The following is a 57,671-nucleotide window of genomic DNA, read 5'->3' on the forward strand; positions in this document are numbered from 1 at the left end:
GCCACTAAAACAAAGCAGCCCTTTTATGCTATTCATCATCAGGTTCATTAACTACCCATTTGTGATTGTACTTGTCTAATGTCTTCCATAGATAGAAGATCTCCAATATTAATGTTTACTATTTTCGCCATTTCATAAATATTGGTAATCAGTTTACTTCTTTCTTCTTTTCTTGACCAAAGAAGAGTACGTTTCTTACTTTGAATCTGTACAATTTCTTGAAGAATATTATCTATATCATAACTATATTGGTATTCGTACTTCAATTTTTTGTCAGAAAAATACTCCGTATCATAAAAAAATACACTACACTCTATAAGGCCAAATCTTTTTGACATCCGTATTTCGGAGTACCCCTCCTCATAAATATTTGAGGCTAATTCAATTGGCGTAATTCCTGAATTCATATCAAAGACAATTAATTCCTCTACTATTTTGTTTAACTCATTAAGATATTCCATTCAGAATCCTCTCCACTTCTGCTCTCAACTCATCCTCCAAATAAGCCTGAGCATTAATTAAATCTTCAATTTCCATTATGTCTCTTCCTGCAAAACGTTTTTTTATCTTAGTATTCATAAAAATAACGAGCACACCATCATTTTTAGTACTTGGTTTAACATAACTCGGTAGGAATTTACCCATTTTTCTAAAGAGTTGATTGTCTTTTGCCTCAATCCCACTCTTCTCAAGGGCCACAATTGCAGTTAATTGAACCTTTTCAGTAAGAAGTTTTCGAATCATTTTTCGGCGTTCCAGAGGTCTTTTCTCATTATACAGATGGGTGAACTCATCTGTTTTGGCTCGCATATTTTTCCGTGTTAGATTTGCTAAAGTTTCTTCAATAATTTCATCATCAAGACCTATTTCTTGTAACTGTTTTCGTTTAGTTTCTTTTTCTTCATCAATCGAATTTTTTGCTTTTTCAAACTCGACTTGAAAATTGATTATATGACTAAAAGAATCAATTGATTCAGAGGTATTTCCACCCAACCTTACTTCGCCGTAAATCGTTTCCCTATGATCAAAATCATAATCAGTAGGTTCAATCTCTCTAACCTTTCTGTACTTTCCTATATCCTCAAGTTCTTGCTTAAAATAACTCCACAATTCCTCTAATCCTAATTCTTCATGATATATTACCAGAGCATTATTGTCGATTTCATATTTTGTAATTTCCTCATCTGGAATAGCTCGTAAAACACGACCAATCACTTGTGCGAATCTGTTCAGACTCTTGTACGGCCTAAACAAAGCTGCGACAGTTAAATATTTATGATCATATCCTTCACCCATCATATCTACGTTTACAACTACATCAACTTTATGGTGCTCAATCTCTTTGAACTTGCGATCCTGTTCCTCAGGAGCTTGTTTACTATGGATGAGAACGACCTCTAATCCCTCATCTCTATATAGTTCCTCTACACGTTGAGCGTGTTTGATACTACACGCGGATGCCATAATTTTGTGAGGCACCTGAGGAGAAAGCCCCTTTAGAATATTTAGTTCTTCTATACTTCTTCTGATAATCTCTAAAGAACATGAATCAGACATAGCAACTGATTTTTGAACCCACGCGCTATCCCTAAGTTGCTTAGCTTCATCTAAAGACAGAATGGTTCCATCTGCTAAATAAAAATTAATGTCCTCAGATTGAACTGTTTTGTTACGCAACCATTTTACATAACGTTTTTCCATAACCTCTGACAATTTCGTTTCATGTATTCTTTTCCCTGGTACAATTACCCCATCACCACGATAAGGTGTACCTGTTACATGCAAAATTTTTGCATCTGGAAAGTATTCAATTGCTCTTTTCCAAGATTCTGCAGCTGCATGGTGCGCTTCATCAACTATTATCATATCAAAATGATTGGGAGTAACACGGCTCAGTAAACCATTAGTCGAATTAATTCTCTGAACGTTAGTATAAATAATGTCTGCACTGTTTAGTTCACTGTCTAATACGTCATTTTCAAAAGAGATAAGCGTGGGGTTATCCTCAATATTGAATAATACATTAGAGTTGATCCAAAAGTTTTCATCTAAGGTTTCAATAGTTTTGGCTATACTTTTCTTCGTTACATGTCCAGGCGTTATAATCAATACTCTACTCTTACAAATTCCAAATGGGGCGATAGCAATCAGACCACTTTTTCCGGTGCCAGTCGGGAGTACAACTAAAGCTTCTTCATTGGCACCATTACTAAAATGCGCCTGAATTTTCAAGTAGGCCTCCAGTTGTGGCTGTCTGAGATTAATATTACCTTCAATGAAGTATGGCGTATCCATAAAATACATTTCTAATCACATCCTATTTCATGTTGTTAGCCCTCAGCCATCTATATGTAAAATAAAACTTCTATGATATTCCAATTCTATATTAATAGTCCAAAAGGCTCAATAGATTAGTTTCAATAATTTTACCCGAAGTAGGGCGAATGGCTACTCCCGGAATAAACTAATCTCAATTGGAGTATTGCTCGTGGGTTCGATATTTGCATCAAATGTCATCTCTCAGGGAATTCTCTCCTTAACGTGGCAAGGTACAACTTGGGGTTATTGGCTGCTTCAACCTTTGCTTTATTTATTTTCCTTAGTGGTTCTGTTGCAAAAGAGACTTCACCAATTTTAAAAAGCGCTCTGCTTTCTACTGGCGCCGTTATTACGGTCTTTGTCGTTTTCCCTCCAATCTTCTTATTCAATCTGGATGTAATGGCAGGTATAGCTCTTTACGGATTAGTGCTTGGTTTTTTTGGAGTATTGCTCCCTCCACTTTTGTACTCTATAGGTATGCCGCATATCGGCTCAGGTACGGGTACTATTATGACTGCATCCGAACTTCCCATGGCCGTTATCATGTCATCACTTGTACTAGAGAGAGTTTTAAGCTGGTTTCAATGGACGGGTGTTTTCATTATTTTAAGTGGCATTGCATTTAGCAATTTAAGAAACCGAAGAACACGTCAACAAACTAATTGGCAGGATTACACTCAAAATTAGCATTCTAACAGTTCGAAATTTTTAATTAATTTTCTCTATCACTCTCGCTATATGAATCTAATAATAGATCATACGTAAAGAGTCCTTCTAGGCTCCATCTGAACTTTTCTGGTGCTTTCACTAACCACTTAGGACTGACAGTACTTCTTTCTACTTCACCTATATAGGCATCAAAACTAATATAAATTTGCATGAAGCTAAATGCTGTGAGCTGGGAATAAAAAAAATAATGGGCTTACCAAGTCCGATAGGATGACACGCCCATACGGTTGTAATCACCTCCATTACCTGATTTGTGCTGGTTATTACTTCGCACAACATTTTACTCAGGAGAAATAGCAATATGAATTTACGAAATGAAGGCTAAAAATGGATCTTATCACTCTGTTGTCCCCCATTTTCCACGTATGCTCTCTGCCTCTTTAACCATTCTGTCTATTAAGTGGGAGACAGTTGGAATATCGCGGATCATGCCGGTCACTTGGCCTGCCCAGCCGAAGCCTTCTTCTTTGTGACCATCATAAATCCATCGCTTATTAGCTTCGCCACTTATACTGTCTTTCAGCGCATCATAGATAGGTGTCGCACGTTCAATAGCGAGTATGTTATCACTGTAACTGCTGCGTAATACCCTGCCAGGGGAGCCGATAGAACGTTTGATCACAGCCGTATCTGACTTTGAACTTGCTACTAGAGCCATCTTATAAGATGTGGATGCATCAACACATTCCTGGGTTCCTTCCAGAATTATTATTATTCAAGATGTTATCAATTTTTTCAAAATAGGGGTTTCGGAAAAACGGAATGTACTTCTCCATTGAGTGCTTTTGAACTAACTTATGGATATGAACATATTCAACATTTTAAGAAAAAAGAGCCTATAATCCAAGGCTCTTTCCTAACATCAAGCAAACTTCACATACAATAATTAAGATTGTAGGATATTGCATTTTCATAGGATGTAATTAACTATCTACTGTTTCTCTTCAAACTAGAAATTCATCTTTAAAAAGTAATTGGTAACGTCTTAAGGCCACGGATAATCATACCTGATCTCCATTCTAATAGATCAATCTTCGTATTCAATTTCATCTCAGGGAGTTTCTGGAGAAGTGAAATTATAGCAATTTCACCTTCAAGTCTTGCAAGGGGGGCACCAAGACAATAATGGACACCTTTACCAAAAGAAATGTGGTCATTAACTTTACGCGTAATATCAAATGTATCAGGTTCCTCAAACTTTTTGGCATCTCGATTCGCAGAAGCCACAGCAACAAACATCATATCACCTTGACGTATCTGATGACCGTCCAGTTCAACATTTGATGTTGCCCAACGAACATTACTTACTTCTACAGGACCATTGAATCGTAGAATTTCTTCGACGGTAGCCTGAATTAAATTAGGTTCTTCTACTAATAGCCTTTTTTGCTCTGGATGCTCTAGAAGAGCTAACAATCCATTGCCGATCAAGTTCACTGTTGTCTCGTGACCAGCTATAATCAGAACAAACACGAGTGCATAAAGTTCTTGTTCTGTAAGCTTGTCTCCTGCCTCTTCCACATTGATAAGATCACTGATAAGATCATCTTTAAGCTCTTGTCTACGTTCGGCGATAAAGCCTTGCAGGTAGTCAACAAAAGCCTTCATGACCAGGTCACTTTCCTGACTCATCTGAGGGTTGCTGACGCTTTCCATAATTGTATTCGACCACAATTGAAATTTATCTTGATCTTCTATTGGAACACCTAACATTTCACAGATAACAATTAGCGGCAGAGGAAAAGCATATTCTTCGATTAGATCGATTTCACGTTTGCCCGATACAAGTATCTTGTCTAACAATTCATCACTAATTTCCTCAATTCTTCCACGTAACCTTTCAATCATACGTGGTGTGAAAGCCTTCTGAATTAATCGCCGTAGACGTCGGTGATCTTCTGGGCTCACGCTCAGTAGATTTTGCGAGATAATCTCCATATGTGGAGCTTGTTCCCCGGCTTGTCCTTGGAGAGGATGGCTCGTGACAAAGCGTCCATCTTGTAGGATATTTACGGCATCCTCATAGCGTGATACCATCCACGCATAATGCCCACCCGGCAATAAAAAACGATGAATCGGTTCATCCGCACGTAGCTTCTCGTATACTGGAAAAGGGTGCTGAATAAAGGAACGATCCAAAAAATCAACTTTAGAACCTGAGAGATTTGAATTTTCGTTTTTAGACATTAATACTCCTCCTCAGCAATTTTGATCACATTGAAATCATTAAAAATCCAACTACAAATACATGCAATTTATCAATTATCTTTCAGTGGTTTATCTAGCAACCTCTTTTTAGAGTATAGTCCTCTTGTTTCCTATATACTGGTATGATTGTTATAAAAATTGTATGAAATTATGTTAGTTTAAACTCCTAATATTAGATTCGAACAAGTTTTCTTTATTTCCAGTAACGGTAGGTTGGGTGGCATACATTTGTTTATATTTAGATCTAAAAAGCAGCTGAACAAAGGATATTTTCTCCATGTCCAACTGCTTTTTTTGTTGATATTTTATGAACCAAAATGAAGCTGGAGCTTGGCGTACATGTCATCTAATGTAAACCGAGGATTTATAGAATGATACCATCGGATTAACCGCTCATTCTGGTTATGCACATATCGCATGTCATTCGTAATTCTTGGAGCAGGTTTCATTTCATAGCCGTATTCGTGATCATCCAGTAAGACGCTGACCGCTGGAGAATCTCCCAAACTCCACATTTCACCTTTGGGCCACCCTAGTGACTCACCCATCTGAAAATTGAAGTCCACAATTGCTGATATAAATATGCCCCTACTTTGCCATGCGGTTTCACTCTGACGGCAAGTTCCGCGATACTAACTCAAATATTCACGTAAACATTATTAGGGATAAGCCATAGTGGAATATTTGAATTGAAAATGATATTGGCCGCATTAATATCATTGCATAAATTGAACTCGAATATTCGATCAGGCCATTGCCCTTCACCAATCCATACTGCAGTCAATCTGTCGGCAATTGCTGGTTCCTGCAAATATGCCGCTGCAAAGTCAGTGATCGGATCAAGGAATATAACCTAGAGCGACTTCGGATCATCTGATAGGGCTCTTTCTGAACCCTTAAAGACAGAACCTTCCCGAGTCAGATCCATAAGTTCCAATACGTTGATCACTTCATCATAGCTTTCCTGCATCGAAGTGGACGTTCTGAGTTCTCCAAAATGAGCTGCAAGCCTTTAATATGGAATCTTGGGTCAGCAATGCATGAACAATTGCAAATTAATCATCAGCTTCTTTCTTAGCATCAGTATTAATTATTAAACGGATTTATTTACTCTCAGGAATATCAAACAGATGTTTCATCACAGATCAAGCCTCCATTCACAACATAACTTACAATGTACTTAGTGTAGCTCCACTCGGAGCGCAGATGGGCGACTCCCAATGGAGAAGCCGTAAGCTGCTTCGTCTCCATTCAACACGCGTCCACGAACCCACTCGTCTTGCACGAAAGTCCCTTCCTCAATACGAACATACTCTGAATTGTAGTCCCCTTCTTTAGGGAGAAATTCTACCGAAAAACCGATACCTACTACAAAAAATTCGTTATCATTGGCCTCGATGACGAGTCCCCCTGATAAGGGTTTACCATCTTTTTTGAGCTTATAAGTGACTTTTAAATTGTATTTGGAGAACGACAGTATACAGCCTGGCTCATTATTCTGGAAGAAACCTGTCATTTTCCCCGTTCCACGGTTCTTCTGTATGACTCCTAGCATATTACTAAGCAACTTATAACTCTGTGCAAGGTAGGAACCTGTTCCGGTTGCATCAAATGCGGAAAAATCTATATTGAGACTTATTAACACGCTAGGATCATAATCCGAATCTTCTTTAGGCGGAGCTAAGAAGTCCTCGATGCCAAATGGGGAATAACACAAAGCATTATACTTTCCAAAAGCATAAAAGACTTTCGCCACAGATGCCACGTCTCTTCTAGCTTCGGGAATAAATAACGGATTTTCGTTCCCAGACGTATATTCCTCACAAACCTCTGTAAAATTCTCAACATATATATCCGGCGCATAAAGACAGATTGACGGAGCCGTTGCTTTCCAGATCGGTATCACCTTTGCAATCGGCCCACCACTTGGATAGGATCCCGGATTCCACGGAAATTGTTCAAGCCAGGCATTCACAAACACAGGTAACGGGTACTCTTCAATTCCGTTACTTGCGATCAATTCAACTGCCTGAGCGTAATGGTAAGCCATAAAATATTCTTCTGCGTCGTAACCAAAAGCTTCTTTCCACGTTCCTTCTTTTCCAAAAATGGCTCCTACTTCATCAGGAATGAGAAGGTTGAACCGTTCATTTGCAGCATCTGAATAGTCACGATCACTACCAAGAAACCCTATTTCATTCTCCATTTGAACCATAATCACAGTATGATGATCACTGTCCACTTTTTTCAGATGGCTCATGAATTGCCTAAAAGCATTGGCATCCGCTTTAATAGCTTCTTCGCATAACGGCGAAATCGTATCTGAAGTCGTTTGATTACGATAGGCTGTTCGGAAATATGTTTCCTTATTTCTCTTCACCCAAGCAGGGACATAGGATGAAACTCCATTTTTCCACAACCCAAACCATAAGAGTACCAAGCGAACGTTTTCTTCGCGTGCCTGTTCGATAATTCCCTCCACTAGCTCAAAATCGAATTCGCCAGGATTCGGTTCGACAAGTTCCCAGTAGACCGGAGCAATTACCGTATTCAAGTGTAATCCTCTTAGGTTTGGCCACACGTTATCTCTCATATAGTCCAGGTCGGATGCACTGGAATTATGAATCTCACCTGCTAAGGCTATATAGGGCTTATTGTCAACATAAAGGTTAAATACTCCGTCTTCTTTTTTTAAGTAAGGCAATGTCATGATGCAAACTCTCCTGTCATATTTGTAATAAATGGATATTAATTCATTTATATCGACTTTGAAGATTAATTCCTGTCAAAATTACCTAATCGCTTTTAATTTTTCATCTAACTCCTCAAGTATGCTTGTATCCATAGGAAAATGAGCGACAAAATCTCTGATTGAAGAGTCTCGAACCTTGTACCAAATCGAACTTGGTTCCATCTCAAAACCAGGAGGAACTACTGGTTTAATAAGCTTACGTGCATGTTCGTTCACAACCAGATCGACAAGCGGTGTATATGTGCTAAAAGTTTTAATATAGCTCCTATTCGGCATATATTGAATCAGGTAGTTTCCACTCTCTAACTCAAGCTTTACATCCTCTCCATCTTTAATCATGGGCACATTTAACTCCAAACTATTATTAATTGAGATTGTACCCACAGATGCTCGTGGTAGGAGAACATGCGCCGTCGAATTAAACGGAATCTCGAAGCGGAATTCAAGTCTCCCGTCTTCATCAAATGACCATTCACTCTTATAAGTACCTACCGCCGAATCGACTACAGCTTTCGCCCACTGTAAACGAAAATCCGGCTTCGGTGTCAAAATGACTCGGCGAAAACCCGGTACTTCTTCATCTGGGTTCATTCCTGCGATTACTCGGTACATCCATTCTGAAATTGCACCATAGACATAGTGATTCAGGGAGTTCAACCCAGGTGGACCGATTTTGCCATCCGAGTCAATGGAATTCCAGCGTTCCCAAATTGTCGTGGCTCCCTGCTTGACTGCATATAGCCAGCTTGGATGATCTTCGTTGAGCAACAGTGTGTAGCCAAGTTCTTCACATCCATTATTCGATAATGCGAAGTTTAGATAAGGAGTTCCGACAAATCCAGTCTGGAGATGATAGTCATCCTTCCGAAGCCGAATGATTAAACCCTCTATAACACGCTTCTGATACGCAGCCGGGACTAGATCCATATACAGTGCTATGGCATATGCCGTCTGGGTATCGATCGCAAGGCGACCGTTTTTTGAAAAGAACTCGTTCTCTATCGCCTGTTTGACTTCCCCGGAAATCCTTTCGAAATAGACTTGGTCATCCTCGAAACCTAGCACCTTGGCCGCTTTCGCGACCAATTTTGAGGAATAGTAATAATAGGCAGAGGCGATAAAGGACGTGTCTGTGGCCCCTATTACCGACTCAGGATCATTCCCGTCCAGGGCAAGCCAGTCTCCTAAATGAAAACCGACCGTCCACAGTCTGCTGCAGCCCGAATCCTCGTCAGCATGAATAATAAAGTCAACCCAACTCTTCATGCTCTTGTATTGCTGCCTTAGTATTCCCTTGTCTCCATAATGAAGATATACGTTCCATGGAATGATCGTGGCCGCGTCAGCCCATGCGCTAGAGCCACCACTCGGAACGTTCACTGCGGGAACAACCATTGGAACCATGCCTCCGCGATCCTCTTGTTCCAGAGCCATATCATGACCATACTTTGAATAGAACGCATACGAATCCATATTAAAACAAGCGGTTCCAGAGAACACTTGGGCATCTCCTGTCCATCCCATCCGTTCGTCCCTTTGTGGGCAATCTGTAGGAACATCCAGAAAATTGCCCTTCTGTCCCCAAAGCGCATTCTGAAACAACCGATTTACAAGCGGGCTGCTCGTCTCAATTACTCCAATTTGTTCCAAATCAGAGTAGAGGACACAGCCTGTAAAGTCGTTAGGATCGAGCTCTCCCGGCCACCCTTCCACCTTGACGTACCGGAAGCCATAGAAAGTGAAGTACGGACGAACGATTCTTTCTTCCCCATTAGCTGTATAAACATATTCCGCCTTCGCTGTTCGAAGGTTATCGCGATAGAAGTTCCCGTCCTGCATAACCTCACCATGTTGAAGACGAATCACCGTTCCTTTTGAAGCATGTGTATGAAATTGTATCCAACCAACCATGTTTTGACCCATATCGAGTACTGTCTCACCTGCTGGTGTGTAAATTACTTCAATTGGCTTCAACTCTTCCTTCACCACAACAGGAAGACTTAACCTTGCAGTAAGTCGTTCAAAGCCAAGGTCACCTTCGCGAACCGAATGCAATTCTGTGGCCGTGAAGGTTGCATCGTAGAATTCACCATCATACAAATTACCACTCAGAACCGGGCTTCTCTCCGCAATCCATTCCGTATCTGATTTTAGAATCTCCGTTGTTCCGTCCGTATACTTCACCCGAATTTCACATAATAGAGCGAACTCGTTACCGTATAATTCTCTGGAATAACCATCAAATCCGAAACGTCCCTTGTATAACCCGTTCCCAAGGCTCACCTCTACCTGGTTTTCTTCTTCGAGCAATAACTCTGTTATGTCATACGTCTGATATTGTAGCCACTTGTTGTATGCGTTGAAGTGAGGGGCGAAATACTCGTCACCTGCCTTGATCCCATTAATCTGCATCTCATACAATCCGAGACCACATACGTATGCACGGGCGGAATCAACTGATTTTGTGAGTTTGAAAGTTCTGCTAAGGACCGGGTGATGCTCCGTGTCCATTACAGGTATGATCCACTTCGCGTCCCACGATTCATCTAGTTTTGCCGTTTCGAACCAGGCAACATCGCTAACAGCATGGTCTCCATTATCTGCCCACACCTCTACCCGCCAGAAATAGCGAGTTCTGGGTTGGAGTTCGATCCGCAGCTCGAAGGAGAGACTATCAATCTCCGCATGCTTACCACTATCAAATATGATGGAAGAAAAATCTTCGTCCAGTGCTACTTCGTACCTAGCTGCAATCTGCTTCTTAGCATCAGTACACGTGACTATATAAGAAAGTCTAGGCCAATCACTCAAGGAGAATCCCAACGGATTCGTAATTCGATTTGTTTTGAGTTTCGTAATAATCATCTGGCATCGTTCCCTTCCAAAGAATTGGATGATGCAATAGGCCGCCCTTTATTGGTTGGATTTCACCCATTGGTCGAGTTGTCTCTGCTTCTCCTCAATTACCTTGTCTATTCCAGCAATTTTCAAGTTGTCTAAAAATTTCGGCAACACGTTATCTGGATCAACACTTCCCGTTTCAAGAGGGAGACGGTATTGTGAAATAACATTTCCAATGGCAGCAATTTCTGTTTTGACCGATGTTGGATCGAACGTGAAACCAAGAGCCTTTGATTTTACAGCTGACTCATTAAACTGTTTTACTTTTTCCCAGATATCCGGATCTGTTCCTCGCCAGACATAGGCGATAAATTGATTACCAAACATCCAGCCGGCATTTAATCGATATCCAGAATTTTGTTCATTGACACCTTCAGGAAAATCGATGACATTTCCAGTTAAAACTTTATAATGTTTGCCTTCAATTCCCCAAATCAACAGATTCGAGATGTCTTTATCTGAATACATCAGATTAAGAAATTCCATTGCTTTATCTGGAGATTTTGAATTTGAAGTGATCCCCCACATTGTGTTTGTGATATGAGCAGTTGTAGACACGGGAGGATCTGAGAATGCTATGGTTTCCATAGACACTTTACTGGTAGATTTACTTCCCTCTTCTTCAAATTGAAGTGCTCCGGGATGAGCATTTAGTAGAAACGCAAAACCACGATTAGAATCGATTAGATCTTGTGCATTCATCTGATTCGTCGAAGCATCTTTGAGAATTAGACCTTCCTCGTACCATCTTCTAAGCATGTGAAGCTGCTCTGCGTATTCTTCTGTACCATACCAATTAACAACTTTTAGTCCATTATCAAAATCAGGAAGAACGCCTAGATGATTATCCAATCTGTCGAAAGTCTGATAGTTATCAAGTATAGATGCCCCTGTTGATGGGATTAGTGGTGCCATATCCGGTTCACCATGTTTAACCGCTTTCAAAACTTCTTCTAGATCTTCAAGCTTACGAAGTTTACTCGTATCAATTTGGTATTTTTCGAGAATATCTTCTCGCATTGTAATGCCATTAACATACGCCATTTCATGCATAGTCGGCACACCAAATATGGTGCCTTTCACCCTTGAAGCATCCAGATAAGCCGGATCTAATGCCGCAATTATACCTTCTCCATGCTTGTTAAGAAGTTCATCCAGCGGAATCAATTGACCTTGAGTTATTGCTGTGTTGTAGGCATAGATTGTTGGCATTAGATCCAGCTTTTCTCCGCTTGAAAACATCAAGTTTACTTGCTGGATCCAGTTGGAAAAACTAATAGGCAATAATTTGACTTTAACATTAATTTTTTCTTCGGCTATTTTACTAACTGCTTCTTCAATCAAGGACATATCCTTCGGAAGTGCAGCAAAAATTGGAAAAGCAACCGTCAGTTCAGTCAGTTCGCCGGGTTTTGCAGATGGATCGGATTCTGCCGTTGTCTCTCCATTATTGTTATTGCTGCTGTTATTACAGGCTGACAACAGTAACATGGCAATGATAAGCAATGCGTTAAGCAAACTTCGATTTTTTGGCATATTATCCTCCTCGATATAAGAAATATTTTTCAATAAAATGTATACATTCACATTTTAATTTCTTTCAACCTGGGAGACTGCTCACTTAACGACATTTTGATATTCATTTGACGACGAACTAACAGATCCAACATCAATCGATCTCTAAATAATTCAAGCTCCATCTTTCGTTTCGCTCCTGATGGGTATTTAGAGCAACCTACGCTTGGTGTTAAACGACAGGATTAAGAGTAACTTCTACATGATGAATCTTTCCGTCAGAGAAGTGAGGGAGAAGATTTCCGATTATACGATTGCCGTCCACCTTTATCTCCGGTTTTCCTTTGGATAGCTTCATTGGATTCTTGATGGTGATCTCATAACGTGTGCCGCGGAATTCCCTGTACACCTGAGCCTGCTCCCAATCAGCAGGGAAACATGGGTCAATTCGGAGACCATCATAATCCCGCTTGATCCCCATAATCCCCTCCAAAAGCGATATGAGTCCCCAAGCCGAGGTTCCTGTTGTCCATGATTGATAGGATTTTCCATAATATTTGGGGTGGATCGAATAACAATTCGTGAAGACATATGGCTCTGCTCCGGATTCTGTAGATGGATTCGCTTCACTGTCTGGAATGATTTTCAGTAGTGTACGTATCGCTTCTGCTCCTCTGCCTGCCTTGCAATCGGCCATAATCTTGAAACCAGTTGCATGACAATAAACGCCCCCGTTCTCGAATAGCCCCGGTAGCATGCCGGACATTCGGCCAACATGTGGGGAATATTCCATATATGGAGGCATATTGATCGGGAAGCCAAAATCATGCTCCATGCTGTCCATGGATTCCAGCACTTTGGGCAACTTCTCTTCATCCGGAATATCTGCAAGAACAGCCCACGATTGAGCGTTAATATAGATTTTACTTCCTGTGCTATCTTTGGAGCCAATATTCTCTTCTTTACTAAGGGCACGCATATACCAGCTTCCGTCCCAAGCCACATTGTTAATCGCACTACGAAGGATATTGTACTGATCATCCAGATATCCTGCATAATCAGCGTCTCCCAGTCGCCGGATCAATGTTGAGAGCTCTTTCAGGGCATAACAGAATTGCTCAGACAACATAACAGATTCCGCATCGGGATCAGTTGTAATATTCAAAGCATCATTCCAATCCGCGAAGAAAATGCGTACCAGACCATGTTTTCCTTTGTCCTCTATTAACCGGTTGACTGCAGCCTTTACATGTTCCAGCATCGTTGCTGAACCTTCGTCCTGAAATTCAATCTCCATATCCAGAAGAGAATAATCTCCAGTCTCCTTAATCAACTCACATACAGACCAGATAATCCAGAAGGGCTGGTCTGAATAACGGGTAGCGTCATATGGGTACCATGTTAGTACGGCATGCCCAGCCTTAAACTGATGCCGCAAGCATTCAATGATCTCCTCCTTGGCCCTCTCCTGCCTGTAGTTAAGCAGTCCAACTGCAATCTGAAGGTTGTCCCTTACCCCCTTCTTGCCAACAATACAGAAGTCCACCTGTTTTTTAACCCATTCATTCATAATCACGTTCAGCTTCTCATCAGGTGTGTTAATTTGGAGACTCGCGTATTTGCTCATCTGGAATTCCTGTGTTTCAAGTAATGCTCGTGTTATACGATCACCTGTGCTATAGTCCACGACGGTTTGAACAGCCTCTTCGAGTGATTCGCTGACTCCAAGCACATAATACAGTTCTTTCTCTTCACCGGGTGCCAGTAACAGCTTGTTCTGCAAAACGCCACCAAGATTAGCAAGCGTAGTGAGAGAATTCGTACAATCTCTACCCTTAACCACAACATCAGGCCGCTGGAACAATGGCGCCGGCATAGAATCCAATCGGGTATACGTCCCCAGTTCCCCCAGAAACGTTCCAAGATTGCCATCAAAGGCGTGGACAGTTTCAGAACATGCGATATAACCGTTATATCTATTGTGTGGTGCGAACGGATGTTTGGACTCACAATAAATTCCATTCAACTGCTCATTGAAAAAGGTTTCACAACTTCTGTACATTTCGTAATACCGCGGGTATTTAAAGCCTTCCAATTCAAAGCTCACGGTAGAAAATACGCTGATTCGCTTCATTACATCCGTATTATTTTTCACTTTAACCATCCAAACCTCATTGTAGCCTTCATGGGGAACAAAAAGCTTCCAGGAAGCATGGACACCGTTCTTTTGGGACTGGAGGATGGAATATCCGATATTATGTTCGCATGAGAAATCCTCAACTTCTTCGTTTAGTGGGCCTTCCCCAATATTCCAGAATACATTGGCATCATCATCACGTAGGTACAAATACTTTGCATCCTGATTATTGATCATACACATATCAGCTTTTGAATTGATGTAGTAGCTTCGGCCATGCCCGATTTGGGAAACCTGTGTGCAATACCCTTGTTCACTCCACAAGTAGTTGTACCAATGTCTTGGAGTGCGTGGCGTATTGATGATGCAGGAATTACCATCTTCAGTAAAATGGTGTATTTTATTTACTTTCATTTTATCACTCCTAATTAAAACTATTGTACAGGGATCTCAATTGATTCGTGATTCAGTCCGTCAATCTCAACCATCATTGTTGACATACCAACTTCATAGCTTGCACGAACGATAGCAAGCAATCTCCCTTGATACGAAGTAAATTCGCCTTTCGTATAGTTCTCTGTGGTTTGCGGCCTGCCCGTCCCAAAAGCTGCCAATGTTGCCGCACCAGACAACTTTGCTGTTGCTTTTAGTTCAGCTGTTGGTACCAATGTCCCTTCTGCATCAACGATCTCTACAACTGCATAGATTAAAGATTGTCCATTTGCAACAAGCTCTTTCTTGTCGGTAACAATCCTAATACCTTCGGGTTTTCCAGCGGTGATGAGGATATCAGATGATATGCGCTTGCCATCTATATAACTCACCGCTTCCAAAGTACCTGGTTCATATATAAGTTCAAAACTGGCTGTGTACCTGTTCGTCTTACCCGCAGGATTTCTGCCGAGACTCTTTCCGTTAAGAATCAGTTCCACTTCTTCAGCTCTGGAGTAAATATCTACCTGTATAGGAAGCTTCTCCGAACCCGTCCAACTCCAATGATGCTCACATTCTGGCCAACCCCATCTGCTCAGAATCTCCAGCTTCCCGAAGTTTCCCGGATTTCTAACAGCTATGAAGGTCTCATCGGAACCCCAAACAATTTTTCGGTAGAATAGCTGAGGACGTGCAAACCCACAGAGATCAAAATCTGAACAATTGGCCAAACGCCATGGGTAAGGAGAATTGCCAATACTGTTATGAGTATTACGGGTTTCATCCCGATGGACATATTTCACTTTCCCGAGTCCTGCTTCGCCAATGTAATCATGGCTCGTCCATACGAAATCACCAATTACATGGGAAAACCGTTCTACATCATGCCAGTACTTATCACACTGAGGTGGCATGCTTTCGGTGCCGCAGATCACCCGGTCTGGATAGTGCTCGATAGCATTCGCATAATGATAGTTCATGTAATTATATCCCACGACATCTAAAGGTGCGGCGAACGCTTCTGAATACTCAGGCCAGATTTTCATACCAAAATCAGTATCATAATTTGGGGTGAAACCTTCGCCATCTTCGAGAAGTAAAGACATTTCCTTATAAAAAGTAGCAGTATCTTCATCATCAAGACCGTTAAAAAAAGAACATAAGGAATTCGTAACCAACCTAGTAGGATCAAGTTCACGCACTCTTGCCGCCAATTGCGCTGCCAGACGGTAACCATCTGACATCCCTCCGCGTTCAAGCACCTCATTGCCTGTTGCCCACATGATGATACTCGGATGGTTCCGGTCTCGTAGCATAAATGTTTCCAGATCATTCATCCAATTTTCTACAAAGTACAGACTATAATCTTGAGCGTTTTTCTCCATCGTCCAAACATCGAACGCTTCATTAATAACCAGCAGCCCTAAACGGTCACAAGCGTCTAGTAAATCTCTTGACATCGGATTATGGGCAAAACGAATAGCATTATATCCATTATCTTTGTGTAGCTTCATTTTGCGGAATTCACTGTCCCTAAACGAAGCTGCACCTAAAATGCCATTGTCATGATGGACACAACCACCTTTAAGCTTAAGTGAACGTCCATTTAACATAAATCCGTTAAGCGGGTCAACAGATATCGTTCTTATCCCGAATTGAGTGCTATCATGATCCAGAACTGACTTATTGTCGGTCAACTCTACTGTGATTCTATACAAATTAGGAGAATCGATATCCCAAAGATCTGCATGTTCAACTGCAACCCGTACCCTACCGACAACCTTCTCTCCAGCAGGCACATGTACTTTCACACGCCCGGTTCCCGCTTTGATTCCGGAGACTTCTCTCATCATATTGACATTCAACCAAACATCGGCGGGAGCCGAATTAAAATTTTCAACTGTCGTTTCAACAAAAACAAATGCAGTTCCGTTTACAATATGTGAGGTATGGGCAAAAATGCCCCATGGAACGATATGCACCTTCTGAGCTACAAGCAAGTCGACATGACGGTAAAGCCCTGAGCCTGAATACCAGCGTGCATTTGGTTGTGCGCCGTTATTGACAGTAATTATAAGATTATTAGGCATGCCCGGCTTCAAATAAGGCGTAAGATCGGCGTGAAACGGAGAATAGCCATAATGATGTTTCGTAACCACATGCCCGTTTAATTTCACCGTCGCGTTCATGTAAACACCGTCAAATTCAACCATAACCCTTTTATCAGCATATTCTTCGGGAATATCAAGAATCTTTGTGTAAGTTCCAATTCCCCCATCGTAATAACCCGTTAATGAACCTCCCGGCGCCTCTGGCTTTGTATCTATTTCAATCATGAAATCATGCGGTAAATTCAATAATCTTCCTGGCTGGGTGGAGCCAGGTACTATTGATGGGATACCATGGCTAAACTCCCAAGCCCGGTCAATATTTTCTCTAATCATTTTCTCCCCCCTATAGATCTGTAATTGTTACCTGTGATGAGAACACTTTACGTTCAACAATAAGTTTCTCGCCTATAATTGCAAATACACCTTTTAAACGGATATCTTGGGAGGACGAACCTATATACATTTCCATCTTACCTGGCTCAACAATCTGATCCATATTTAAATCATGAAATGCCAGCTGTTTCATACTTACCTTAAATTGAACTATTTTTGTTTCATTAACATCCAGGGTAACCCGTGCAAATCCAACCAACTGCTTCACAGGTCTTGCAACACTGCTCACTTGATCCCTAATATAAACTTGGACTACTTCTTCACCTGCAACTTGTCCGGTGTTTTTTAACTTAAATGCGATGCTGAGGTCACCGTCTGCCTGAACCGCGGCATTCTGTACCAATTCGCTGTATTCAAATTGGGTATAGCTTAATCCATGTCCGAATGGGTAGAGCGGGGTGTTTTGGTTAGTTTTGATATATTCAGCATATTCATTAATGTCAACATAGAGTGGTAGTCTACTGCTATACATAGGAATCTGGCCAGATTCTTTTACTATGGTTACCGGCAATTTTCCACTAGGATTGATCTTGCCTGTAAGGATATTCACAATAGCTTTTGCCCCAAACTGAGCCGGAAGCCATGAATAAAGGACCGCTTTACTCTGTTGGCTCACATAAGGTGTAGATAGCGGTCGCCCATCAACCACAATAGAAATAACAGGTTTATTCAGCTTAAATACTTCTTCCATCAAGTCTAATTGGGGCTTCTCAAGACCTATATTGATGTTATCTTTGTTTTCACCACAGGTAGCTTCAGGATCGATCATGCTTTCTTTACCGCCTAACACTGCGATGACAATATCCGCCTGTTGGACAGCAGCCTTTACTGTTTCTATTCCCCCATCTATTGCTTTGAATATATCGCAACCTTTGGCGTGTAACACACGATCTTTCCCGAACTCTTCTTCCAGAACATCCTTCACAGATTTACAATCTGGATAAAACATTTGAACAAACTCTTCATTCGTTCTATAGACTCTGTTCGAGGAATCATCAGAATTCAAATTCTGTCTGATCATATTTAAAATAATGGATTTCTGTTCAGGAGTAGGTTTTTCATCAAACTCGATACCCATCGATTTTAATGATTCTTTATTATCCGTAATGGTTCCGGTGTATAGCATTCTCAGAAAGCTATCTTCTTCAGATTTATCAAAATCACTGCTTTTTGTGCTAGCCGATCCAACGGATGAATAGCCTCCAAAGAAGTTTGTTTTGGTATCCGAGTTTGGACCAATCAGAGCAATTTTCAGCTTCTTGTTGAGTGGCAGGATACCATCCTCATTTTTTACTAATACCATAGATTTTTCTGCAATTTCCAAGGATAATTCTTCATTCTCAACCTTTTTAATTTCATAAAAGAAGTCGCCGGCTTCATAAGGATTTTCGAATAGTCCCAATGTGAATTTCGTTTCAAGAATTCTTCTTAATGAAACATCAATATGCGCTTCTTCAAGTTCACCTGACTCAACTGCTTCTACCAAGTGCTGATAACATTGATTTCCAGGTTGCTCCACATCCATTCCAGCTTTGAATGCTAGTATACCTGCCCCCTTCGCATCTTCAGCCACTCTATACCGTAAAAAAGCATGAGTAATGCTACCGTAGTCTGCTACGACCAATCCCTGAAAACCCAGCTTGTTTCTTAGAACATCAGTGAGTAGCCATTTGGAAGTAGACACAGCCTGGTCATTAAGCATGCCGTAACTGTTCATTACCGCTTTTATTTTTGCTTCATGAATGGCAGCTTCAAAGGGGAAACAATAACTATCTAGCAATCTTCGCTCAGATATTTGCTGTTCGCCGCCTCCTCTTCCACCTTCTGCATTTCCATAACCAACAAAATGCTTCGCTGTAGCCATAATTTCATGATCACCCTGTATTCCTTTGACAAAAGCTACACCCATTTGAGCAACTAAATAGGGATCTTCACCATAGGTTTCACCAACTCGTCCAAATCTCGGATCTCTGGCCAAGTCAAATAGTGGGGAATGCACTGCTCTAAACCCAAAAGAGATGAGTTGTTTTTTGACGACTTCGCCCATTTTTTGTGCTAAAGTCGGTTCCCAAGTCGAAGCAAGGTTAAGTGACTGGGGGAATGTAGTTGCGCTAGGGATCTGCGCACCAGCTATGCCTTCACTATGGAACAATCCAGGAATGCCTAATCTGGTTTCCTCGACAAGATATTTTTGTATCCCATTTATAGTCTCTCTATCTTTCTTCAGGTCACCTGTAAAAGAATCATTCAGATAACTTACGGTACCAATCCCATCCTTCAATTTATGCATTCTGCTATCATAAACAGATTCTCCTCCATAAGAATTTGCACAATATAACTGAGCTACTTTCTCCTTTAAAGTCATTCGTTTAATCAGATCCTCAGTTCTCTCATGAATAGACTTGCTGGCATCTTTATAGATCATGTCTTACCTCCAAGTATTATTGATTTCAAAAAGAAATCCAGTCTAGTTTAAGTTTACGTTGACCGTGAAGCGGCTCTACTCTTAAAACTACTTTGCGTTCTTCATGTGCCGACTTTAGGAGTAATGAAATACGGATCATTAAAAGCGTTTATTCAGATAGGCTGTAAAAACTCAAACAATGCTTCCTTCACATCAAATGAACTCGATCCGATATATACCTTGAATTCGCCAGGTTCAGCTCCATGCTTCAAATCCAAATTCCAGTACGCCAGATCTTCAATTGTGATACTGAAGCTGATGTCTTTCGATTCACCTGGTTCTAACTTTACTTTTTTAAATCCTTTAAGCTCCTTTACAGGGCGGACAACACTTCCATAAATATCCTGAATGTACATTTGGACGGTTTCTTCTCCCGCTAGCCCTCCAGTATTGGTAACCGTTACACTGGCAAATATCTTTCCCGAATCCGTCATCAGAGTTTGAGATAATCGAATATCCGAGATCTCAAAAGTCGTATAGCTTAGGCCGTAACCGAACGGGTATAGCGGATTATTGGAGCCATCGATATATCTGGAAAAGAACTTTTCCTCTTTATTACTTTCCGTTACGGGTCTCCCTGTTTTAAAGTGATTGTAGTATACCGGTAGTTGTCCGATATGTACGGGGAAACTCATTGTCAGTTTTCCGGATGGATTATATTCACCGAAGAGCACATCTGTGATGGCATGTCCAGCTTGCGACCCCAAGAACCATGTTTCTAATATGGCATCAACATGTGACTCAAACCAATCGAGGACCAGAGGCCGTCCATTCGTCAGGACCAATACAGTTGGCTTGCCCACACGAACGATAGTCTCCGCAAGCTCCTGCTGGACCTTCGGCAGTGTAATGTCCATACGGGACGCAGCTTCGCCAGACATTTCGCTGCTCTCTCCGAGTGCCAGAATAACAATATCCGCTTGTTTTGCCGCTGTAACAGCTCGCTCTACTCCCCCGTCCAATGATTCTTCAACCTTACAACCTGCTTCCATCAGAATGTGGGTGTTCGGAACTCCCTTCTCTTCCAGAGCTTCTCTTAATGTAACGGTCTCCTTCGAATACCGGGACCACTGCCAGGGGCCAAGCATATCCTTGCTATCACCGAATGGACCGATCACCGCAATTTTTTTTGCTTTGTCTTCAATGGGAAGAACACCGTTATTCTTTAATAGAACAATGGACTTCTGAGCCAACTTCCGGCTTGCTTCCAGATGTGCCGGATGAAAATGATATTCTTTTTCTTTCTCGGGACGAATATAACGGTATGGATCGTCCATAATACCGATCTTATATTTAAAGGTAAGAATTCGACGTACTGCTTCATTTATTTGTTCAATGTTTACGATTCTTTGCTCAATTAATTCGTTTAGATGATCATATGAACGAGTTACCATTTCGATATCCATCGTAGCATCCAGTGCTTTTTTTGCTGCTTCTTTACTGTCTTTCGCATTTCCATGAGCGACAATTTCATCAATGGAGCCGTAATCGGAGATCAATATTCCGTTAAATCCCAACTCTTTTCGAAGGAGTTCATCAAGAATATATTGGTTACCCGCAACCGGAACTCCCTGATAGGTGTTAAAGGAATTCATAACCGACCCTGCACCAGCATTAATGCCTGCTTGAAATGGTGGCAGATATACATTCCGTAGCGTTCCTTCAGATATATCTACTGTGTTGTAGTCCCGACCGGCTTCAGCAGCACCGTATGCAACAAAATGCTTCAAGCAAGCTATAATTGTCTCTGAATCGAACAGGCTATTCCCTTGAAGACCTTCCACTTGAGCTTTTGCGATTAAACTTCCCAAATAAGGATCTTCTCCTGCCCCCTCAACAACACGTCCCCAGCGTGGGTCTCTTGTAATATCGACCATCGGCCCGTGGTTATAGGTTATTCCTGTAGCACTTGCTTCCTTTGCGGCAATCACACTGGCTTCTCGGATCGCTGTCATGTCCCAACTACATGACCAGGCGAGTGGTACCGGAAATATAGTCTGAAATCCGTGAATTACATCAAAGTTAAATAACAGTGGGATACCATGCGGAGATTGTTCTACCGCAATTTTCTGCAATTCGAACACACGATTGCTGTTAACAGCCGACAATACTGAGCCTGCTCTTCCTTCGGAAACAAGCTTTTCTGGCGACTCAGAATCAATATCAGATCCCAGAGAAAGATTGGTAGACATGCACTGGCTCATTTGACCAATCTTATCAGTAACGGACATCTTCTTTAGTAACGTGTCAACCTCATGACGGATCTCATTATCACTCCGTTGTTTTACATTTTGTTTCCTGTAATTAGAGAGTTTAGAAATGAGCAAATCTTCAAGGGATGGTCCAGTTCCTTCTGCCCCTATAACAAAGAACTCTTCCTGATAGGGAATCTTGATTCTTCCTTGGAACTCCTTGCCCTCAAAAGTTAAATCAAATTCAAAACCCTCTCCTGGTACAAATTGAGACGTACCCCTTGCCTGCAATAGGTTACCATCGATTTTCACATTATTAATATCAACTGGAAATGGAAAGGGCTCAAGAATAACAGATAAGGTGAAATTCTCCTCTTTTCCAATAATGAACTGCATTTTTATGGTCGTATGAACGGTCTCATATAAGAAATGCCAAGTGCCAATCATAGTGTTCAACTCACTTTCAATAAAATACAATCGTAAGATCCTCGCCCTTTTTCTGAAGGAGATAGCATAGTTTTATAGAAGGAAGCTTAAATTATTTGTTAGAAAGAGCGCAGTACACATACTGCGCTCTCGTAGACTGAATTATCATCAGTAAAAAAATTCATTTCGTTGGAAAGAAGATATTTCTACTTCTTCTTCGCGAGAAAAGCATCAACTTGTGTCTGTGCCTCTTCTTTGACCTTTTCCAGACCAGCACTACTTAAGTTTTTATTCAGTTCATCAAATGCTTTGTCTACATCCTTAACTGCACCGATGTAAATCGGGTTGGCATACTGTGTGGATGCATTGGCCAAGTTTGCAATCTGTGTTTTCACGTTCTCAGTGTTGAAGTTAAATCCATTAAGTGCAAAGTCTGAGGTATTGTATTCGCCCTGTTTCTCCCAGAAGTCAATATAAGTCTTCGGCCAAGTGCTCATTGGCTTAAACAAAGCTTTATTTACGAACCAGAAGCCTGCGGAATCAGGAGGATAGGTATTTGTTTCAGCTGTCACCCCTTCCGGCAAACCGACTTTTTCATCCTTGACCACATAGTTCTTACCTTCTATCCCGAAATAAGTTAAATAAACATATGATGGATCTTCCATAATAAGGTCAAATGCTTGCATTACACGTTCTGGATTTTTGGAATTTGCCGCAATTGATATCCCAGCCCCAATGTGATTGCCCATCGGAACTTTACCGTTTGGCATCAATGACGGGATAATGTAAGTTTCAATTCCTTTTGCTTCAGCAGCTTCAATAGTCGCTGCAATATCAATACTGTTGCCAAACGCTACCGCAGATTTTCCTTCAACAAAATTATCTTTGGAGCGAATTTTATTGGCATAAGGATTTTTGTTGACGTATCCTTTGTCATACCAGTCCTTCATGATATTAGCCGCATATTTCTGGGCACTTAAGTAAGGCTCTTCAACCATGCTATAAATTTTTCCGGACGGATCTGTGAAATCAAAAGCCGCTCCCTGAGACAAAGGTCCACCGCCAAGTGAGCCGCCCGTAAAGCCCACTTTCTCACGCATCAGATGTTGATACGGTGTTGGCAGGTCAACCTGTGAGTCCAAGTTTAGGCCAACCATATCTGGATGATTTTTCTTCACAGCTTCCAGATAAGGACCAATCTCAGAGAGACTCCTTACATCGGTAAGGCCGGCTTCCGCCATAATATCTTTACGAAGTACAGATACGAAGACATTACTATCAGGGGTTGTCTTCGGAATCATAAAGATTTTATCCTTAATCTTGGCTTCATCCCAAGCAGCAGGATCCATTGCTGCCGATTTTTTCGGCATATTTTTGGCTATATCCTCTGGTTTCAGCTCATAAAAGGCTCCTTTATTCGCTTGTTCAACATAATAATTCCAGTCTGCTGAGAAGATAAAGTCCAAATCTTCGCCCGTAGCCAACAACAATGGGTACTTAGATTGCACATCTCCCCAATTGATATAATTCAACTCAATCGTAGCATTGATGTCATTTTTAAGTTTCTTATTCAATGTCTCAAGTACCTCAGGCATACCTTTAGGCGCCTCACCAAGTAGATAGCCTTTTAGAACAACTTCACTTTGCCCTGTTGAATCTTCATTGCCAGTAGTGCTTGTATTGCCTTCATTACCTTTTGAACAGGCAGACAATAGCAATGTAAACGATAGCATCATAGCAAGAATGACCTTTATATTTCTCTTAGAATTCTTCATTTTTCTTCCCCCTTATTTAATTTTTTTATATAAATCCCAATGAATTAAATAGGATTCATATCAAGTCTAGGATTCTGATAACATTTAGCCTTTAACAGCACCAATGGTGATCCCTTTAACAAAATACTGTTGAAGAAATGGAAACAGGATCACAACCGGACCTGTAGCTATAACGGTCATAGCAAGCTTGAATGTTTCCTTCGGCATTTCAAGAGAGGATACATGCTGAGCTAGGGCAGCTGACATATTCATTGAAGACAACATTTTATAAAGCATGTACTGTAGGGGTACATACTCCTGTTTGTCAGTGAACATCATAGGTGTCCACCAGTCGTTCCAGTAGGCTAAAATAGTGAACAGGCCAATTGAAGCAAGTGCTGGTTTGCAGAGGGGCAGAACCATTTGCCAAAAAATTCGAAAGTCTCCTGCTCCATCAATTTTTGCCGATTCCACCAGCGGCTCAGGCACCGAACCTTTAATGAAGCTTCGGAGGATCAAAACGTACATCACGTTGAACATAGGAAGCAGTATCAAAACTGCAAGCGTGTTCTTCAGATGCAAGTAACTAGTAACCCAGATGAAAAAGGGAGCTAAGCCACCACTGAATAATGTGGTGAAGAACAGGAAAAACGCCAGTTTGTTCCGATACTTCACCTCTTTGCGGTACATCACATAGGCTGCCATCGTGGAGATTAGCAGTGACAGAACGGTTCCAACCACTGCGACAATTATCGACACCCGATAAGCAGAGAGAAGTTCAGCAGGATTGCGAAAAATAAAGGCGTATGCATCCAATGAAAAGCCTCGAGGAATAAAGGAATAGCCCTTTGCTAAAACCTGTCCTTCATCTGAAATGGAACCTGAGATAAGAACGATAAATGGAAGCAAACACAAAATAGCGACAATTGCTACAACAGTGTAAGAAAAGGCTTGAAAAATCGGAGCTGAATTTAGTTTATTTTTATTCACAATATTTCCTCCTTTCTAAGTTTTAGTTAGAACAGTGCGTTCTCTTTGTCATAACGACGTACGAGATAATTAGCAATCAGGATAATGATTAAAGTGAGTACGGACTGATAAAGACCCACTGATGAAGCCATACCAAAGTCTTGTGTGCCCATAAGAGAACGGAAAACTAATGTATCAATAATATCTGTAGCATTCATAAGTGCCCCGTTGTTGCCGATTAGCTGGTAGAACATATCGAATTCACCGCGCATGACTCGTCCAAGTCCAAGTAATATCAGTACCACCGCTGTAGGTTTCAACAAAGGGAGCGTTATTTTCATAATTTTTTGGAAACGACTTGCCCCATCAATTGTTGCTGCTTCATAGATCTCCTGATCAATCCCGACAATCGCTGCCAAGTATAAAACACTTCCAAACCCAACCCACTTCCACACATAAAGTAAAGGAAGCAATAGGTACCAGTAGCTTTCAGTTGAATAGATATCCATAGCTTCCAGACCGAGATTTCTCAGGAATACGTTGGCTATACCAAACTCATAGTTGAAAAAGTTATAAACGAACGCTGACACGGTAACCCAGGATATAAAGTAAGGCAGAAACATTAATGTCTGAGCAGTTTTTTTGAAAAATTTGTTATACGTCTCTGATAGCAGTACCGCAACCAATATCGAGAATAGCGTATATAATCCTAAGAACACTACGTTGTACAAGATCGTGTTTCTTGTGACGATCCATGCCTTACCTGACTGAAAGAAGTACTCGAAGTTCTCGAGCCCATTCCAGGGACTCATGAAAATTCCATCCCTGTAGTTGAATTCTTTAAAAGCCATTACAATACCGGTCATCGGTATATAGGAAAAGATGATAAAAAAAACAGCAATCGGTACAAACATTAAATACAAAACCCAGTTTTTCTTTATCTCCTGTAGTGGTGACAGCCCTTTTATTTTTTTGGGTTTCGTCACTACAGATCGCTCTAACTTGACGTTCATATGCAACCTCCTTCTGAATGCCTCTCTCCTTTCACATTGTAATGGAACGGTGATTCTCATCCTACGAGGGAAAGCTCTGATCTTCTTTAATATTCTTTGTTAACGCTTACTTTTTTGGTATACATATTTGTACAGAGGTTCCCTCGCCCAATTGGCTTTTGTATAACAATCCGTACTGAGATCCATAATTTAGCTTAATACGCTCCTGAATGTTCCATATGCCAAATCCCCCCGTACCTTTGCTAACAGAGCTGTTTAGAATATTTTCTAACACCTCTTCGTCTATACCGACACCATTATCATTAACTTCCACAAGCAAATTTCCTTCCTCTGTTCTTGCGGAAACAAGTATTTCACCTTTTTCAGAATCGGTTTCCAAAATTCCATGCAAAATTGCATTCTCAATCAGAGGCTGAAGCATAATTTTGGGTACTTCACAATGTGACAGCTCTGGTGAAACGTTAATGGTCAATGTAATCGCATTATTAAATCGCATATTCTGAATCGATACATAGGATTCCACATGCTTGAGTTCACTCTCCAAAGTGACACTTTCTCTACCATTAGATAAGCTCAACCTATAGAACAAGGCTAATCGATCCACTACTTTGGAAATTTCCTCATTTCCGGAGCTGATCGCCATAGCATTGATCAGTTCCAGGGTATTGTATAGAAAATGAGGATTAATTTGTGCCTGTAGCGCTTTTAGCTCCTTATTTTTCACTTCACGCCCAAGCGTATAGGTCTCCTCAAGTAATCGTGATACATTATCCACCATCACATTAAAATTACTAATTAGCTCACCAATTTCATCCTGATTGACCGGAAGTGGATTCATGCCAAAATCGCCATTCTTGACCTTACGCACATGTCTCGTAAGTTTGCGTAAACGTTTAGTTGCAGAACCCGCAACGACGAATGATAGAACCAATGTTAGAGGAATGATCAGCAAAAATATAAAGATTAACCGATCACGCATAGCATTGCTTGTTTTCAAAATATCCGTATAAGGTACAATCATCGCTACACGCATATCCGTTTGAGGTATCTCCTGAAGACCTAACAGAATCCGCTGTCCATTAAACTCCAGATTATCTTCCCAAATATTCATACGTCTTCCTGTCAAAGCCTTTGACAATATCTCTTCAAAATCTGTATTTGTATATTCAAAAGTCTTAGAGGTACTGAGAATTTCACCCTGTTCGTTAAATAAAGCAACGGAAGTGGACGGAGTCGCCATAGCATGTTCCAATATAGCTATCATTGTGCTCTGTGAGATCTGAGCCCGTACAATACCGTCCATTTTCGTGATATTATGAGGACTTGGAATAACGCGCAGTACTGATATGGCATTATTGTCTTTTTTTTCTTCCATGACCGAAGAAGGCAGCCAAGTCAGGACAGAATGGCTGTCTAAGAAGTTTCTGAACCAGAGACTGTGCTTCAAATTCTTCATACTCAAAAAATCCGTACTCTCAGTCACTGATGCGAGCCCCTGTTCCATATAGACCTGCACGGATTCAATATCCGAATTGTAACTAAACTGTCCCACAATACGGCTTAGTCTGTTTGCATCCAATCCCCAGAGGTTAACATCCTCATACCGTTTGGGATCTTCAGAGACAAGATTCTGAACCGTGTCACTGAATGCAATTGAATTCAATACTTCTTTGACCATTTCAGCACGATATTGCAGATGCGACTTGGTCTCCTCCAGCATTTTTTGAGCTGAGTACTTTGCCTGCTTCTCTGTTTCATTGGTGCTCAGATACAGATGAAGCAAGAGCAGCAGAATCAAAGGCAGGATGATAACCATTAAATAGGAAGCAAACAGCTTGTAACGGATACTAAAGTCAGCGAACGTCCTCCAGTTAATCCGTTTCATTTGGCCATCCTCTCCCTGTACTCCGAGGGCGTGCAACCTGCATATTTCTTGAAGAAGGTTGTAAAGTAATTGGCATCAGAAAAACCAGTCATGTCAGCTACTTCATACAGTTTTAGCCCTTTCGCCAGTAGAAGTTCTTTGGCTTTCTCCACTCTCAGGGAAGAGATATACTCTTTAATTGTACTTCCCCTCTGTTTTTTGAATAAGGAACTGAGATACGTCTCATTTAAACCTACATGATGGGCAATATCCGGAATTGAAAAACCTTTTTCATGAAAACGTTTGTGTATATATTGCAGTATTTCCCGCATCTTGGCGGAACTACCGTCCTGTTCAGACGATAACTGGAACAGATCCAGGAAGGAAAGAATGTACTCCTCCATACTTGAGAGATCGGGAACCTGGTCAATTTCCTTCCAGATGTATCGACGTTCTGTATCCTCATCCGTATCCGTGAACCCTAACTGTACAGCAACATCAAGAATGACCAGTAAAAATTGAAAATAGGAGTCCTTGAGCCGAATAATATCCAAATCACAGGCTAACCTTGCTTTCTTAGTCCAATTCATAATTAATTTGCGGGCAGCTTCAATATCTTCCTGTTGCAGAAAGTTACGTAAACGGCGAACCAAATCCCAATCCGTAGCCAATTCTTGGTTATCTCCAAGTTCACTGGCAAAAATTAATCGACTGCCATCGCTATAGTAATGAAGGCTACACGCATCCATCGCTGTTCTGTAGGAATCTGGAATCTTTACTCGTTCTTTTACTGACTCCCCAACTCCCATGCAAAAACGTATATTGTTGCCTATTATGTCGGTTACTTCTGCATAAAGTTTTTCCAGCACGCTACGTTGTTCCCTATAGGTGCTTCCGTAAGCTTCTGGTAGTATGAAAATCAAAAATTGTCTAGAGTCGAATCCACAAATGCAACGAAGTGAAGTAAGTGTGCTATTCATGCTCAGCCTACGTAGTAAATCTTCCTGTAACTGTCTTGAGTCTTCCATACACTGAAGCCGCCTCCAGTATATGGATGAGACAATCGCGGTGTACACTCCTTCCGAAGGCAAAAGAAAAGTCTCTCTGCTCTCAAGAGCTCTCTGTACATTGAGTGAGCTCGGAACCGCGATTAACTTACGAACCATCTCCTGTCTCAGATAAGGGAGTCCTTCATCATAGGCGTTTTGCATTTGGCGTTCCTCAAGCCTTTTTTTCTCATCATGTTGTCTTGATTTAACGGCTTCCCCGACTGCCTCTCGAACTTTATCCAGATTAATTGGCTTCTCAATATAGTCAAGGGCATTCAGGCGAATTGCTGACATTAAGTACTCTTTATCTGAGAATCCGCTCATGAACAACAGTTTGCATGATAAATCTTCTTCCCTGAGTAATTTAGCAAATTGTATGCCATCCATCTTCGGCATCCGGATATCACAGAGAACAATATCAGGGAGAAAACTACGGCATAAGTCTAGAGCAGCCAATCCATTACGTGCAGTCTCTACCTCATGAATACCTAATTTTCTCCATTCCACATGATTACACAGCATGTCCCTGGTTCTGTCTTCGTCATCTATGATCAGCAGCTTCATGATGTATTCCTCCTAAAAATCTCTATTGCATTAAGTTCTGATAACAAGAAAGCCGGTGGATTCCCCCCGGCTTAAATCTCATTTATTAAAAGTAGCCAATCCCCGTCCTTTAAATGGTCTATTGTGCCATATTCACAAAGTGAGGATTACGAAATCACCATACTTGTGTATGGTGATTCATTTATTTTATTACTGTTGAGGGTGTACAATCTACAGGGTAAAACTTGGATATTCTTTGTTTATTTTGTTAGCGCTTACTTACGCAATGCCCAAGTCTGCATATTTATACGAACTCCAGAAGGAAATGTACTGCCGGGATAGTCCCGTCAAGATTAAAAACTACACCACCATCAGTAGGTGTTCCTATAATGTTGGCAACAGGCGTACCCACTGTGTCCAAGGCAATGAGGGTTGCCGTCTGGCTTTGGACGAACAAAGAACCCTCAGCGGTGTCTGCATACAATTTACCTTGATGATCAACTATCGTAGTAAAACCATCAGAAGTGAAAATCGTTTCGTCCATTCCAGTGGGACCGATTAACGTAATAAGAAATGATTTTGCAACATCTATGTGATCACAGTTCACAGGTAATAAAGCGGCGGACAAACGATCATTGTTAACATTCAGGACAATATCCTTTGTTAGCGTTATACCTCCGGCAGGATCTCCACTAAAGTAGCTACAACTTGGAGTTTGGATACCGAACGTACCCGCAATGGGATCAAAGCTTATCTCACCCGTATCAGAGATTAGGGCATTACCAACTAAACCACGGTCACTAGGTAGAAGCCCCCAACGCTTGAGTGCTATGTCCAGGTTAGATGCAAAAGCAGTATAATCGCCATCTCCAGCCAAGGAAGTGATGTCTTCAAATACCAATAGCTTGTCGCCCAATTTCGCACCAGTCAATTCTTCATCAGTCTGCTCTGCAAGTCTCTCTAATCGTCCTGTACCAGACGTGTGCCTCATGGCATCCCTAAAGGATGACCAAGAGAAGTAAACTGCGTGCTTGGCCTGAGAGAGATCACCGTTGTTGACAAAGCCTCCAGTGATAGCGACATCGGCATCGCCAGTATAAGTATCCCCCTGATCCAGAAATACATTACGTAGGCTAGTGATGTATGGAAGAAAAGTATTCGGCATGCTAAATGAAGACGGAAGGGTTTTTAGATCATTTTTGGTAAAAACGAGATCCATTTGATGCTCAGCCGGACGTACCAGACTTCCCAGAAATAATGATGCCATAAAACCAAACTGGCAAATAAGTGACGGATCATTGTAAGCATCAAAAATGTCAGTGATGACATCATCAGGCTGATCGTTCCAGCTTTCTGATGTATGATAACAATAGACCATAAGACCGTCCCAGTCATTCAGACAAGCATATGCTGCCATGGATATAAATGCTGTGGAGTGAAAAGGATTAACACCATACTCATTCCATTCGCTTAGGATAAAAGGTTTACCGGCAACCACTGCGGTAGTAGCCATTTGCAGCATTTCGGTACGCATGAATATTCCGTCCTTGTGTACAGTCAGTGGATTAGAAGTTACATATTCTCGCATCCCCGGCACCACCAGAGTTTCCTGGTGAAATGGCGGCATTGGATGGTTAAAGTATGTATTATTCTCCATAATATCCCCATCTATATGTGAATAAACATCCGCTGTACCATTCAGGAGGTTACTTGTGTTTACAGGGACTTTTGCTCCTAAAGACCTGATATGATCAATCATGGTGTTGTAGTAACGACGATTTACATCAATACCAAATTCCATAAAATCGGCATAACGTGCTGGACTTACATTCCCTGCCCATTCTCCCATTGGATCATTGGTTACCTGATAGAAGCTGCCTTCTGGAAAACGAACCTTCCCTGCTTCTGGATCTTCTTCTTCCCCCAGCGCACAGATGTTGTTATACGTCCATGCTTTTGCAAGATTCTTCCTTGTATCGTACTTGGCGAGCAGGTGCCGGTTAAAACGACGCTGTAGCTCTTCTCGGTATGGTATTATGCCTTTCTCATCCTTAATGTCTTCCGTCCCCCGAAAGATGGAATCCTCATTATTGACCTGAATGGTCATGACTACAGGGTCGTCAATTAAAGCCAGTCCAGTATATGGATTCACATGACATAAGAGATTGGTTGCATATTCCTTCTGAAGTTCAATTAGTCTGTCATTAACATGAGTGAAGCCTTTAAAGAAAAAGGGCGGTGAATCAGCATAATCCAGATCATCTCCGTTTTGGAAAACACGCGCCACCAGTAGATCGATCTGCACATAAATGCCCTTTTCCTTTAGCTTCGCAATGAAATAATCAAAACGATCAAGACCTTTCTCATTTAAGTTCCTGCTGGAACCGCTATCATAATCAATCAAAGGATTGTCCATACTTGAACTCCATCCAGAAGGACCAGGTGCAGCGTCAGCAGCATGAAGTCGAATGACATTAACCCCCATAGATGCAAAGCGCTCAGCCAATCGCTCAGCAGTATGATGATCAGGTGTATTAGAACGAGTAGGTAAATTGAAACCTATAAACTTCGCACGGGTACCATCAGCAAAGTATAAATTGCCATCTCTAACTTGAGTGAAACCATGCTTACCCGCTGGAGCATCCAACAATTTCGAAAAATCCAATACCCCGTTATTGGGTGTTGCCTTGTCGATCTTGATTCTCTGCTTCATTCTTAGTCCTCCTTAATGTTATAGAGTTAATCCACCATCCACGGCGATGATGGAACCTGTAATGTAACGCGATTTATCTGAAGCCAGAAAGTCGACTATTTCCGCGATCTCGGATGGTTCAGCAAAGCGTCCGATGCGCATATTAGGAAACTCTTCTGGTGTATAGCCTGATTCCTGCATCATCGTAGGAACAGATTGTGTCAGTGCTGTATCGACACCACCAGGACAGATGGCATTCACGCGAATACCTTTACGAACGTATTCAATGGCCGCTGCTTTCGTCAAACCAATAACGGCATGTTTACTTGCTGTATATGCAGACATACTATGTTCAGCACGAATTCCTGCCGTGGACGCTGTATTAATGATTGAACCAAACCCCTGTGCGTTCATTATTGATAGCACCTTCTTTAATCCCAAGAAACTACCTCGTACATTTACGTTCATCACCCGGTCAAACTCCATTGTTTCAAGGTTCTCAAGTAAAGAGAAATTTTGCAAAACTCCGGCATTGTTGAAAAAGACATCTATTCGACCATAAGCTTCTACCGTAGCCTTCGTGTAACGTTCGACATCTTCTTCCTTTGTAACATCTGCCTGTAAAAATAGGCTCTCCCCACCTCGTTGCTGAATCAGACTAACCGTTTCTGTACCAGACACGGTGTTGAAATCAACAGCCACAATCTTGAATCCAGATTCAGAAAGTTTTAGACATGCAGCTCGGCCAATACCTCCACCTGCTCCGGTTACAATAGCAACTAGCCCATTTTCCAAATTGTTACTTCTGTTTTGGACAGTCTCTGCTGAACTTGGCTGGGCAGTTGTAGAGATAGACGATAGATCTGACAAAATAACTGAAACAAGCTCTTCAGGAATATTGGCCTGTGGAATAGCACTAAGTTGCTTCAACGTAAAACTATTTGCCATGCTAATCATTGGATTAGTAGAAATCCCAGGCAAATATTTTTCTAAAATTTTGACCGCTTCTTCGTTCGCAAGCAATTCCTTTAATTTTGAGTTTTCTGTAAAAGCCAATTTAATCACCTCGTTTAAGTTATGAAACTAACACTAACACTAATTCTAATATTAAATATGTATTGTTTATGGTATGATTCTTATTAAAAAAGTATAAATCAATGGACTTGTAGGATGTGAATTGAATGAGATCAGTTCAAAATGATGAGCGGTTACATAATTCATGTAAGTTATTGCTAGAGAGCTTACAACTACCTATCTGTTACACTTGGATGGATGATAGTGACGAAATTATATCTTACCTCCATGAAGGCATACAGGTTAATCCCCTTTTTAACCATCACTCCGAGCTTGTTGGGCTTCTGAAGCAACAAGTTCAGCCTTTGCTTATCCCCAATATTCATACAACTCCTTTAGGAGAATCCTTCATCGTTGTTCCGTTACTTCATGATCGTGTTATGGAGGCAATCGTCGTTATGGGACCTACTACCGTGATCTCCATGAACAACGAAATTATTAACGATCTACTTAGAGAATGTGATTACACCGTAACACCTGAATGGGCTTCTTACTTGCTACAACTACCTCTCTTCTCAACAAAACGTCTTAATCATATCGGAATTTTGGTACACCATCTCCTGAATGGAATCATGCTTGATATCACTGATATTATGGAAAAGCATTTTCGATTTGAGCCTGACTCTGATTCAAGTAAACTTGCCGAGATCGTTATTTCCGACCGACGGGAATCATTCGAATTCAGTGGTGTATTTAATATTGAGAAACAGCTGTTAAGGTCTATTAAAAACGGTGATAAAACTGCCTTTAATCAAATGACACTTACAGCTAATTACGATGGCCCTGGTATTCTGTCTAACTATAACCAGTTGCGAAGGATAAAAAATCTTGGTATCTATTCGATTGCACTCGCTGCGCGAGCTGCAATTGAAGGAGGTCTATATCCGGAGATCGCTTATACTCTCAGCGATCTTCATATTCAGCATATCGAAGATCTTCGTGAATACAGTGCGGTAGTTGCTGCCATTGGCGATGCATTAATAGACTTTGTTGATCGGGTTTCTAACAGTAAACGGAAGAATCTCTCCAAGTCCATTGCATCTTGCCAGGATTATATTTTTAACCACTTATATGAAAATATTACTTTATCTGTTTTGGCAAAAAAGGTCGGTTTACAGGAAAATTACTTGTCTCAGCTCTTCAAAAAAGAAACGGGAGTGACGATTACCCAGTTCATTCAAGCAGAAAAAATTGAAGAAGCAAAAAAAATGTTGGAATTAACCCAACTACCTGTTACTGCAATAGCAGCTAAATTGAATTTTTATGATCAAGCCCATTTTATTAAGATCTTTAAAAAACATACAGACTCGACACCAAAAAAATACAGAGACAAGAACAAATTTAACATTGTGAACGACGATGAAGAGTAAATTAGGGTGGACAACATCTTTAATAAAATCAAAAGCCCATCATGTATTGAACATGATGAGCCTTTGATTGAAAGTCCAAGTACTGCTATAGCGCTTAACCTTTAACCGCTCCCAGAGCTAAACCTTTGACAAAATATTTCTGTAGAAAGGGATAGGCTATCATAATGGGAGCAATGCTGATTACGGCAATAGCCATGCGGAAGGCCTCTGTTGGAAGCTCTTGCATGGAGCCACTTGCCAATGAACTTACTGAACTGTTGTTGGAAAGGAACTGAATGTTACTCATTAGTTGATTCATCACGGTTTGCAAGCTGTATAATTCAGGATCCGTCAGATAAATCAAACCATTGAACCAATCATTCCAATACATAAGTCCTTGTAACAAACCCACAACAGCCAATATAGGCAATGAAAGCGGTAATACGATTTTGCGATAAATTGTAAACTCTCGAGCCCCGTCTATACTTGCTGACTCCAAAACAGAGGCTGGTACGGTTGTCATGAAAAAACCTCTCATCATCAGTACACTGAATCCGTTCATTAATAACCCTGGAATAATGAGAGCTGCAAGTGTATTTTTCAGATGGAATATTTGAGTATATATGATGTAAGTTGGAGCTAATCCTCCGTTGAATAACAAAGCAAAGAACAAAAGGAATGCTACAAATTTTCCACCAGGCAAATCTGGTCTTGAAAGAGGATAAGCTAGCATTGAAGTAATAAGTAAACTGGATGCAGTTCCAACTACGGTAACAAAAATCGTGATTCCATAGGCATTAAAAATGAGAGAGGATTGCTGCCATATATATTCATAAGCTGCAAAACTAAATGTCTCCGGGAAGAAGGAATAGCCTTGTTGAATAATAGATTGCTCATCAGTTAATGAGGATATTACAAGAAGCAGGAATGGACATATGCAAGCAAGAGACAACAAGATCAAAATAATATTAGAACCCCAATGCCAAAAACGTTCTTCTTTAGCCATCACAATACCTCCTAGAACAACGCATTTTCTTTGTTAATTTTTCGAACAGTATAATTTGAAAGAATGACAAGGATGAAACCTACAACAGATTGGTACAATCCTGCCGCAGCAGACATCCCAATATCACCAAGCTGCATAAGTGCGCGAAATACATACGTATCAATAACATTAGTTGTACTGTATAAGGCACCTGAATTCATGGGCACTTGGTAGAACAGTCCAAAGTCTGAGTAGAAAATACGCCCTATACTTAATAGGGTCATCATGACAATAATTGGTGTTATTAATGGAACTGTGATCTTACGTATCTGCTGCCATTTACTAGCGCCATCCAACTTGGCTGCCTCATAGTACTCCTTATCAATACCAATAATGGCTGCAAGGTACACTACACAGGAGAAGCCTATACCCTTCCATAAGTTTACGATGACCAATATGAATGGCCAGAATTTGGGCTCATTATACCAAGATACAGAGTCTATGCCTAAGGCCGGTAGGACCGTCTTGTTCATTAGCCCTACATTCACACTTAGTAACGAATACACCAGATAACTTACCAGCACCATAGAAATTAAATAAGGCAGCAGCAAAACACTTTGATAGAACTTGACTGCCAGCTTATTCTTGATTTCATTCAGGAGAATAGCTGTTCCCACTCCAACAATAAGTCCGATAATAATAAAAGCTGCATTATATAGAATGGTATTACGGGTAATAATGAATGCATCGGACGATGAAAATAAAAACTTGAAGTTATCCATACCATTCCAGTCACTACCCCATATCCCCTTAGCAAAATTAATATCTTTAAATGCAATACTTATTCCATACATAGGCATATAGTTGTTAATGATCAGATAAGCAACTCCGGGTAACATCATTAAGTAAAGGGAACCATATTTCCATAGTGTCCTTCTTGCATCATTTAGTCTGCCTTTCATCATGCAACACTCCCTTCTTTCATTTCGATCTATTGAGACGTTGACGTTACAGTTAATTCTGTTCTTGCGTCCATTCGTCAAGCTGCTTTTGCTTCTCTGCAATCACCTTGTCAATGCCTGCTGCTTTTAAGCTTTCTATAAATTTAGGCAGGATTTTATCAGGGTCTAAACTCCCTGTTTCAAGTGGAAGCGCGTATTGAGTAATAACGTTTCCGATAGATGCTACCTCAGTCTTAACTGTCGATGAATCAAAAGTAAAGCCCGATGCTTTTGATCTCGTAGCCCATGCATTAAACTCTTTTACTTTCTCCCATAATTCAGGGTCAGTCCCTTTCCAGACGTGTTCTATGAATTGATTACCAGATAACCAACCCATATTCATATAGTATCCCGAACTCTGAGCATCAACACCTTGAGGGAAGTCGATAACATTACCAGATTTGATATCATAATGCTTCCCCCTCAATACCCCATATCAGTAAGTTCGCAATGTCTTTATCAGAGTACATCAGATTCAGAAAATCCATCGCCTTATCCGGGTTTTTGGAGTTCACAGTGATTCCCCACATCGTGTTTGTTATTTGAGATGTTGTGGAAACAGGAGGCTATGTGAATTTGTAAACTTTCATCTTCAGCTGTCTCAATTAGAGCTGCCGGATGTGCACTGGTTAGAAATGAGAATCCGCGTTCAGCATACTCTTTAGTATCATATAGGTTAACTACCTTTAAATTATTATCGTAATTTGGGAGAACACCTATAGTGTTGCTTAGTTCATCAAATGTTTTGTAATTATTAAGTATAGACGCACCTACAGTAGACGGAATTAAAGATGCCATATTGGGCTCTCCAGCTTTAACTGTTTTCAGCACTTCTTCGAGATCCTGAATGGTTTGCATTTTGCTAGTATCGACATCATACTTCTGAACAATATCTTTTCGCATGGATACTCCGTTAATCATAGCCATTTCATGCAATGTTGGTACACCGTAAATAATCCCTTTAACTTTTGAGGCATCTAGATAAGCAGGATCCAGAGCCTTAACAATTCCTTGTCCATGGCTTGCTAATAGCTCGACTAGCGGAATCAATTGCCCCTGTAGAACGGACTGACTGTAATTATAAATGCTTGGCATAAGATCAAGTTGTTCACCACTGGAGAACATCAAATTCGTTTGCTGCATCCAGTTGGAAAAGCTAATGGGCATTAATTTCACCCTCACGTTGATTTTCTTTGGGCCAATGCGTTAACGGCACCTTCAATCAGAGGCATATCTTTCGGGAGTGCACCAAAAATAGGAAATGCAACCTTTAGTTCAGTCACTTCTTCATTATTGCTCTCACCCTGATTGATACTGCTGTTCTCACTGCTACTACATGCAGATAATAGCAACACGGAGGTTAGTACCAGCAAGCTGAATAACTTCAATTTCTTTTTCATAACTGTTCCCCCTCATGATTATTTCTCTACTTATGAAGACCTTTAAAAGTGTGGTGTTCAGAAGTGAGTACTTGTAGTTTACAGAAAGCTTTCCTGTAATTCTGCTGTTTGTACGACCTTTCAATATTCATTTAACGACCATGATTAGTCCATCAGCTTGAGTAATAAAATGAACCCGCCAAGCGTAAACTTGACTGGTTCATTTATAAAAATATTACTATATAGTTGCACAGCTAGAGTATGTGCTCTCTTCCACTTCGCTAATCATAATTCTAGTTTTGGATGTTGATGTGTATTGCGAAATTCATTCGGGTTCATATTGGTATGTTTCTTAAACATCCGTGAAAAATGAGAAAAATTCACATATCCAATATGTGAAGCTATTGCACTGATTTGCATATCCGTTTTTATCAAGAGTTCTTTGGCGATCCGTAACCTTTCTTGAAACAAATAATCAGATACAGCAATGCCTGTTTCTTTTTTAAAAATACGTGTTAAGTAATCTGGATTAAGGAAGACATGATTGGCAATTTCTTCTCGGGAAATATCCTTTGAAATATTAAGTTGTATGAACTGCATTACTTTCTGTACAACAGTCAATGATTGTTCTAGCGAATGTACATATTCTTTTGCTTTTTTTAAAGCGTGTTCAACCCACTCAAGTAAATTGGTTATGGAACGAGGAGCATTCAAAATCATTTGCTGTGAAAAGGGATCACTGTATAATTGATGTGCTTGAATTCCTTTTGTTTGTAGTACAAAATACATCATCTGTTGAAAGTCCTGATAGACTCGGTTCAAAAGATCGGCGTTTAGAATCCCTCTATCCAGACCATTTAAATACTGGGTAGATTCACTTAATACTTCATCAAATAAATCTTTAGCTAACATAACACTCCATAACTTGATATTTGCGGGCTCATAATATGAGGATTTATTTTGAGATTTAGAAAGGAAAAACACCTTATTGTTGTACGCAACATTATTGCGATCCAATTCATTGAGTTTGTTCATCATATCCAACATTTCATGACCATGAACAGGTTGTCCAATATAACATGAGATATCACAATAAAAATAATGACTGCATTCCTCAACATATCTTTGTCCTTCTTGTTCTAATGCAGCTGTAAAATTCTCATTTTCTTCTAGGGATACTATAGCCAGCATCTTTCTATTGCTGATTGCAATGACCAATCCTTCTTTCCTTGACTTTAGGAGTATTTCTTCTGCAGAATTTTTAAGGCCATACTCCAAAATCTTTTCCTCACGCAAGGTTAGTGACTTATGCCATCTTTGAATATTTATTAAGATTGGTAAAAATAACATTTCATTTAGATATTCAATATTTCGATGTGCTGCAGCGAGATTCAGAGCTTGTGGATTTGACGGAATAGTTTGATTTAGTATGTCCTCCCAGAAACGTTCGTTTAATATCGGTCGAAGTTGGAACCAAAATTGCCCAAATCGACTGATTTGAACAGTCTCTGCTTCTTTGTGAATCCTTTCTTTTGCTTTGAGGATTACTTTTTCCAGTTCATTGAATGGTACAGGCTTTAAAATATAATCTAAACTTCCTAATCGGATCGCCTGCTTGGCATAGTCAAAATCAGCGTGACACGTCAAAAAAATAGTTTCTGTATGAGGAAATCGTTCTCGAACCCATTGGGCTAACTCCAATCCGGATGCTTGAGGCATCTCGATATCACAGAGCATGATATCAATATGCTGTTCCTCAAACAATTCTTTGGCCTGCTTAACTGTATGCGCCGTTAAAACTTTATCAATCCCCAGCTTACTCCAATCCATACCCAGGCGAATTCCTTCGACAGCATGTATCTCATCATCAACAATAATTAACTGGTACATCATGATAGAAACCACCTTTCTAATTCTCTTCAGCATAAGGAAGTCGAACCACTACTACAGCGCCTTGTGGAAAGCCATTATAACAGAATAATGATGCGTCATGACCATATAGTAGAAGTAACCTTTTCTTAACATTCCAGATGCCTATGTGTTCACCTTTCTCATCAATGATTCGGTTTCCCGAACGAATTTGTGTCAATACATCTTCAGGAAATCCTCTACCCGTGTCTCTAATAATGATTTCAATAAATGGATTTAAACCTGTTTCTCGTAATTCAAGTATTACTGACAAATGCAAAGGTTCCTCTAAAGTAACACTATGTTTGATTGAATTTTCAAGAAAAGTTTGAATTAGCAGTGGAGGGATATTTAAGTGATCTAACGTTTCTGGATATTCTATAGTACAAGTCACTTGCTCCGGGAAACGCAATTCCTGGATTCGAACATAATTGCGGACATGTTCAAGTTCCTCAGTCAATGTTACAAAGGATAGATTGCTTCGGAACATAAACCTGAAATATCGAACTAGGCAAAGGGTCATATCTTGAATAAGAGTAAAATTCTTCACTTGAGCTAAGTTATATAGAATGTTTAACGAATTCATAAAGAAATGAGGATTAATCTGAAGCTGGAGGTGCTGAAGTTCGATTCTCTGCTTACTCAATTGTTCTTCATACACATCAATTTTTAATTGCTCAATTTGTTTAATCATTTTATTAAAAGTGTGGTATACCATTATAAATTCTTCGGATGTTTTGTAATCCTCAACGCGAACATGTAATAGGCCATTATTGATTTTATTCATGACTGCAATGAGACGTTTTAAAGGCACCAACAAGGTACGATGTAGAAAATATAGACTTATTGGCACTAATGCAATAGCAGAAAATGATATCCAACCAATTAACCATGATAACATAGGCAGGTTTTGTAGAATCTGATCGTTAGGGATGATTGCAGCCAGACTGAAATCACCTTCATTAGAGGATTGTCCAACAACCATCAAGTTGTTTCTATCACCGGTTAGATAATAATGTTGAAATCCTCTCATAAGATCAACATGTTCAAGATTTAATTCACTACGAACTATCGGTTTCCCTGAAGATGAAATGAGAAGTCCGCTACCATTTTTTCCGAAATCTATTAAACTCAGAGGACCAAGTAGTGTATTAGCATTGACCCAAGCGCCGATAAATAAATTATCTGCTTCAGTGACACGGAGGAGATAACTCTGATCTCCAACATTTTGGATATACCACGAGTTGCTTGGCAATTGGGACGAATTAGATAATTGATTTAAGTGTTTAACCAAATGGTGTTCAACCTCTATCCGTTCGGTAAATGAAACAGAGGATTGCGAAATATTTAATAAATCTTGACGGTTGGGTATATAAACAAAGAATGCATCAATAGATTTATATAAGAACATACTATTGGACAGATTGACTGAAGCATTATATTTAGCGATTTGATATTCATCTTCGGAGTTTGGCGTACCCATGGACTGAATATCAGAGTTAGCTGTGGCTAGACCAAGTATATTATTTTCGGCAAGTTCTAACCGGTCATCAATCTGATTCATATATAAAGAAATTAAATTCTTGTTAGAAATGGCGACTTGGTTACGTACCACGTCAATACTATAGCGATTGTTGTAGATAAGGAGAGTAATGAGGGGTAATGTAACAACAAACAAGCCCACTACCAGTTTTAAACGGATCGAGTTTAAGGAAAAATGAGGGGAATGCATACCCATTTTTATTCCTCCTATGTATTGAAAGTAGTCTGGTCGATCTGGTAACCATGAATGCTTACTTTTATTAACTTGATCATAGTTTATATATTAATTCTACCAGATTTACGACATCTCACTGTGCTTCTCCCTACATCGTGTCTTACATAACTTATTTGTTTCAAATTATAAAATTAGTTGAACTACATACCTGAAATATAAAAAAAGAAGTCACCGCAGGGGTAGCTCCTTATTCGAATAAATGAACTTATTAAAATGGGTTCAACTTCATAATAAAGCTGATTGCGAGACTATGTGGACCACTGTGAGAGCAGATAGCACAGCCACCTTCAATAATGTATACATCACGTATACAGGTTTCTTCAAGGATTAAATTTCTGATCCATTCTGCTGATTCTGCCTCCAAAGTATGAGCAATGATGATCTGATCATGGTCAATACGGTGAATTTGTGAAAGTATATTATCTAGCAGTTTACGGAGAACTCGCTCTTTGTTTCCACGGTATTTCACACCAGAGAAAACTCGCCCTTGTCTTACATAAAGTATTGGCCTGATTCGAAGTATACTCCCAACTAAATGTTGAAGATTATTTACTCTTCCGCCTTTATGTAAATAATCAAGCCCATTTACTAATACGTTTAATTGTACTTCATCTCTCAGCTTATGAATTTTCTCTGAAATACTAAGTGCACTTTGCCCCTCTGCTGCAGCCCTGATAGCCAAGAGAACAATCATGGCTGTTCCAGCCGATACATTTAATGAATCTACCACTGTGATTCGACCAGCCGGAAATTCTCGCGCTGCAATTATTGAGTTCTGATAAGTAGACGATAACTCAGAAGACATACTGATAAACAGTACATCTTCTCCATTTTCAATTGCAGGACTGAATATTCGATTAAAATCAGCAGGTGAAGGTGCTGCAGTCTTTGGCAACTTGCCAGATTCCGCTACCCTTTTGTACATCTCATGGGTATCTATCTCGATACGATCAAGAAACGATTGGTTTTCAAATACAATATACAAGGGCACAATGCCAATGTTGTATTTCATGATCCATTCCTGAGGGATATCCGATATGCTATCTGCAAATATGCGAACCTTAGCCATATTCCTTCCTCCTTATTCCGATTTCTTCTGGCTATTCATTACCGACTCTCCCTCAACGTCAATATTCGGCAAGATCCGATTTAACCATTTCGGCAAATACCATGCACTCCGACCCAGGATCGTCATAATCGCTGGAACAAGTGTCATTCGAACAACAAAGGCATCAATCAATATACCGAAAGCTAAAGCAAGTCCCATGGATTTGATAATGGTATCTTCTGCGAATATGAAGCTGGCAAAGACAGCAATCATGATAAGTCCAGCTGCGGTAACTACTGGTCCGCTGTGAGTCATACCACTTTTAACAGATTGATGTGCATCTCCGGTGTGGCTGTAATCCTCACGCATACGACTCACAAGGAATACCTCATAGTCCATTGCAAGGCCAAACAGAATGCCCGTAATCAAAATGGGCAGGAAATTCAAGACGGGTCCAGGTTCCGGGATTCCGAATAGACTACCCAAATAGCCATCCTGAATGACCCAAACAACAAAACCAAGTGTAGCGCCAAGGGTAAATAGGAATCCAAGAACCGCTTTTATTGGAACCAGAATAGAGCGGAATACCATCATCAACAACACAAATGCGAGACCAACAATCAGTAAGGCAAATTTAGGCAAGGCTTCGGACAGTTTCTCAGAAATATCAATATTAACGGAAGTGGTTCCAGTAACGAGAACTTGAACCTTATCCTCTTTAAAAATCTTATCTGCTTGGTTCCGAATGGACTTTACAAGTTCAGTAGTACGAATATCATGTGGTCCTGTCTTAGGTAAGACATTGATTATAGCTGTATTTCCCGAAGGGCTCGGAATAATGGGGCTCACACTAGCTACACCTTTTAGCTTTTCGATAAATGCAGTAGATTTGGCAATATCAGCCTGAGCATCAGTGCTTTTAGCTGCTTTGGCAACAATAATCAGGGGGGCATTAAACCCTTCGCCGAATCCTTGAGCAAGCAGATCATAACCTCGGCGCTCTGTTGTTTCTGTCGACTTAAGACCATTATCAGGTAATCCAAGCTGCATATGCATGAACGGAAGTGTGCAAACCGTTAAAATAACAATACATACAATGGTCGTCAACCACGGTTTTCTTGTTACAACTTTGCCCCAAAAATTTTCGGATTTATGTTTCTTCTTGCTTCCTGACCATTTGCGAAGCAATTTGTTCTCACGTGCCGGGCTGATTCGTTCTCCTGCCGCTGCGAGCACTGCGGGCACAAACACTACAGCAATGATTACTGCGACAAAAACACTTACTGCAGCTGCTAGACCCATCGTCGTAATAAACGGAATTTGCACAACCGACAAACCCACAAGCGCAATAATTACTGTCAGGCCTGCGAATACAACAGAGCTACCTGCAGTTGCATTAGCTTGAGCTATTGCTACATGGCGTTCGAATCCTTCTGCAAGCTGGTGGCGATATCTCGACATGATGAACAGAGCATAATCAATGCCTACAGCGAGTGCAAGCATCACTGCAAGTGTAATGGAGAATGAGGACATCGACACAAAATTCGAACCTATAATAATCGTCATAAGTCCAATTCCCAGTCCGATTACAGCAGTCAGAATCGGCAGACCAGCTGCAAGAAATGAGGTGAATGTGAATGCCAAAATCATGAAAGCAATCAAGATCCCAATGACCTCTGATGTACCTCCAACTTCAAGCTCGGACAGGGCAACACTGCCAGCAAGTTCTGTTTGGATACCCTTATCATTCAAGGAATTTGCAACTTCAAGTGCATGTTCTTTAGATTTTTCGGTTACTTCTGCTGCAGGTAACTTGTAAGTGACATCTGCATAACCAATTTTTTTATCCTCGCTTAATGTATACCCATCATAAGGACTAAGGAAGGATTTTACCGCAGAATCTGTTTCCATATTCTTTAGTGCTTTATTAATCAAATTTTTATTAGCTGGCGTTTCCAAGGTACCTTGCTCTGCCTTAAAGACCAATCTAATTTGTCCTTCGTCTGCTGAGGGTGGAAATTCCGCCTTTAGTACATCTGCTGCTTGTTCAGATTTAGTTCCTGGAATCGTCATTGAACCAGTGAATGAAGGACCCTTTCCTAAACCAATGGAAGCAAGTAAGATCAATAAAACAATGCCTCCTATTATGATTATCTTACTTTTTCTAACCGACCATTCGCCTAGTCGGAATAATAATTTTGCCATGTGTAATAACTTCCCCTCTCAATTCCCATATCTTGAGTTCGTTTTAAGGACGAGCTCATGGATTCATCATAACTCGGAAGAATAATTAATGAATCGTACAAAAGGGCAAGAAGCATATGTACTTTTGGGAAGAACGAGAGGGAATATTGAGTAATTATCAATCCAATATTGTACACAGTTACACATTTAGAATCATGAAAATTGGTTGAGTCTTTCTTTAATTAGTAAAAAAACAGTACATTCCTCGGAAATTGCATACGAGGCGCACTGTTTGAATAAGTACTGTGTTAAATTGATGATCCCACTACTTGAACTTGAATTTCACTTACATAAACACCTGTTAATTCTTCCATATTTTTGTGTAAATAGTTCTGTAATTCGCGACAAACTAAATGTATTTTACAATTACACTCAACTGAATCATTACAATTAAATGATCAACAATAGAATGAAAAGCATTAGTTGAAATATGAATTTCACCTATTCTAGGGAATTGAGGTTGATATTGTTATATAGTAGATATCACTATCATTATTCCAATCCTATCATATTAACCTATTTATTGTACTCATACATTTAAAGATTACAGAAAAGCATTTCGATTTTGTATCTAAGAAGTTTACAAGTGAAGAATTCCTTTTTCCACTGAGACAGCAACAGCCTCAGATCGTGAATCAACCCCTAGCTTATTATAAATATTAGTTAGATGAGCTTTTATTGTCCTTTCTGTAACACCCATATCAAACGCAATTTCTTTGCTACGCATTCCACGTGCAACGGCTTGAAGAATGATTAATTCTTTCTCGGTTAACAACGTATTCCTCTCTGACTTGAGGTTGCTGACAGGTTCCCTTTCCCTGAATGAAAATACACGTGCTGTTACTTCAGGTTGTAATAATGTTTGACCGCGAAGTGCTGATTCTAAAGTACGAAACAAATTTTCCCGACTTGTATCTTTAAGAAGATAACCTTTTGCACCAAGAGCTAGACCGTTGAACATCAGGTCATTCTCATTGTATGTAGTCAAGATAATCACTGGTATCTGAATTTGTTTTTCATGCATCTTCTTCAACGTGTCCAATCCACCTAGACCACCTGGCATATTTAGATCAAGTAAAACAACATCAGGATTTAGATCCTCCATGAGCTGTAAAGCTTCTATACCTTCTTCAGCTTCGCCTGCTACAGAGAATTTATCATTCGTTTCTAAAATTAACTTGAGGCCTTCTCTTACAACCCAATGATCATCAACAATTAAAACCGAGCTTTTCATTATTGTTACCTCCTATGGGAAAAGGGTAGAATTAACTTAATAATAGTTCCCTGATTATGACTTTCTATTTGAATTTGTCCCCCGATCAAACGTGCACGTTCATGAATTCCTATTAACCCATAATGACCGGATTGCTTACCTATTTTTTCAACATTAAATCCTCTTCCGTTATCTTGAATATATACGAGGAGCTCACCTTTCCAGTGTTCCTCAATGATAATATTGACATGATCCGCTTGGGCGTGTCGAGCTACATTCATAAGCGATTCACTCACTATATGAAGAATATGTTCCATCTTAAAACCAGATATAGGTTTGTTGATTTGACAAGTGATATCGGTTTTGATGCCGGTGGCTATAACAAAGCGATCAATTGTATTATTCATTGCTTCAGTAAAATCAATCGAAGGAGTAGCCCTACTTCTTAAATTGTCAATTGCTTTTCTAGCATCTGCCAAGGTCTCTCTAGCTTGTCCCATCGATCTGATAATTATCTCATGAGCTCGTTCGGTTCTTCCCGTGCTTAGATGGGCATCGACAGCCTCTAACTGCATAATGACTCCCGCTAAACCCTGGGCAAGTGTATCATGCAAATCTCTGGCAATCCTCTGACGTTCATTAGCAAGCGTAAGTTCCTCAACTTTTTGCTGAGCAAGTTCCAATTCCAACAAAAAAGTCTGTGTCCTGACTCTTGCATTGACTTGCCTATAGAACAGAACAGCGTATGCTACGACAACAATGATCATAAGTAACAGAAGCGGAATTAATACAGCTAATTCTTGCGCACCTTTTGAAAGGTAAATATTCATAATGAAGCAGAAATATAAACTTAAAGCAATGAGCACTACTTTCGTTGTTTCATAAAAGATCGTTATCGTCTGCCCAATTAATACAGGAATTAGACCAATCAACACGGCAGGAAAACCGTCTGGCATCATCATCGCGCTACCAAAAATTAATCCTCCTTGGATTACTACATATATCAATCTGGAATGTTTAATGATGTCATTTACACGCCAGTATAGATATATATGTATCAACATGACTACACCGAAAAACACACTTGGTAGTAACAAAGGCGAAGCCATCGTTTGCCACACAAGTGTAATGAGGGATACAATGATCACCCATACAATTACAGGTATACGTGTAGAAGCTATCTTATCATCATCGTTAGCAATACCCGAATTCAAAAAACTTGACGGTTCGTTTGTCTTACTCACATGAATCACCTCTTAACTTTGGTTCAATCATTATATAATGAATTGTTGCTTAGGGTATGTACCTTGGTACATGTCCATTCGGGCATTCCCCTAATTTTTTTCCAGTGTGAACACTTGGTTTTAACTTTTCAGTAGTCATAAATAAGAACAGACATGTCATTTAACGAGGGGGAGACTTCCTCATGATAAATGCATGCCTACCTTGATTTGGTTTTTCCAAGTCCATATTATGTGAGTTGTTTAACCATTCAATACATTGAGATGGAGTGTTTATTAATCTCAGAAGTGATTTCGTATCCAAGTTTGGTGTTCAATTTTGCCGCAAGGTGATTCTCCTTTTTGACTGTCAGGGAGCTAGTATGATAACCTTTGTGAGATTGCTTGCTCTTCCGCATGTTGAATGAGTCGAGATCCAATCCCCAATCCTCTGCTTTCTGGCACAGCTGCCAATGTCGAATGTGGTATTCGCCTTTGAATCCTTCTTTGAGCGTTATAGTCGAAATAAACGCTCTTGGATTCATTAGGTTATAGGTTATAAGGTCGATCAGCCCTGAAGTAACTTCAATTAGCAGATGGTGAATGATCCCACTAAATAAAGTTTGGATTTATGGATTGCTTGGTTCCAACGGAGATTGCAAAACGTCATTGCTTAAAATTATGGTAGACACTTGTCCTCATAATAGTAGCTTAGTTATTATTGAGAACTGAATGAGGTCGAAGAAACGAGATTGAAAAAAGTTTCACTAGTAGAGTAAGCAAGAAACATAGAAAGTTTTTTTCAATCTTATAAAATTTGAAAAGTGTGACAAGAAAACACCGACCGAATAAATCACTTTTAATTCTCTAAGCCATTATAAACTCCCTTTATTCCTCATCTGTACTTTAATTTTAAATCTAAAATACCTTCTAACTCTTCTTTATCCTTCTTATTCAGCTTTCTTAGATCTGCTATAAATTTTGATTCGAAATCATCTAATTGAACACTAAAAACTTGTTTACTTTTATCTAAATCTTCCTCAAAGATAAACCACTCCAAATCAATATTAAATTTCTTTTTTAATGCGATTATAGTATCTACTGATGGTTTATATTTATCTTTTTCTAGCTCACTTAATGCTCCCTGTGAAACACCGATCATCTGTGAGAATTCTGTTTGATTAAGTTTGTTTAATTTCCTTATATATTTTAACTTTTCTCCTATGCTAGTCATTTGTTCCACCTTCTATCCAAAAAAGTAATTAAACAAAAAAGAGCAGCCCTAAAAGATGAATATTAGGACTGTGCAAGGTTAGCGAAAAATTATTAAGTTTGACCCCAAGGAAGTTTGTCTCACATCATAATATAAGAAATGCTTATCCACTTTTAATACAAAATCAAAAAAAAATTAAAACAGTAGTTGGTAAAATACGATGGTCGATTCAATCTAACGGCGCTATTACTAGTTAAACAGCATTTTATGAGTCTCATTTTTATGTTATAAATTATCTCATTGGACGATATAACTAGTCTCAATTGATGTTATAAACCACACACTACAACTACTTCCTAAACCAACCGCTGCCTCATCGCCTCAAACAACAGAACGGTAGCAGCCATCGCTGCATTCAGCGACTCCGCTTGTCCTTGCATGGGAATCGTAATAGCATCATCCACTAACCGTGCGGTGGACTCAGAGATGCCTTTGCCTTCATTGCCGATGACAAGCCACACTGCCTGCGTAAAATCATAACTATAACACGAGTATTCTGCCTGCAAAGATGTGCTCACAATCTTGACACCAGCCGCCTTGGCTTCAGGCAGCAACGTCTCCAGTGATCCTTCAACAATCGGCAAATGGAACAATGAGCCCATCGTCGAACGAATTGTTTTCGGGTTATAGACGTCCGCACAGCCTGTCCCCAGCACGACACCAGCCGCACCTGCGGCATCTGCGCTACGAATAATCGTTCCCACATTGCCCGGATCTTGTACGTTATCCAATACAATGACCAGATTTCTCGTCTCAGAGAGTAGATTCTGCATCGGTTCCTTGGACTTCCGAACAATCGCAAATACGGGCTGCGGGGTCATCGTATCCGTACATTTGGCGATAATTGCAGGTGTTACACTAACCCATTCAACCTTCTGAAGTGGGTTTTCGAATCCCGCAAGTTCGTACGGTACGCCTTGCTCTCCATCATAGACGATACACTCTAGATCAGCGCCAGCGCGAAGCGCCTCCTGAACCAAATGAATGCCTTCAATGATATATTTATGTTGACGGGTACGGTGCTTTTTCTCCAGCAACTGAGCCCATTCCTTCACACGTGCATTTTGCGGTGATACAATATCCATCTTTCCATCCTTCCCATCTCATCACTTCGGATAGGCCAGTTCCATCTTCGTCAGATGATCCTTATGCCCTACAATGATCAATACATCCCCATCCTCAATCCGATCATCGGCATATGGAGAGATGTTCATCGAATTACCACTACGAATCGCCATCACGTTACAACCGAACCGTGCCCGAATGTTTAGCTCGAGCAGGTTTTTTCCGATCATTTGCTCAGAGGCTCTCATCTCAAGGATACTGTAATCCTCAGACAGCTCAATATAATCCAGTATGTTTGGTGAGGTTAGATGATGCGCTACACGCAGACCCATATCCCGTTCAGGGTATATGACTTTGTCCGCACCAATTTTTTGTAATACTTTACCATGGAGCTCATTTTGAGCTTTTACAATAAGAACTGGCACACCCATATCCTTCAGAATGAGCGTTGTCAGGATACTTGCCTGAATATCTTCACCAATTGCCACCACGACAACATCGAAATTTCGTATGCCCAGCGCACGTAGCGCTTCTTCATCTGTAGAATCGGCTGAGACAGCATGGGTCACCACATTAGACATTTCCTGTGTCCGTTGCTCATCTGCATCAATCGCCAGCACATCGAATCCCATACCACTTAATGCATTGGCTACACTTGATCCAAATCGTCCCATGCCAATCACAGCATACTGTTTCTTTGCCATTAGGATTTTACCCTCCCGCTGCACTTCAGCACTACACATTATTTTGATACTTCTTAAGATCATAAATACATGCCATGCTTACTTAAATAATCCTTCGTAGTATACCACAAAGCCTAACAAACTTGAATGCGCTCACGCTTCCCAGGGAACAGTATAAGAGCAGCCGAATATACGAGGAGGGAATTGCGATGCCAATTACATTAAGCCTGCGTGACGCGATTGTTCATAAGGTTCATGACAAAAGTGATGATCAGCTCCGAGAGATGATTGAAGGTTCCGTGGACGGGCCTGAGGCAGCTTTACCTGGACTTGGCGCCATTTTCGAAATGATCTGGAAGAACACAGAACCTGCCAAGCAGGAAGAACTGATTCAAATCGCGCAGGAGCATCTGCACACCATTCCCGTACAACCGCTTCGATAAGTGAGGCAATAAGGGAAGGTAACCATCAATACGTTTGTTCTGTCTGCAAAAGAAAGCTTTCCCTTATTCGGCTAGGTCACCCCTGCCTAAGGTAAGTGGATAGCAATAGATCCCTCCACCAACCGGCGGAGGGATCTTTATCTTTTTACCAAGTGCTAACACACCGCACTTGCTTATACTACATGATATAAAACAAATTTACACAAAAAAACGGAGAGGACAGAAATAACATGAAGAAGCATAGCGTTCGCCTTTATCCCCGGATTTTCCCTTAAAAAAAGGGGGGATCAAAAAATCTGGGGATAACAGCGATCGGAAGGTTATTCTGTCATCGGAGTGGTTTGTGTAAATTTACACAGTAAGACTTAACTTAAGGCGCAGTTTCCAAGAATTTCGCCGTAGGATTTTTGTCCATTGCTGTTCTCATCGCGTATTCATTCTCGAAGAGTACAACGTAATTGCCTTTTTTATCTTTTACCAGCGTAGAGTTAATACGGAATTTGCTTGGATCAAGGTTTTCGTCCACAATCCAACGTGCAAATTGATACGGCATACGCTGCAATTGCACATCTACCCCATATTCACCCTTCATCCGGTATTCAAATACTTCAAATTGGAGCTGACCTACTACGCCGAGCAACGTCTCGTCGAAGCTAACGGTATTGAAGACCTGAATGGTTCCTTCTTCCGTCAATTGGTCGATCCCTTTTTGATACTGTTTATGTTTTAGCGCATTTTTGACAGTTACTTTGGCGAAAATCTCTGGTGAGAACGTCGGCAATTCGTCGAAAACAACTTCACTGCCTTGGCTAAGCGAGTCGCCAATTCGGAAAATCCCTGGATCGAACAGACCGATAATATCTCCAGCATATGCCTCTTCAACGATATCTCGATCTTGGGCAAGGAATTGCTGTGGTTGAGACAATTTGATCTCTTTCCCCACACGGTTGTGCTTCACACTCATCCCACGTTGGAACTTACCAGATACGATACGTAAGAACGCAATCCGGTCACGGTGTGCTGGGTTCATATTGGCTTGAATTTTGAACACATAACCACTGAACTTCTCATTGGTCGGCTCAATGTCACCTGCTGTACTACGACGAGGTTCAGGTTTTGGTGCTAGTTCAAGGAAATTCTCCAGGAACGTCTGCACACCAAAATTGTTGATCGCACTACCGAAGAAAATCGGCGTAAGTTCGCCACGTTGAACCTTCTCCATATCGAACTGATCCCCAGCTACATCAAGCAACTCCAGATCCTGACACAGTTGATCATGCAGGTACTCTCCCGCCATCTCACGGATAATGGGATCTTTGTATCCATCCACTTTTTGCACTTTGATCGTCGAATGATCGTCGCCCTGGAACAATTCAACTTGGTTTTTCATGCGATCATATACACCACACAGATCACGACCTGTGCCAATTGGCCAGTTCATCGGTACAGAGCGAATACCAAGGACATTCTCAAGCTCTTCCATTAAGTCAAACGGGCTTTGTCCTTCACGATCCAATTTGTTGATGAATGTGAAGATCGGAATGCCACGCTTCGCACATACTTGGAACAACTTAATCGTCTGTGCCTCGACACCCTTCGCTACGTCAATCAACATGACTGCACTGTCCGCAGCCGTCAGCGTACGATACGTATCTTCACTGAAGTCCTGGTGACCAGGTGTATCCAGAATATTAATTCGATGATCCAAATAATCGAACTGCATCACGGAAGAAGTTACCGAGATCCCCCGTTGTTTCTCAATTTCCATCCAGTCACTTGTTGCATGTTTGCTTGCTTTCCGCGCTTTAACTGTACCCGCGAGACGAATGGCGCCCCCGAATAATAGTAGCTTCTCGGTTAAAGTTGTTTTACCCGCATCCGGGTGAGAGATAATGGCAAACGTCCGGCGTTTGTCCACTTCCTGTTGAAGAATGTTATCTGCAGCTTTGCTCATAGCTTCTATCCCTTTCATCCGTTCATTCACGTTTAATCCGGCTGAGCCGGTCCATCATTCAATCTTTATTCAAATCCGGCAGAGCCGGTTGATTGTACATTAACTTCCGCCGCAACGTCGTCGGCACATTAGTTTCATTTTACACTATTACAATGGAGTTCATCCTCTCCAGATCTGTGTTCCCTTTTATACGTTAATACTGATTCTAAACCCAACTCTCCTATTGTACCATAATCTGTAGTGAAAATAACCGATTACGTTCCGCAGATTTCTCACTTTTACACAACAAAAAAAGCACCCTTCAGCTAGTTTAGCATCCAGGTACTTTCTCTTTCGTTCTTCATATATGCGATTTAGAAAATCAAAGCATCCAAGGCGTACTGTCCGCCACCTGTCAGAGCCAGAGCTACACCGACCACTAGAATCGCGAGGTTATACTCGAATCCGTTCTGCGTAGACCAGTATCCATTAGCCCCATGAACCTTCACAATCGCGATCACCATTGTTAATGCGATGAGAATACCACCAACTGGTGTAAGCAGACCAAGTGCAAGCAGCAATCCACCGCCGAACTCTGCCAAACCTGCTAGCAATGCCACCAACGCACCAGGCTTCATACCCATAGATTCAAACCAACCACCAGTACCTTTAATCCCATATCCACCGAACCAGCCAAACAATTTCTGAGCACCATGCGCCATAAACGACAAACCAATCACCAAACGAATCAACAACAATCCTACATCCAACATTTCTTTTTCCTCCATTCAATATTTACAATTTGGTATTCTTAGATTAAAGATATTATGCCAAAATTTTTTTCATGAACTTCATGTAACGTGTACCCCTACTCGTTGCAATTCTGTTTCATGTGCGCTTCATCTGACTAACGTCAATGGTTAAGTCGCATCTTTGTTTTTGTTTTGCGTAATTTCTTTATCTGTTGAATTGAGTATAAGTTATCTACTTACTTTTTGTCAACAAATTATTTTAAGTAATTATATTTCAACTATTTTGCTCTTTCCTGCAACTTTTCTTCCTCACCAGTATACGTATATCCCCATTCAACATATGCCTCTTATTTCTAAGCTACAATATCTGCTTCATACATGTTTGCTCTTCACACTAAAAAAGATTCAAGACATTCGCCCAGTAGCGAACATCCTGAATCTCCGTTTATGAAGTTTCAGCTCATTAATTATTCACTTGCCAAATCACTCGGTCTTCATCCTGACCTTTCACTGGCCACCAGTGGTAACCATCCTGCTCAAGCAGCTTATCTGTTGCTGCAGGCCCCCAGGTGCCTGCAGGATACGTATGAAGTTCCCCATGATTGTGAGCCCATGCAGCTGCGATCCGATCCACAAATGACCATGCTGTTGCAACTTCATCCCAACGGGTAAAATACGTCGAATCTCCTTCTGCCGCGTCATGCAGCAGTCGTTCGTATGCTTCCGGCGAATTGATGCCAATCATGCAGCTTTGACAGAAGTCCATCGCAAGCGGTTGAATTTCCGAATCCGAGCCCGGTTTCTTGGCATTAATTTTGATATATATGCCTTCCATCGGGTTCACACGAATGACCAGCAAATTAGGTTCTAACTTATATTTCTTGCCCAGATATACGTTGTTTGGCATCGATTTGAATTCAACCACGATTTCGGTCGTTTTCACTGGAAGACGCTTACCTGTCCGAATATAGAACGGTACACCAGCCCAGCGGAAATTATCCACAAAAACGCGTGCTGCAAAATAAGTTTCCGTAGTGGATTCTGGATCAACCTTGTCCTCCTCTCGATACCCCGGAAGCTGCTTCCCACGGTACTCGCCCTTCGTATATTGTCCCCGCACCACATTACTGCTTACCTCTTCGTCTGTTGCAAAAGCACGCAGTGATCGCAGCACCTTAACCTTCTCATCCCTAATGTCCTCAGGGAATAGTCGGCTTGGTGGCTCCATAGCAATCATCGTTAACATCTGCAGCATATGGTTCTGCCCCATATCACGCAGCGCACCAGAGTGGTCATAATATCCTCCACGCTCTTCCACACCAACCGTCTCACCAAGTGTAATCTGGACATTCGCAATGTGTTTGTTATTCCAGAGTGGCTCGAAAAAGGCATTGCCGAAGCGAATGACTTCAATATTTTGCACCATTTCCTTACCTAGATAATGATCGATTCTGTAGATTTCCTCTTCACGAAACACTTCCCGAATTTGTTCATTAAGCTGTTCTGCCGATTGCAGATCATACCCAAAAGGTTTCTCGATCACAAGCCGATTCCAGCCCTTGCTTTCCAGCATCCCGCCATCTCTTAGACTGTATGACACGTTACCGAATAGTTCTGGCGCAAGCGCTAAATAGAATAACCGATTACCCGGCGTGTTAAACTTCGCTTCCAAAGCCTCCGTCTGCTCACGCAGCTCTCTGAAACCATCAACGTTATTAATATCAAGTGATTTGTATTCAAAATGTTGGGCAAAAGCATTCCACTCCTCCGGCTCTCCCGCTGGATAACGACAGAACTCTCGAATGGATTCATGAATGTCTTCCCGGAATTGTTCTGGTGATCTCGGACGCCGTGCTACGCCAATAACCGCGAAGTCATGGGCTAGCTTGCCTTCACGGTATAGACTATAAATGGCCGGAAATAACTTCCGGCGAGCCAAATCGCCCGTTGCTCCAAAAATGAAAAATACTGCGCCAGGTGTCTGCACTTCATCTTGCATTAGTTTTTCGACCATAGGCTCCTCTTTCTTCCGGGGAAGAACACACTCCAAAGAACTCCCCGAGCTATGTAATGGTGTTATATATGCACAATATACTAACGTCAATTACCAGCATGTTCCTTCTTGGATGTGATGCCATTTTAGCATATCAACTAGGGCGATGCACTAATTTATGGCAGTCTTCGCCCAATTTTTTTCTATAATTCATCATTAAAACTTCATTGATAAATATTCCATTCATGGTATGAGTACTCCTTAACCAAGATCATCATGATTCAAACGATCTCTAAAATCTCTCAATACATCATACTCAACAATTAGTACTCAATCGTAATGACAGGAAATCCCAAAGTAACACGGTTCGTTCCTAACACATCATCCTGATGAACGGCCAGCTGCATATTTAATTGATGCGAACCACTGTTCACGGCCATTGATAACTCAGGGACAACATAAGATACGCTTGTTGTGCTGTCATCTTCATAACGTTCCACTGCACTCAGTTTCAGCTTATCTGATAATGCTCCTTCAATGTGTCTTACCACAGTACCGGCTTGAACTGGAGCGTTGTTGTGATTTTCTATCCCTACAGCAGCCTCTTCCCCTGTACCTTGTACTGAAAAGTTCCAAGTCGCTTTAATACCGACATCTTTAAGCAATCGCTCTACCTGTTCATGCAAAGCGAGATACACACGCCAATCCGTCTCTTCATTGCCGGATAACTGGATAATCGTATAATATTCTGCTGAATCTGTAACGACAACGTTGACCAGAATGCCCACATCTTCGTTTGACGCCTTCAACTCACTGCGGTATACATCATGTCCTGTCTGACGTACTAACTCAGGTTTCTGGAGCTGTAGCCCGTCAGCGAGTAATCCCGCTATCTCCTGTGCATCTCCCGTACCTTGACCCTGCCACTTAAGTACTAAGCGATCTACTTGTTCTATAGCAGCACCTGCCGTGTTCAGCATTTGCTCTAACTTCTCACCTTCAGATACACTTTTCTCCGCGTATACTTGAGTAATACCGATTAACATAACGATTGCTACTGCTAGTACAGCTGTCATCATCCACCGTTTTAACATGCTCATTCCCCCGCTCGTTCTCTATTCTATGAATCTATCAACAGCATGCCCGCTTTCTCTTCGTACTAAACGCTTTATTGCATACAAAAAAAGCCCCATCAACCAATTACTTTGGTTAATCGGACTTTCATACTTAAATCGCTTCTATGTTTTGCTAAGCTTATCGTGTAGATCTAATAGCTTGTATAGTAGAACGACCTATTCGCTCATTTATCGGTCATCATTTCAACGTCGTTACTCTGCAAGTCCATTCTTATAGGCATATATTGCTGCCTGTGTGCGGTCATCTACGCCTAACTTGGCGAGCAGGTTGGTCACATGAAATTTAACCGTCTTGATTCCGATAATCAGATCATCGGCAATATCCTGATTAGATTTACCTTGAGCGAGCAAACGAAGGACATCCATTTCACGATCCGTCAGTTCTTCATGAGCCGGCGCTGCAGCTTGAGGTTGACGGAAACGATTCATCATCTTGGAAGCTACCTGTGACTCCAGTACGGATTGACCACGTGCTGCAGCACGAATGGCATCAGCTACCTCGTTAGCTCGGGAGGTTTTGAGCAGGTAACTAAAGGCTCCAGCTTCAATAACCGGATACATTTTCTCATCATCCAAGTAACTCGTCAGAACGATAACCTTACATTCAGGATACATTTTCAGCAATTGCCGTGTAGCTTCAATGCCATCCATACCTTCCATGACTAAGTCCATCAGAACAACATCTGGCTTATATTCCTGTGCCAAACGAATGCCCTCTTCCCCGCTTCCTGC

Annotated in this window: 41 protein-coding genes and 1 pseudogene (1 of these 42 cut by a window edge); 3 read left to right on the forward strand and 39 right to left on the reverse strand. The window is 40.8% G+C overall.

Features of this window, described 5'->3' with window-relative positions:
* Positions 1-47 precede the first annotated feature (47 nt).
* Together V6W81_RS24150 and V6W81_RS24155 are read right to left on the reverse strand one after the other, a co-directional pair.
* The gene (locus V6W81_RS24150) at positions 48-461 is read right to left on the reverse strand and encodes a hypothetical protein (protein ID WP_338540626.1); all 414 of its coding nucleotides are present in this window, start codon (positions 459-461) and stop codon (positions 48-50) included.
* Positions 448-2,304 (reverse strand): DEAD/DEAH box helicase, encoded by a 1,857-nt coding sequence (locus V6W81_RS24155; protein WP_338540627.1) that lies wholly within the window; start codon positions 2,302-2,304, stop codon positions 448-450. The genes V6W81_RS24150 and V6W81_RS24155 overlap by 14 nt, the downstream gene beginning before the upstream one ends.
* 252 nt (positions 2,305-2,556) lie before the next feature.
* Between V6W81_RS24155 and V6W81_RS24160 the strand changes: the two genes are divergently transcribed.
* Entirely contained in the window at positions 2,557-3,006 is a 450-nt protein-coding gene (locus V6W81_RS24160; protein WP_338540628.1) for a DMT family transporter, read from the forward strand.
* A 379-nt stretch (positions 3,007-3,385) separates the two neighbouring features.
* Here the strand turns inward: V6W81_RS24160 and V6W81_RS24165 are convergent.
* From V6W81_RS24165 to V6W81_RS24245, 17 genes and pseudogenes are all read right to left on the reverse strand, one after another.
* Positions 3,386-3,742, reverse strand: a pseudogene (locus tag V6W81_RS24165) (NAD(P)H-dependent flavin oxidoreductase); the annotation flags it as partial.
* 269 nt (positions 3,743-4,011) lie between these two features.
* Positions 4,012-5,235 carry a cytochrome P450 family protein gene (locus tag V6W81_RS24170; protein ID WP_338540629.1) on the reverse strand — a complete coding sequence of 408 codons (1,224 nt, stop codon included), beginning with the start codon at positions 5,233-5,235 and terminating at the stop codon, positions 4,012-4,014.
* Positions 5,236-5,561: 326 nt separating this feature from the next.
* On the reverse strand, positions 5,562-5,771 hold the full coding sequence (locus V6W81_RS24175; RefSeq protein WP_338540630.1) for a hypothetical protein: 210 nt from the start codon (positions 5,769-5,771) through the stop codon (positions 5,562-5,564).
* A 665-nt stretch (positions 5,772-6,436) separates the two neighbouring features.
* The gene (locus V6W81_RS24180) at positions 6,437-7,966 is read right to left on the reverse strand and encodes a DUF5597 domain-containing protein (RefSeq protein WP_338540632.1); all 1,530 of its coding nucleotides are present in this window, start codon (positions 7,964-7,966) and stop codon (positions 6,437-6,439) included.
* An 81-nt stretch (positions 7,967-8,047) separates the two neighbouring features.
* Complete coding sequence (locus tag V6W81_RS24185) at positions 8,048-10,873, reverse strand: alpha-L-rhamnosidase (RefSeq protein WP_338540633.1); 2,826 nt, start codon at positions 10,871-10,873, stop codon at positions 8,048-8,050.
* 48 nt (positions 10,874-10,921) lie between these two features.
* A complete protein-coding gene (locus tag V6W81_RS24190) occupies positions 10,922-12,445 on the reverse strand; it encodes an ABC transporter substrate-binding protein (RefSeq protein WP_338540634.1) in 1,524 nt (507 codons plus the stop codon).
* Positions 12,446-12,656: 211 nt separating this feature from the next.
* Entirely contained in the window at positions 12,657-14,975 is a 2,319-nt protein-coding gene (locus tag V6W81_RS24195; protein ID WP_338540635.1) for a GH36-type glycosyl hydrolase domain-containing protein, read from the reverse strand.
* A 20-nt stretch (positions 14,976-14,995) separates the two neighbouring features.
* Entirely contained in the window at positions 14,996-17,437 is a 2,442-nt protein-coding gene (locus V6W81_RS24200) for a glycoside hydrolase family 2 TIM barrel-domain containing protein (protein WP_338540636.1), read from the reverse strand.
* 10 nt (positions 17,438-17,447) lie between these two features.
* Complete coding sequence (locus V6W81_RS24205) at positions 17,448-19,922, reverse strand: glycoside hydrolase family 3 N-terminal domain-containing protein (protein ID WP_338540637.1); 2,475 nt, start codon at positions 19,920-19,922, stop codon at positions 17,448-17,450.
* Positions 19,923-20,074: 152 nt separating this feature from the next.
* Positions 20,075-22,630, reverse strand: coding sequence for a glycoside hydrolase family 3 N-terminal domain-containing protein (locus tag V6W81_RS24210; protein ID WP_338540638.1), 2,556 nt, complete (start codon positions 22,628-22,630; stop codon positions 20,075-20,077).
* Between the two features lie 155 nt (positions 22,631-22,785).
* Complete coding sequence (locus V6W81_RS24215; protein WP_338540639.1) at positions 22,786-24,354, reverse strand: ABC transporter substrate-binding protein; 1,569 nt, start codon at positions 24,352-24,354, stop codon at positions 22,786-22,788.
* A gap of 84 nt (positions 24,355-24,438) precedes the next feature.
* Positions 24,439-25,323, reverse strand: coding sequence for a carbohydrate ABC transporter permease (locus V6W81_RS24220; protein WP_056690827.1), 885 nt, complete (start codon positions 25,321-25,323; stop codon positions 24,439-24,441).
* Between the two features lie 26 nt (positions 25,324-25,349).
* Complete coding sequence (locus V6W81_RS24225) at positions 25,350-26,315, reverse strand: ABC transporter permease (RefSeq protein WP_128103513.1); 966 nt, start codon at positions 26,313-26,315, stop codon at positions 25,350-25,352.
* Between the two features lie 106 nt (positions 26,316-26,421).
* Complete coding sequence (locus V6W81_RS24230; protein ID WP_338540640.1) at positions 26,422-28,200, reverse strand: sensor histidine kinase; 1,779 nt, start codon at positions 28,198-28,200, stop codon at positions 26,422-26,424.
* Positions 28,197-29,792 carry a response regulator gene (locus V6W81_RS24235; protein ID WP_338540642.1) on the reverse strand — a complete coding sequence of 532 codons (1,596 nt, stop codon included), beginning with the start codon at positions 29,790-29,792 and terminating at the stop codon, positions 28,197-28,199. The genes V6W81_RS24230 and V6W81_RS24235 overlap by 4 nt, the downstream gene beginning before the upstream one ends.
* Positions 29,793-30,075: 283 nt before the next feature.
* Entirely contained in the window at positions 30,076-32,484 is a 2,409-nt protein-coding gene (locus tag V6W81_RS24240; RefSeq protein WP_128103515.1) for a cellulase family glycosylhydrolase, read from the reverse strand.
* Between the two features lie 18 nt (positions 32,485-32,502).
* Positions 32,503-33,258: an SDR family NAD(P)-dependent oxidoreductase gene (locus V6W81_RS24245; protein ID WP_338544064.1), complete on the reverse strand. Its 756-nt coding sequence runs from the start codon at positions 33,256-33,258 to the stop codon at positions 32,503-32,505.
* Positions 33,259-33,644: 386 nt separating this feature from the next.
* Between V6W81_RS24245 and V6W81_RS24250 the strand changes: the two genes are divergently transcribed.
* A complete protein-coding gene (locus V6W81_RS24250; RefSeq protein ID WP_128103516.1) occupies positions 33,645-34,907 on the forward strand; it encodes a helix-turn-helix domain-containing protein in 1,263 nt (420 codons plus the stop codon).
* 94 nt (positions 34,908-35,001) lie between these two features.
* Here the strand turns inward: V6W81_RS24250 and V6W81_RS24255 are convergent, their stop codons facing one another.
* From V6W81_RS24255 to V6W81_RS24320, 15 genes are all read right to left on the reverse strand, one after another.
* Positions 35,002-35,892: a carbohydrate ABC transporter permease gene (locus V6W81_RS24255; protein ID WP_128103517.1), complete on the reverse strand. Its 891-nt coding sequence runs from the start codon at positions 35,890-35,892 to the stop codon at positions 35,002-35,004.
* An 11-nt stretch (positions 35,893-35,903) separates the two neighbouring features.
* On the reverse strand, positions 35,904-36,836 hold the full coding sequence (locus V6W81_RS24260; RefSeq protein WP_254438334.1) for an ABC transporter permease: 933 nt from the start codon (positions 36,834-36,836) through the stop codon (positions 35,904-35,906).
* 49 nt (positions 36,837-36,885) lie between these two features.
* A complete protein-coding gene (locus V6W81_RS24265) occupies positions 36,886-37,209 on the reverse strand; it encodes a DUF3502 domain-containing protein (protein ID WP_338540643.1) in 324 nt (107 codons plus the stop codon).
* Between the two features lie 155 nt (positions 37,210-37,364).
* Positions 37,365-38,039, reverse strand: a complete 675-nt coding sequence (locus tag V6W81_RS24270) for a hypothetical protein (RefSeq protein ID WP_338540644.1) — start codon at positions 38,037-38,039, stop codon at positions 37,365-37,367.
* 11 nt (positions 38,040-38,050) lie between these two features.
* The gene (locus tag V6W81_RS24275) at positions 38,051-38,272 is read right to left on the reverse strand and encodes a hypothetical protein (RefSeq protein ID WP_128103518.1); all 222 of its coding nucleotides are present in this window, start codon (positions 38,270-38,272) and stop codon (positions 38,051-38,053) included.
* Positions 38,273-38,536: 264 nt separating this feature from the next.
* On the reverse strand, positions 38,537-40,144 hold the full coding sequence (locus V6W81_RS24280) for a response regulator transcription factor (RefSeq protein WP_338540645.1): 1,608 nt from the start codon (positions 40,142-40,144) through the stop codon (positions 38,537-38,539).
* 16 nt (positions 40,145-40,160) lie between these two features.
* Complete coding sequence (locus V6W81_RS24285; RefSeq protein ID WP_338540646.1) at positions 40,161-41,897, reverse strand: sensor histidine kinase; 1,737 nt, start codon at positions 41,895-41,897, stop codon at positions 40,161-40,163.
* Between the two features lie 247 nt (positions 41,898-42,144).
* Complete coding sequence (locus tag V6W81_RS24290; RefSeq protein WP_338540647.1) at positions 42,145-43,005, reverse strand: DegV family protein; 861 nt, start codon at positions 43,003-43,005, stop codon at positions 42,145-42,147.
* Positions 43,006-43,017: 12 nt separating this feature from the next.
* Positions 43,018-45,189, reverse strand: a complete 2,172-nt coding sequence (locus V6W81_RS24295) for an MMPL family transporter (protein ID WP_338540648.1) — start codon at positions 45,187-45,189, stop codon at positions 43,018-43,020.
* Between the two features lie 619 nt (positions 45,190-45,808).
* Positions 45,809-46,462: a response regulator transcription factor gene (locus tag V6W81_RS24300; protein WP_338540649.1), complete on the reverse strand. Its 654-nt coding sequence runs from the start codon at positions 46,460-46,462 to the stop codon at positions 45,809-45,811.
* A 5-nt stretch (positions 46,463-46,467) separates the two neighbouring features.
* Complete coding sequence (locus V6W81_RS24305) at positions 46,468-47,685, reverse strand: sensor histidine kinase (RefSeq protein WP_338540650.1); 1,218 nt, start codon at positions 47,683-47,685, stop codon at positions 46,468-46,470.
* Positions 47,686-48,039: 354 nt separating this feature from the next.
* Positions 48,040-48,126: a GNAT family N-acetyltransferase gene (locus V6W81_RS29250; RefSeq protein ID WP_430701380.1), complete on the reverse strand. Its 87-nt coding sequence runs from the start codon at positions 48,124-48,126 to the stop codon at positions 48,040-48,042.
* 430 nt (positions 48,127-48,556) lie between these two features.
* Positions 48,557-48,895: a helix-turn-helix domain-containing protein gene (locus V6W81_RS24310; RefSeq protein WP_338540651.1), complete on the reverse strand. Its 339-nt coding sequence runs from the start codon at positions 48,893-48,895 to the stop codon at positions 48,557-48,559.
* Positions 48,896-49,230: 335 nt separating this feature from the next.
* Positions 49,231-50,019 carry a TrmH family RNA methyltransferase gene (locus V6W81_RS24315; protein ID WP_338540652.1) on the reverse strand — a complete coding sequence of 263 codons (789 nt, stop codon included), beginning with the start codon at positions 50,017-50,019 and terminating at the stop codon, positions 49,231-49,233.
* Between the two features lie 21 nt (positions 50,020-50,040).
* Positions 50,041-50,703, reverse strand: a complete 663-nt coding sequence (locus V6W81_RS24320) for a potassium channel family protein (protein WP_056698232.1) — start codon at positions 50,701-50,703, stop codon at positions 50,041-50,043.
* 188 nt (positions 50,704-50,891) lie between these two features.
* Here V6W81_RS24320 and sspI point away from each other — a divergent pair, with 188 nt between their 5' ends.
* Positions 50,892-51,125, forward strand: coding sequence for a small acid-soluble spore protein SspI (sspI, locus tag V6W81_RS24325; RefSeq protein ID WP_056698227.1), 234 nt, complete (start codon positions 50,892-50,894; stop codon positions 51,123-51,125).
* Between the two features lie 370 nt (positions 51,126-51,495).
* On the opposite strand, the gene V6W81_RS24330 is transcribed toward sspI, so the two are convergent.
* The 5 genes from V6W81_RS24330 to V6W81_RS24350 form a co-directional block, all read right to left on the reverse strand.
* Positions 51,496-53,079: a peptide chain release factor 3 gene (locus V6W81_RS24330; protein WP_338540653.1), complete on the reverse strand. Its 1,584-nt coding sequence runs from the start codon at positions 53,077-53,079 to the stop codon at positions 51,496-51,498.
* A 353-nt stretch (positions 53,080-53,432) separates the two neighbouring features.
* Complete coding sequence (locus V6W81_RS24335) at positions 53,433-53,831, reverse strand: DoxX family protein (RefSeq protein WP_053783291.1); 399 nt, start codon at positions 53,829-53,831, stop codon at positions 53,433-53,435.
* A gap of 442 nt (positions 53,832-54,273) precedes the next feature.
* Positions 54,274-55,824 (reverse strand): glucose-6-phosphate dehydrogenase, encoded by a 1,551-nt coding sequence (gene zwf / locus V6W81_RS24340; protein WP_338540654.1) that lies wholly within the window; start codon positions 55,822-55,824, stop codon positions 54,274-54,276.
* 302 nt (positions 55,825-56,126) lie between these two features.
* Positions 56,127-56,897, reverse strand: coding sequence for a YwmB family TATA-box binding protein (locus tag V6W81_RS24345; RefSeq protein WP_338540655.1), 771 nt, complete (start codon positions 56,895-56,897; stop codon positions 56,127-56,129).
* A 234-nt stretch (positions 56,898-57,131) separates the two neighbouring features.
* On the reverse strand, positions 57,132-57,671 hold the 3' portion of the coding sequence (locus V6W81_RS24350; protein ID WP_128103528.1) for a response regulator transcription factor. 132 nt of this gene lie beyond the right edge of the window; the window shows 540 of its 672 coding nt (coding positions 133-672); its start codon lies beyond the right edge, outside the window; its stop codon occupies positions 57,132-57,134.

The sequence above is a fragment of the Paenibacillus tundrae genome (assembly GCF_036884255.1).
GTDB lineage: Bacteria > Bacillota > Bacilli > Paenibacillales > Paenibacillaceae > Paenibacillus.

What these genes read in the sequence shown, in the direction of transcription:
- sspI (WP_056698227.1), top strand. Translation starts at nt 50,892, where the DNA reads ATGCCAATTACATTAAGCCTGCGTGACGCGATTGTTCATAAGGTTCAT.
- V6W81_RS24255 (WP_128103517.1), bottom strand. Translation starts at nt 35,892, where the DNA reads ATGGCTAAAGAAGAACGTTTTTGGCATTGGGGTTCTAATATTATTTTG.
- V6W81_RS24170 (WP_338540629.1), bottom strand. Translation starts at nt 5,235, where the DNA reads ATGTCTAAAAACGAAAATTCAAATCTCTCAGGTTCTAAAGTTGATTTT.
- V6W81_RS24320 (WP_056698232.1), bottom strand. Translation starts at nt 50,703, where the DNA reads ATGGCAAAGAAACAGTATGCTGTGATTGGCATGGGACGATTTGGATCA.
- V6W81_RS24215 (WP_338540639.1), bottom strand. Translation starts at nt 24,354, where the DNA reads ATGAAGAATTCTAAGAGAAATATAAAGGTCATTCTTGCTATGATGCTA.
- V6W81_RS24155 (WP_338540627.1), bottom strand. Translation starts at nt 2,304, where the DNA reads ATGTATTTTATGGATACGCCATACTTCATTGAAGGTAATATTAATCTC.
- V6W81_RS24295 (WP_338540648.1), bottom strand. Translation starts at nt 45,189, where the DNA reads ATGGCAAAATTATTATTCCGACTAGGCGAATGGTCGGTTAGAAAAAGT.
- V6W81_RS24260 (WP_254438334.1), bottom strand. Translation starts at nt 36,836, where the DNA reads ATGATGAAAGGCAGACTAAATGATGCAAGAAGGACACTATGGAAATAT.
- V6W81_RS24225 (WP_128103513.1), bottom strand. Translation starts at nt 26,315, where the DNA reads ATGAACGTCAAGTTAGAGCGATCTGTAGTGACGAAACCCAAAAAAATA.
- V6W81_RS24285 (WP_338540646.1), bottom strand. Translation starts at nt 41,897, where the DNA reads ATGGGTATGCATTCCCCTCATTTTTCCTTAAACTCGATCCGTTTAAAA.
- V6W81_RS24275 (WP_128103518.1), bottom strand. Translation starts at nt 38,272, where the DNA reads ATGAAAAAGAAATTGAAGTTATTCAGCTTGCTGGTACTAACCTCCGTG.
- V6W81_RS24185 (WP_338540633.1), bottom strand. Translation starts at nt 10,873, where the DNA reads ATGATTATTACGAAACTCAAAACAAATCGAATTACGAATCCGTTGGGA.
- V6W81_RS24175 (WP_338540630.1), bottom strand. Translation starts at nt 5,771, where the DNA reads ATGTGGAGTTTGGGAGATTCTCCAGCGGTCAGCGTCTTACTGGATGAT.
- V6W81_RS24205 (WP_338540637.1), bottom strand. Translation starts at nt 19,922, where the DNA reads ATGATCTATAAAGATGCCAGCAAGTCTATTCATGAGAGAACTGAGGAT.
- V6W81_RS24180 (WP_338540632.1), bottom strand. Translation starts at nt 7,966, where the DNA reads ATGACATTGCCTTACTTAAAAAAAGAAGACGGAGTATTTAACCTTTAT.
- V6W81_RS24230 (WP_338540640.1), bottom strand. Translation starts at nt 28,200, where the DNA reads ATGAAACGGATTAACTGGAGGACGTTCGCTGACTTTAGTATCCGTTAC.
- V6W81_RS24240 (WP_128103515.1), bottom strand. Translation starts at nt 32,484, where the DNA reads ATGAAGCAGAGAATCAAGATCGACAAGGCAACACCCAATAACGGGGTA.
- V6W81_RS24270 (WP_338540644.1), bottom strand. Translation starts at nt 38,039, where the DNA reads ATGCCCATTAGCTTTTCCAACTGGATGCAGCAAACGAATTTGATGTTC.
- V6W81_RS24315 (WP_338540652.1), bottom strand. Translation starts at nt 50,019, where the DNA reads ATGGATATTGTATCACCGCAAAATGCACGTGTGAAGGAATGGGCTCAG.
- V6W81_RS24310 (WP_338540651.1), bottom strand. Translation starts at nt 48,895, where the DNA reads ATGACTAGCATAGGAGAAAAGTTAAAATATATAAGGAAATTAAACAAA.
- V6W81_RS24280 (WP_338540645.1), bottom strand. Translation starts at nt 40,144, where the DNA reads ATGATGTACCAGTTAATTATTGTTGATGATGAGATACATGCTGTCGAA.
- V6W81_RS24195 (WP_338540635.1), bottom strand. Translation starts at nt 14,975, where the DNA reads ATGAAAGTAAATAAAATACACCATTTTACTGAAGATGGTAATTCCTGC.
- V6W81_RS24250 (WP_128103516.1), top strand. Translation starts at nt 33,645, where the DNA reads ATGAGATCAGTTCAAAATGATGAGCGGTTACATAATTCATGTAAGTTA.
- V6W81_RS24200 (WP_338540636.1), bottom strand. Translation starts at nt 17,437, where the DNA reads ATGATTAGAGAAAATATTGACCGGGCTTGGGAGTTTAGCCATGGTATC.
- V6W81_RS24235 (WP_338540642.1), bottom strand. Translation starts at nt 29,792, where the DNA reads ATGAAGCTGCTGATCATAGATGACGAAGACAGAACCAGGGACATGCTG.
- V6W81_RS24335 (WP_053783291.1), bottom strand. Translation starts at nt 53,831, where the DNA reads ATGTTGGATGTAGGATTGTTGTTGATTCGTTTGGTGATTGGTTTGTCG.
- V6W81_RS24300 (WP_338540649.1), bottom strand. Translation starts at nt 46,462, where the DNA reads ATGAAAAGCTCGGTTTTAATTGTTGATGATCATTGGGTTGTAAGAGAA.
- V6W81_RS24265 (WP_338540643.1), bottom strand. Translation starts at nt 37,209, where the DNA reads ATGGGTTGGTTATCTGGTAATCAATTCATAGAACACGTCTGGAAAGGG.
- V6W81_RS24330 (WP_338540653.1), bottom strand. Translation starts at nt 53,079, where the DNA reads ATGAGCAAAGCTGCAGATAACATTCTTCAACAGGAAGTGGACAAACGC.
- V6W81_RS24150 (WP_338540626.1), bottom strand. Translation starts at nt 461, where the DNA reads ATGGAATATCTTAATGAGTTAAACAAAATAGTAGAGGAATTAATTGTC.
- V6W81_RS24290 (WP_338540647.1), bottom strand. Translation starts at nt 43,005, where the DNA reads ATGGCTAAGGTTCGCATATTTGCAGATAGCATATCGGATATCCCTCAG.
- zwf (WP_338540654.1), bottom strand. Translation starts at nt 55,824, where the DNA reads ATGGTCGAAAAACTAATGCAAGATGAAGTGCAGACACCTGGCGCAGTA.
- V6W81_RS24190 (WP_338540634.1), bottom strand. Translation starts at nt 12,445, where the DNA reads ATGCCAAAAAATCGAAGTTTGCTTAACGCATTGCTTATCATTGCCATG.
- V6W81_RS24345 (WP_338540655.1), bottom strand. Translation starts at nt 56,897, where the DNA reads ATGTTAAAACGGTGGATGATGACAGCTGTACTAGCAGTAGCAATCGTT.